The sequence below is a fragment of the Capnocytophaga endodontalis genome, from assembly GCF_002209445.1.
Lineage (GTDB): Bacteria > Bacteroidota > Bacteroidia > Flavobacteriales > Flavobacteriaceae > Capnocytophaga > Capnocytophaga periodontitidis.
Window position 1 is genome coordinate 1,710,172 of sequence record NZ_CP022022.1, and the last position, 57,671, is coordinate 1,767,842.

Sequence of the window (57,671 nt, forward strand, 5' to 3'; positions counted from 1 at the left end):
ACACTAAGCAACCTTTTGCTAAAGTGTATAAAGATTCTGAACGCGACTATTGGATGATAGCCCGTGAAGCTAAAGAATATGGTATGATCGACGAAGTATTAGAAAGAAAATAATGGCTAAAAAACAAGTAGAATATTGTTCGTTCTGCGGTCGTGCAGAATCTGAAACCGAAATGCTCATTCGCGGTATGGCTGGTAATATATGTAATTATTGCGTTGAACAAGCCAATATCATTATTGAAGAAGCATTTGGTAGTAAAGCTCAAAAAGGTAAGCCTGTAGTATCAGGTGATATGACCCTCAAAACACCTCAAGAAATCAAACAATTCCTCGACCAATATGTGATAGGTCAGGATTTTACTAAAAAAATCCTCTCTGTGGCGGTCTATAATCACTACAAACGCCTACAACAACCCGATGCAGACGATGAGGTCGAAATCCAAAAAAGCAACGTCATTATGGTTGGCGAAACAGGTACGGGTAAAACCTTGGTGGCCCGTACTATTGCCAAAATGCTCAACGTGCCCATTGCTATTGTTGATGCTACAGTACTTACTGAAGCAGGATATGTGGGCGAAGATGTCGAAAGTATCCTATCTCGCCTCTTACAAGCTGCCGATTACGATGTAGAGAAAGCCGAACGTGGTATCGTTTTCATAGATGAAATTGATAAAATTGCCCGCAAGAGCGATAATCCTTCTATCACTCGTGATGTATCGGGTGAAGGGGTGCAACAAGCATTGCTCAAACTCTTGGAAGGATCAGTGGTGAACGTGCCGCCTAAAGGCGGGCGCAAGCATCCCGACCAAAAATATATTGAGGTAAATACCGAACATATTTTGTTTATTGCTGGAGGTGCTTTTGATGGCATCGAACGCGTTATTTCTAAACGTCTCAATATGCAAACAGTAGGTTACAACTCGTCCAAAAATACACAAGTCGATAGGAAAAATTTGGTACAGTATATCATCCCCAAAGACTTAAAAGATTTTGGTTTAATCCCCGAAATTATAGGTCGTTTACCTGTGCTAACCTATATGAATCCATTGGATAAGCACGCTTTACGTATGATTCTCACCGAACCTAAGAACGCCATTATCAAGCAGTATAAAAAGCTCTTTGAAATGGATGGTATTAAATTTGATATAACTGAGGAAGCTCTCAATTTTATCGTCGAAAAAGCCTTAGAGTACAAACTCGGTGCACGTGGCTTACGTTCACTATGCGAGAATATTCTCACCGACGCAATGTTCGAACTCCCTAATTCAGGAGTTAAAGAATTGATAGTTACTGAAGAATATGCCGAAGAAAAACTCAATAAATCAACTTTGCAAATTGCTTCCTAACTCTTAACTCTTACCTAAATAACAATGGAAAAAACACAAATCATCCGCAATAGCCTACTAAAATCCGTTTCCTACGAAACCTATCGTAATCTAATAGATAAGTACGAAGCCGAAGGTAAATCAAGTGGGGAAGAACAGACCGAAGAGCGTGTGTACTACACAGCTCTTAACCAAAAACGCTACAAACGTTTGGATAAAACTATAGAGATACCCGAAGAAAAAGCACAATTCTTTATAAATTATCCTAAAAGTATTTGTTTGTTAGTGATTACTGAAAGTTGGTGTGCCGATGCAGCTCAAATTGTACCTGTGGTACATAAAATAGCTGAACTCAACCCTAAAATTACTATGAAACTCGTTTTTAGAGATGAAAATGAAGCTTTGATGAACCTTTTTCTTACCAATGGCGGTAAAGCAATTCCTATAGTAGTGTTTTTAGACTTAGAGGATAAGGTACTAGCACATTGGGGATCTCGCCCATCAGTCGCTACCAAAATGGTAGAAGAGGAAAAAGCTAAAAATGGCAAACTCTCTCCTGAGTTCAAAGAAAACCTACAAAGATGGTATAACCAAGATAAAGGTGCTACCATTGTAGATGATTTCAAAAAGATTTTAGAAACTATATAATAATAATTTTAATATGAAAAAACTTACGTTTGTTGCAATAGCAGCTTTTGCTTTCTTTTCAGCTACTGCCCAAGAAGAAACTTCTATGCGTACTACTACACGTACTACTACTCAAGTAGCTCCTGTAGAAGCAGTACAAGAAGAAAAAATCCCCACTACTCTGTCTGAACAATTTCAGTATATGGTAGATAGATCAAACTCTTATGAGAGATTCAAACTGATTGACAAAACTAAATTAGCTACCTTTCAACGCAGTATGAACGATAGTATCAACAGTGTGAAGTCTCGACTTGAAGCTGAAAAACAAACCGTAAAAACACACGAAAATACTATCAAAACCCTTAACGATAATATCACAGAGCTACAAACAGCACTTGATGAAACTAAAAACCAAAAAGATAGTATGAACTTCTTCGGAGCTTTGCTTTCTAAAGGGCTCTACAATACTATTATGTGGGGAATTGTGGTTGTTTTGACAGTATTGCTTGTTTTCTATATCTATAGATATGCTAACGGAAATGTAGTTACTAAAAAATCCATCAGTGACTTAGCCGAATTGCAAGAAGAGTACGAAAACTATCGCAAAGCAGCTATAGAACGCGAGCAAAAAGTGCGTCGCCAGTTGCAGGACGAAATAAATAAACACCGTTAAACCAATGCGTATTGATATTATATCGGTAGTCCCTGAACTGATGGAGAGCCCCTTTGCCTACTCCATTATGAAACGTGCTATTGATAAACAATTAGTGGAAGTGCATTTCCACAATCTACACGACTATGCTAATAATGCTTACCGTCAAGTAGATGATTATCAGTTTGGTGGAGGAGCAGGAATGGTGTTGATGATAGAACCTATCGATAAGTGTATTTCAGCCTTAAAAGCCGAAAGAGATTATGACGAGGTGATATTCCTCACCCCCGATGGCAAAACACTCCAACAAAAGATGGCTAATCAGCTCTCGTTAGCTGAAAATATTATAATCTTATGTGGGCACTTTAAAGGGGTAGACCAGCGTGTGCGCGACCATTTTATCACTAAAGAAATCTCCATAGGAGACTATGTGCTTTCAGGGGGAGAATTAGGGGCTGCTGTACTCTGCGATGCAATTATTCGTCTCATACCTGGTGTTCTCTCCGACGAAACTTCAGCTCTTACCGATTCGTTTCAGGACAATTTGTTGGCACCCCCTGTCTATACGCGTCCTGCAAACTATAAAGGTTGGGAAGTACCCGAAATCCTTACTAGCGGTAATACACCTAAAATAGAACAATGGCGGGAAGATATGGCTTATAAACACACTAAAGCCAAACGCCCTGATCTGTTAGAATAACAAAAGAATAACTTTAAAATAATCCTTATGAATAGAAACTTAGCTTACACTTATGGAGCTTCAGATGTATCTCTTTTAGGAGAAACAATCGACCAGAACCTCCGTCGAACAGTAGGAAAATTTCCTCACAAAGAGGCGCTTATCTCTGTACATCAAAACTATAGAGTTACTTACACCGAGTTTTATGAGCAAGTAACAGCAGTAGCCAAAGGGCTCATCGCTTTAGGCGTAAAACAAGGTGATAGAGTAGGTATTTGGTCTCCTAACTGCTATGAGTGGACACTCTTGCAGTATGCTACTGCCAAAATAGGCATGATAATGGTGAATATCAATCCTGCTTACCGTACCAGTGAACTGATTTATGTGATTAATCAATCCGGAATATCATTTATTTTTGCAGCTCCTGAATTTAAGAGTAGCAATTATAAAAAAATGATTGACGATGCTCGTGAATTTACTGAAACCCTTAGAAAAGAAGTCTATTGGGGAGATAGTTGGCAACGCTTCTTAGAGAATGGTAAAAAAGTTACAGACGAGAAATTACTTTCTTTTGAAGAAAAAGTACAGTTCGACGATCCCGTAAATATACAATATACTTCAGGTACTACGGGCAACCCTAAAGGTGTTACACTTTCCCATCACAACATCCTCAATAATGCCTATTTTATAGGCATCCGTATGAATTATACCGAGAAGGATAGGGTGTGTATTCCAGTGCCTTTTTACCATTGTTTTGGGATGGTTATCGGGAATCTTGCTTGTACAGTTCACGGAGCTACAATGGTAATTCCTAATGATAGTTTCGATGCTACCAAAACTCTCGAAGCGATAGAAAAAGAAAAGTGTACATCGCTCTATGGAGTGCCAACAATGTTCATTTCTGAACTTTATATATTAGACAAACATCCTTACGATTTGTCAAGTTTGCGTACAGGTGTAATGGCAGGAGCTTTGTGTCCTCCCGAGATTATGAAACGCGTGAAAGAGCAAATGAATATGCACGAAATCACGATATGCTATGGTATGACCGAAACCTCTCCTGTATCTACACAAACTAAAATAGGAGCGCCTTTCGAGAAACAAATTCACTCAGTGGGTACTATCCACGACCATTTGGAAATTAAGATTATCAACCCCGAAACTAAAGCTATTGTAAAACGAGGAGAAAATGGTGAACTCTGTACGCGTGGCTATTCGGTGATGTTGAAGTACTGGAATAGTCCGCAGGCTACACAACAGGTAATAGACGAACAACGCTGGATGCACTCTGGCGATTTGGCGATGATGGATGAAGATGGTTATATCCACATTTCAGGTCGTATCAAAGATTTGATCATTCGCGGTGGTGAGAACATTTCTCCTAAAGAAATAGAAGACTTCCTCTATACGTATGTAGGCGTAATGGACGCTCAAGTGATTGGGGTACCAAGCAAGAAATACGGTGAAGAGGTAATGGCTTGGATCAAGCCTAAAGAAGGAGTTACCCTCACCGAACAAGAACTTCACGATTTTTGTAAGGGTCGTATTGCCCACTATAAAGTGCCTCGTTATTGGAAATTTGTAGACGAATTTCCAATGACTATCTCGGGTAAAATACGCAAGGTGGAAATGCGTGAAATATCTGCAAGAGAACTTGGTTTAGACACCGAAGAAGAATTATAGATAAAAAGGATCAATAGTTTTTGTAACTAAACTATTTGCTATCAAGAGTTGGTTTTCTGGTAAAGCCAACTCTTTATTTTTGGTAATCAAATCATCAGTTTGAGCTATGAGAGCATAGAGATAATCGGTGATAGAATACACCCAGCAGCTGATTGGTATTTTGGCAATAGCGCGCAATTGGCGGAGAAATGCAATCATTTCAAAACTATTCGCAGGACTATCTACTAAAATGCGCAGTTTGTCGTTAAAAGGTAATTCTCTGATAAAATCTTGTTGAGTACTATTTTCTAAAAGAAGGGAAGCAGGAATATAAATGTATGTCTCTTCACGAGTAAGTACTTGAGGTAGTTCCTCTAAAGTACTAACTACCATTAGTTCATCGGTGATAATGCGCAAAGGGGGTACTTCTTTTAAATACCCCATTACGTGAAATCCGCGTTCATAAGGTGGTACGCCAGCTATGGCATTATGCGTTTCTGTCATAGTCTTCTTGTTTTAAGCGTTTTTCAAAAGGTTCCCACAAGCGTTTGAGCTCTAATACTTCAGATGATTTTTTTTTGCTAAAAGGATAGAAATCCCAATCTTTACGGCTGTATAAATCTATGGGAGGTAAGGACGTGCACTGTTCATTAAAAAGAGCCTGCTCTCGTTGTGATTTCTGTTTTATGTCCTTTATCAAGCTAAAGTTTTTTGTGATAGCAGAAAGTCCCCCTTTTTTTGTAATCTGCTCTAACATTACAAGGGCTTTTTTGTACATTTCATAACTGATACTTTCTATAGCATACATTCCATTAAGCAGAGTAGCGTTGCGTGTAGCTGTGATGTTCTGAATGGTTACTACATTCGCTTTTTCAGTGTTTAGGTTGTTATTTTTAAAGAAAAGAGGATTTTTAGGCAGTAGATAATCAGTACCTCCTAACACGGCAGCTTCATAAGCTAATTGTACATAGTTTTCATTGTACGATGATTTCAGTAGCGATAAACCTCTACTTGATACTTCAGCGATGAGGCAAAGGGGTGGGGTAGGGGCTTGCTCACTTAGTAACCGACGAAAAGCGCGCAATTTAGCTATTTCTAATAAAAAAGTGCCTCCCACTGCTACTTTTACATTGAGTACATCAGCAGTGTGAGGATTTTCTTTGATTTGGGCTACCCCAAAGGCAATTTGTTGCACCATTGAGGCACCTGCTTTTTGGTAAATTGTAGTATCAATAGCAAATGAGTTAGTAAATAAATACTGCAAGTTTGCAGGTAGCCATTCTTCTACATCTTTTTGAGTAAGTTTAGGATGTATATCCAACAAAAAGAAAGATACCGATTGGTCTTGCCAAAAAGCGATACGCTTGAGTGTTGCTTCTTTATCAGATATGAAAAGAGGGACAGCTACTTGCGTTTTAGTGTTGATAGCATAAGGACTTTTTACATTTTCAGCGGTGTAAAAAGGTAAAATAGGAATATCTTCTGCTGAAGTGAATATAAGTGACTCATAGTCTCTTCCCTCCAGCAGATATTGCAATTGTTGTTTCCATTGTTTTGCAACGATATCCATTTTTATTTACCTATTACTTGTTACTTGTTACCTGTTACTTGATTATCATCCTTTTGCTTTTTCGTTAGGGCGCAATACCATACGATAAGATTGATCTTTACTGATGTAATAACCTATCCAGTTGTACAAAGCTCTCATTTTGTTGCGGAAGTTTACCAGCGACATTATGTGTATAAATGCCCAAATAGCCCACGCTACGAAGCCTTTGAGGAAAATGTGTTTAGGCAAATCGGCGACGGCTTGGTTGCGACCAATGATTGCCATTGAACCTTTATCTACATAACTGAAAGGGGTAGGATTTATAAAATCTTTATTGAAGTTCTTTCCTAAGTTGTTTGCTTGTTGTATGGCTACTTGCGCAAGCTGAGGGTGACCTTCAGGGAAGTTCGGGTCGGCAGTCATAATGCTTGAGTCGCCTACTGCATAGATGTTATCAAAGCCCTCCATTTTGTTATAAGCATCAGTTTTCATACGTCGCCCACGACCCAAGTGTTGCTTGTCGTCAATACCTTTGAAACTTTTAGCAGAAATACCAGCTGCCCATATTAGGTTACGAGCATCAAGCACTGTACCGTCCGAAAGGTGTACTTCGTCATTTACAAAATCGGTTACGAGTACTCCTAATTTGAGTTTTACACCTTTTTTAAGCAAGATTTTTTCGGTATACGCTTGGGCTTTTTTACTCATAGGAGCAAGTACGGTGTTTTGTCCGTCAATGAGATAAATATCACCTAAATCGTCATAAGTAAGCTCAGGGTAATCCTTGCGCATAATGTTCTGTTTCATTTCAGCAAAGATACCTGATAGCTCTACCCCAGTAGGACCTGCTCCTGCAATGGCAAAAGAGAGTAACTTACGGCGCAATTCTTTGTCCTCAGTACGGGTAGCGCGCTCCAAACGGGTGTATACTAAGTTGCGAAGCATAAGGGCATCACCTACCGTTTTCATAGGCATAGCTTTTTCTTCTACATTTTTATTGCCAAAGAAGTTTGATTCTGCTCCTGTAGCCATTACCAATATGTCGTACTGCAATTCGCCATTGCTCAAAATAATTTTGTTTTCTGAAGGAACAACTTCTTGTAAGGTAGCCATCCTAAAACGTGCATTTTTATACTTTCTGAATAGGCGACGGAAAGGGTAGGAGATAGATGACGGCTCCATAAATCCTGCTGCCAATTGGTATAATAAGGGTGGAAAGAAATTGTAGTTATTCATATCCACCAAGGTAATTTTATATTTCCCAGAGCGGTTTAGTTCTTTTACTAACTCTAAGCCAGCAAAACCACCGCCTACAATTACAATATGTTTTTTGTTTTCCATAATGATTATTGTTAATTAGCCAATTTGTTGATTCGATAATGACTAATTATTGTTTTTATTATCTTTATTATTAAATTATAAACTATTTTTCATTTTCGTTGTTTTCCTCATCTTCTTCTTTTGGAAAAATCTCAATCTTAGGCTCTTTGATAGTTTCTTTGTTGGACAAGCTGCGTTCTAACGACAAAAGCAAACTTGGTAAGAGCAATAAGTTGGTCATCATTGCGAAGAGCAAAGTAGCTGATATAAGTCCGCCGAGTGCTTTGGTACCTCCAAAACTTGAGAGTAAGAATACCGAGAAACCACAGAGCAGTACAATAGAGGTATAGAACATACTTACTCCTGTTTCGCGCAAAGCAGCATATACTGATTTGCTAATCTTCCAATTGCGCGCTACCAATTCCAACCGGTATTTAGCCAAGAAGTGAATGGTATCGTCTACCGAAATACCAAAGGCAATACTGAACACAAGGATAGTAGAAGGCTTGAGTGGAATGCCAAAATAGCCCATCAACCCTGCAGTGATAAGAAGAGGTAAGAGGTTAGGGATAAGTGAGATAACTATCATTTTGAACGAGCGGAACATATATGCCATAATGAGAGCGATGAGCAAAATGGCTAAAGCTAACGACCAAATAAGGTTGGTAGCTAAATAGTTTGTTCCTTTGGTAAATAAATAGGCTTTTCCTGTTATTTTTACATCAAAACGATCGCTAGGGAAGAGCTTTTGGGCTTTGGTGTAGATGTTTTCCTCTATTTGTTGCATCTTTTCCGTACCAATATCCTTCATAAAGGTAGTGATACGAGCTGTTTGCCCTAAAGAATCTACATAAGCAGAAAGCATATTGGCATTGCCTTTAGAGTTCTTTACATACGAAAGAATGAAATTTTGCTCTTGAGCAGTAGGTAAACTATAATATTTAGGGTTGCCGTTGTAATAGGCTTGTTTGGCGTATTTTACTAAGTTTACTAATGAAAGAGGTTTTGAAATTTCAGGGATTTCCTCAATATGAGTGCAAAGTTCATCAATGCGTTTGAGGTTAGCTAATTTAGTAACGCCATTTTTTTGTTTAGTATTAATGGTGATTTCCAAAGGCATAATCCCTCCATAATTTTTCTCAAAGAAGCCAATATCATCAAAGAAAGCAGCTGATTTAGGCATGTCTTCAATGAGACTCCCTGAAATTTTAATTTTGTAAATGCCTATGATACTCAAAATGAGCAATGCAATAGCTGTTGTAAATACCGCAATGCGATGGTGTTTAACTGTATTTTCAATGAATTTGATGAGTCCGCCAATCCAGTTGCGGTGCAAATGCCTAAGGTGTTTTTCCTTAGGAATACTCATATAACTATAAATAATGGGGATAACCAATAGAGAGATGAAGAAAATAGACACTACATTGATAGAAGCAATCACCCCAAACTGTTTGAGCAAGGTACTTTCAGTAAAAATGAAGGTAGCAAAACCGATAGCCGTGGTAAGATTGGTGAGCAGGGTTACATTGCCCACATTGCGGATAACTCTAATAAGCGACTTGGCTTGGTTGCCGTGTTTACTAATTTCTTGCTGATATTTATTAATGAGAAACACACAGTTAGGGATACCAATTACAATCACTAACGGTGGAATCAATCCTGTGAGAATAGTAATTTCGTAACCGAAAAGTCCCAAAAATCCAAATACCCACATTACCGCAATGGATACAACACCCATAGAGATGAACATTGCTCTGAACGAACGGAAGAAGAAAAAGAAAATGGCTGAGGTAGAAAGTAAGGCAGCCAAGATAAATAGCCCTATCTCATCCATTATATTTTGAGCACTAAGGGTACGAATATAAGGCATACCCGAAGTGTGCACTTTGAGTCCAGTTTGCTGTTCAAATTTTTCTACAATGGGAATGAAATCGTTGAGGATGAAATCCTTGCGAGCTTGTGTATTGACAATCTTCTTGTTCATATACACGGCTGTTTGCAAGGTGTTATTTTTCTTGTTGTAGATGAGACCTTCGTAGAAAGGCAATTTTTCGGAGAGTATTTGTTGGAGACTATCAGCTTGCGCTTGAGTTTTTACTTCCCCTTCAATGAATTTATGAGTAACAAAGCGCTGCTGAGCAGTGTCCTTTACCAAGATAGGGAGGTTATTAATAGAGATAACTGCGTCTATTTGTTTAAATTGCTTCAGTTCGTTACTAAGGGCAATCCATTTGTTGAGCACCTCGGGCGTATAGATTTTTTCATCGTCTAACGCCATTAATATCAAGTTACCTTCTTCACCAAACTTATTGAGGAAGTGTTTGTACTCCATATTCACGGGGTGATCATCAGGGAGCATATTCGCTTCAGTGAAGGTAAAGCGAACGTTTTTCCACTGAGAAACTAACCCCCCAGTGATAGCAATTATGAGTAGTAGAAAAGCAATTCGGTTGCGCAATATTAAGCCAGCTATGGTACTCCAAAAACTGGCTTTTATCCATTTAAACATTTGGGTCTCTTCTTTAAATTAGCGCGCAAAAATAAGAATAATTTGCCAATTAGCAAATTTAAGTTATACCTTTCTATCCATTAGCTTTAGGGCAAATTCTTTTAGATAATGGCGTTTTTCATCGCTGATGGTGAGCTCGGTGAGTGCACTAAGGGCTCTACGGGTAGTGTGCTCTATTTCTTGACGTACAGCTGTAGTTGCTCCAGTGGCTTCGAATAATGCTTTTACTGAGTTGATTTTCTGCTGACTATCTTCAGCAGTAGCGTAGTGTTGTAACAGTGTTTTTCGCTGTTGTTCATCGGCTAATTTTAAGGCAGTTAGATAAAGAATTGTCTTTTTATTTTCGATGATATCACCACCTATACGTTTGCCAAAAGATTCATCGCCAAAAGCGTCTAAATAATCATCTTGCAGTTGGAAAGCTAAACCTAATTCTTCACCAAAAATGTAGATTGGCATTTGGTTTTCAGGAGAAGCATTAGCTATGATAACCCCCATTTGTAAAGCAGCCCCTATGAGTACAGCTGTTTTGTAGCGTATCATCTGTAAATAATCGGGGATACTTACTTCGGTTTGAGTTTCAAAATCCATATCCCATTGTTGTCCTTCACATACTTGTAAAGCAGTACGTGAAAGTATTTTAGTAAGAAGAGAAAAAACCTCAGTAGGATAGTCGTCTAATAATTGATAGGCTTTAACCAGCATTGCATCGCCAGAGAGGATAGCAATATTGGTGTTCCATTTTTTGTGAACAGTAGTCTCTCCACGTCGTAAAGAAGCCTTGTCCATAATATCATCGTGAACGAGGGAAAAATTATGAAACATTTCTATAGCCATGGCCGCATTAAGAGCTTTGTGGTAATCGGCATCAAAAAGATCGGTTGCTATGAGAGTGAGGATAGGGCGCAATCGTTTGCCTCCCAATTGCAAAATGTAACGCATAGGTTCATACAAATTGCGGGGTTCTTTTACAAAAAGTTTAGAGTTGAGATGGTCTAAGAAGGCTTCTCTGTATTGTTCTACTGTTTTCATAGGGTAGATTTTTTTAGTTGTTGGATTACCGTTCTCACCGATACAAAACCTATCTTTTCTTCAGGGATTTCTTGTAGTTTGAACCATTCTAAGGCTTTGATTTCGTCGGGAGCAACTATGTGTACTTGTTCTTCAACTAATTTGCACTCGAAGAAAATATCCATAGTGCGGTAAGGTACGTTTTTGTACAGATAGTTGTTAGGAAAGGTAGTGATAAATCGCAATTGTTCAGGCTTTATAATCATTCCCATTTCCTCTTTTACTTCACGGCAAGCAGCTTCTTGAGCAGTTTCCTCGGGGTCGATAAATCCTCCTGGGAGGTCTAGTTTGCCTTTATCGGGATCCATATTGCGCACTGTAAAGAGTATTTTATCTTGGTGACGAAACACTACAGCTACAGCAGCAGCAATATTATGAAAATAGGTAAAACCACAATCGTGGCAGAGAAAGCGTACGTTGTTAGGGAACTCTATATGAGTAGAAGTACAATTAGGACAATGTTTAAAAATACTTTCCATAAAAAATAGTAATGTATAAAATTAGGCGACAAATATAGTGAAAAAAGTATTATACTCAGTATAAAAATTCTTTTTTAGTTGAATTAATATGAAAGAGACTGTCTAAAAAAGTTAAAACTAAACTTTTTAGACAGCCTCTTTTTGTAAGAAAATCTATTTACTAAATATTATTTCTTTTTAGCAGCTTTTTCAGCTTTAGCAGCGTCTTGAGCAGCTTTCATTGCGGCACGAGATACTCTTATCTGACAAACTACAGTGTTATCTGGGTGCATAATTTTGTAGTTTTCTTGAGCCAATTTAGTAACATATAATTTGTTACCCATTTCCAAACCTGAAATGTTTACAGGAACGAAATCAGGCAAGTTATCAGGAAGAGCTTTTACTTTGAGTTTGCGGTTAACAATACGCAAAGTACCACCAGCCATAATACCAGGAGAAGTTCCTTCGATTTGGATAGGCACTTCAATAGTGATTTCTTTGTTCTTGTTTAACTGATAGAAATCGATGTGGATGATTTTATCAGTTACAGGGTCAAACTGAATGTCTTGCAGAATGGCATCGTAAGTTTTACCATTTAATTCAATCGCAGCGGTGTATACATTAGGAGTGTACACGATGTTTTTGAATGCTAATTCAGGTGCTGAAAAATGCAGAACATTGTCTCCTCCGTATAGTACGCAAGGAACCTGTCCAGCATTACGTAAGGCTTTGCTAGCTGCTTTGCCCACGCTTTCTCTTTGAGATCCTTTGATTGTAATTGATTTCATTTATTTATATATAGTTATTAAGTTACTTATTTTTAGTTAATCCCTAATTTTTACATTATAAATTTAGAACTGATAGGTTCATTGTGGTGTACTTTGTGCATTACGTCGGCGAATAGTTCAGCACAACTCAATACTTTTATTTTGCTTGAAGGTTGTTTTAGAGGTATTGAATCAGTTACGATTAATTCTTCTAAAGCTGAATTTTCTATACGTTCGTGAGCATTGCCACTGAGGATAGGGTGAGTAGCAACAGCTCTTACACTTATAGCACCTCTATCTTTCATTAGTTGGGCAGCTTTTACTAAGGTGCCAGCAGTATCAACCATATCATCGACTAATACTACATTTTTACCTTCTACATCCCCAATAAGTTCCATTGTTTCAATCACATTGGCTTGTTTGCGCTGTTTGTAGCAAATTACTACATCACATTTTAAAAACTTAGAATACGCATAGGCTCTTTTAGAACCACCCATATCAGGTGAAGCGATACACAAGTTATTTAAATTCAAACTTTGCAAATAAGGCAAAAAAATACTTGAAGCAAAAAGGTGATCTACGGGGCGTTCAAAGAAACCTTGAATTTGGTCGGCGTGCAAGTCCATTGTCATAATACGAGTAGCACCTGCCGCTTGTAAAAGGTTAGCAACCAATTTTGCTCCAATGGGCACTCTAGGTTTATCTTTTCTATCTTGGCGAGCCCAACCGAAGTAAGGCATTACCGCAGTGATATGGCGTGCTGAAGCGCGTTTGGCAGCGTCTATCATTAGTAAAAGCTCCATTAAATTATCCGAATTAGGAAAAGTAGAGCATATTAAGAAAACGCGTGCTCCTCTAATTGATTCCTCAAAAGAGGGCTGAAACTCGCCATCACTATAATAAGATAGTTTAACTTCACCGAGCTGAGTGCCGTATTTTTCTGCAATTTTCTCAGCGAGTTCTATGCTTTTAGAACAAGCGAAGATTTTTGAATTAGGGATGGTTTCACTAAACATTTTTATCAGTAAGCATTAAGGTATAAAAACTTCTAATTTTTCAGGGCGCAAAATTACAAATATTAATGATAATAGCAACTATAACCCTAAAAAATATTCTGTTTATTATTTTTTTCTTGGCTACGGCGTTTTTTCTCAGCTTTTAAAAGAGAAAGCTCGCGTCCTGTTTGTCCAGCTACTGAGGTGTTTTCTTCAGCACGGCGTATTAAGTAAGGCATTACTTCGCGTACGGGGCCAAAAGGCAAATATTTAGCGATATTATAGCCTTCTTTAGAAGCATTGAAACTGATATGGTCACTCATTCCGTATAGTTGAGCTATCCACACGCGTTTGTCGTTAGGTTGTAGTCCTTTTTCTTTCATTAAGTCCATTATCAAAGCTGCACTCTCTTCGTTGTGAGTACCTGCAAAGAGTGCAATTCGGTCGATATGTTCAATAATATATCGTACAACAGCATTGTAATTATCATCAGTAGCTTGCTTGTTAGGGCAGATAGGGGTAGGGTATCCTTGTTCGGCAGCGCGTTCATTTTCTTTTTCCATATAGGCGCCTCGTACGATTTTTACACCTATATAAAATCCTTTGTTTACGGCGCGTTCATAGAGTCCTTTTAGATAAGGTAAACGATCGTGACGATACATTTGCAAGGTGTTGTACACAATAGCTTCTTCTTTGTTGTACTTTTCCATCATTTCTTCTACGAGGTCATCGGCAGCGGTTTGCATCCAGCTTTCTTCAGCATCTACTAAGATAGGAATTTTGTAGTTATAAGCACGTTTACAAGCAGCATCAAAACGCGCTTTGATGCGTTCCCATTCATTTGTTTCCGCATCGGTAAGAGCTTTTTTCTCAGTAATTTTTTGGAAGATAGCAAAACGGCCAAAACCTGTAGGTTTAAACACTACAATAGGAATGCCTTCATCGCGGTGGAGGTTGCCAAAATCAATGGTTTCCATCGTCTTTTCAAAAGTAGCTTCGATAGAAGTTTCTTCATCTTTTCCTTCTACTGAGTAATCAAGTACAGAGCCAACACCTTTTTGGTGCATTTTTTTGATTACAGGTAGACAGTCTTGTTCGGAGATGCCACCACAGAATTGTTTGAAAACTGTGCGCTTGATAAGACCTTCTATAGGCAAACGCAGTTTTAAAGAGAAGTTGGTGAGGGCGGTGCCTAAACGAGTAAGAGTGTTACTACCTATGAGTTTAAAGAGGCGGTAAGCCCAATTGAGTTCAGATTGGCTTTTAAGAGCAAAAGCCGTTTGAGTGTCGGAGAAACGTGTACTCATAACAATTTTACAATTAACGGTTGATGAGGCAAAAGTAATATTTTTATTTTGATTGTGCAAATTTTAATTTCGTTTTTTGATAAAAAAGAAAAATAGAGAAGATTTTAGACTTGTTTTTAGAAAGAGTGATTTATCAAAGTTTAGTGCTTTAATAAATTTATTACATTGATAATCAGTTGTTTTTGTGTTTGATGCTAAAAAGGAAGATCTATCTAAATTTTAGAAAGCTTTTTGTTCTTTTATTCGGGATATTTGCTGGTATCTTGATAGATATTAAAAATATCTTTAATAATTTCCTTTCTATCTTATCTACTACATAGGTCACAATATAAGGGTATCTCTTCATAGTTTAGGTACTACTTTATTTTATAAGGTAATTCCATATTCAGAAGCTACTTCATTAATCATTATATCAAAATTTTCTCATTCCTCGAAAGGAGTGTTATGAGCCTCTATTTTATTAAGAAAATCTACTAATCTTAGTGTCATTTCAATAGGCTGAGGTATGTCCTCTTCTTGAATGATAGAGACATTTAAAGATCTTATAAAATCTTTTATTGAATTTAATTTATCTACATCAGAGGTAGCAAAGGTTACAGCTGTTTCCATAGTCAAAATATTTTTAAAGGTTACATAAAAGCAAAAAAAAATCACTACTTATAAGTAGTGATTAAAGGTTGTACTCGGAGCGGGACTGTAAACTATTGTTTCTCTTAAAAATGCATCTCTCTTAAAATCAAATATAATCATTTATAAATCAATTTTTTACATTGAAAATTGGAGCTCTCTGAAAGTCTAATGAGAGGGTATAAGATGGTATATAATATAAAAAATGTTGGGAAAATGTTGGGAAAGAATATTTTTTATTTATACTTTTGCAGTGTTGTTTTAAAAATACGATTATGCCAACAGTTACATTCTTAATAAAAGGTGATAGCAATCCTACTTCTATTTATGTACGTTTGAGTACAGGAAGAGGAAAAGACTTTGTGAAAAAAACGGGATTAAACATTAATCCTAATCAATGGAGTAGTAAAAAGAAAGAACCTAAACAAACGACTCCTGACAACAAAAACCTCAGCGTTCAATTAAACAAATTAAGAGTGTTTATTGAGAACAGCCTAAACTCTGTAGATGAAAAAGGAGAGGTTATTAATTCTGATTGGTTACAGACAAAAATAGATTTGCATTTTAAACGAATAACAGATACAGAAACAAGGCAAAGTGATTTAATACAAGACCTGATTGATTATATCATAGAAAGTGCTCCTGCAAGAAGAAATGGAAAGGGAAAATTAGGACTTTCTGTTAGTCGAGTGAAAGCATATCATACTTTGAAAAATATTTTTAAAGCCTATGAGAAGAAGAGGCGAAAATACTATAAAGCAAAAGATATAGACACCTCCTTTGAGAAAGATTTTCTGAGTTGGTTAATGAAAGAAAAAGGGTATAAAGATAGTTATGCTCTTAAAATTATAGATAATCTCAAGGCAGTATGCAACGAGGCACAAACATTAGGCATAGAAACTCATCCTCAGTTGGCAAAGATAGCTAAAGGAACACCTGATAAGGAAACGCCTGTATATCTTAATCTTCTTGATTTGCAAAAAATTCGTACTTGTGAGATAGAGAATAAGAGTTTGGATAACGCTCGTAAATGGCTGCTCTTAGGATGTTTAACAGGACAAAGAGGAGGAGACTTGTTAAATATTACAGAGAGAAATTTCATAAAGCATATTGACACAAGAGAGTATATACAAATAGAACAACAAAAAACAGGTAAAAAAGTACATATACCTATTGTAGGGGCATTGGAAGAAATAAATGAAATAAGAGCTAATGGACTACCTTATAAAATATCTGTACAGAAGTTAGACAAATACATAAAAGAGGTTTGTAAATTAGCAGGAATTACAGAGCCAATTGAACATTCAAAAGTTTGTATGATAGATGATAAAGGTAATATTATAGAACCTAATAATAAAGGAGAGTATCCTTGTAAAGGTGTAAAACGTACAGTCAAAGGGGTGTTTGAAAAATGGCAATTAGTGGGCACTCATACGTGTAGACGGTCATTTGCTACAAATTTGTATGGCAAATTAGAAACCGTCTTCATTATGAAAATGACAGGACATACAAAAGAAAGTACACTTCTTGCTTACATAGGTAAAACAGAGATGGATTATCTAACACAAACAGCGAATAAATTACAGGAGTTGGAACAAGTGAATAAACCTATGCTTGTAAACTATTGAAAAAAATAACATTTAAATAGAATTTGACTTATGGAAGAAAATAAAGCTATGGAAATTTATGATGTTTGTGATTATATTGTAAAAAGAACTTTAGGAGAATCAGATATGCTGAAGATACTAAATGAATTTACTAATGGAGATAAATCTTCTTCTCTGTTAGATAAAATTTCTAATGATATTGGGACATATATCAATTATCATAGAGAAATTATTACAGAGAAAGAATTAGAAGACCTAATCAGAGGAAAAGGAACTAATAATTTACCTGATGAATATAGTAAATACTTTTATTCTAAAGGAAAAGAAAGAAATATCTTTAGCCTAATGGAATTACCTTATCCTTTTGAATTATATAAATTAATAGTTTTCCAAAGAATAGTAAATAAGCAGAAAAATTCTTCTGAGAACATAATATCTCAAAATATTTTAAAATGGAAAGGTAATGATTTGCAACTAACAGAATTGATAGAAGGTCTTATAGAAGTAGGAGTGTTACCGCCAAGTTTATCCAAAAAAGAAATCTATGAAAGGTTTAAAGTATTTTTTGATACAGACATAGACTATACAGAAAGGAAAAAAACTATTAGAAAGCGTACAAATAATCTTACGCCTTTTATTGATGAGCTACAAGATTCTGTAGAGAATTGGATAAAAAATAAGGACGAATAGTCTTAAAAATAGTTAATTTTTATACCCCCTTACTACCCACGAGGCAGTGAGGGGGTATTCTTTTTATCTTCCTTTGCACCATAAAATTTTAAAAGATATTTTATGAACACAATTCAGATTACAGAACTTACAACTAATGAACTAAAAAGTTTATTAAAAGAAAGTGTAAAGCAAGAGTTTAATCAGTTAAAAGAGGAAATTCTATGTAAAACCCCAACTCAGTACCTTACACGAAAACAGGTAGCAAAAATGTTAGATATTAATCTAACAACTCTCAACAATTGGACAAATAGAGGAGTACTAACTTCCTATGGTATTCAAGGGCGAGTGTATTACAAGCGAGATGAAGTAGAGAGAGCTTTTATCGAACTTAAACAAAAATAGTCCTATATAATAAGTCTAACTTTTATACAATATTTGTTATGTTAGGTTTTACTATAGATACTATTGGGATTTTTGCTAATGCTGAATTTATAGCTAACTTTAATTCCCAAAACTTAGGGTTTACTATTATAAGAAATGGTAAGTTTAAGTTTTGGGAAGAAGGTTACTATAAGAACTTTCGTATAAAATATCATAGGGATTATGGTATGTATCTCTCAGGAAGTATCTCCAATTACTATAAGGGGTATATTTCTATACTTCAGTATGATGATTTGTATAAAGCTATTGAAAAGTTAGGTAATTCATTAGCTATCAATCTTCATTCAGCAAGGTTATATAGAGTAGACTTAGCTTTGAATATAGAAACTAACAATCCTGTAAGTCAATATAGTAATACTCTTTTTACAGATTTACCTCATTTTAAAAGATTTGAGCAAGATGATGGTGTACGTTTTGAAACTAAGAATAAAGTTATCGCCATCTATAATAAAACTAAAGAAATTAAAGAGAAAAGAAGTATTATAATTAGTCAGGAAATATTGAGGATAGAGCTTAGAGTTCTAAAGAATATTTCTAATGTGTTCAAAATAGAAGAAATGAAAGTAGAGCATTTGTATCAACCTTCAGTATATTTGCTTTTAGTAGATACATTTTTCAAGTATTATCGAAAAATCAAAAAGCAACATATTATTTCGGCTGAGGTAAATGCTAAATATATAACACCAACAGTATTCAAAACTCTTCTAATGAATAAAGGCATAGAACTTCATTTTCAGACAGAAGAAGAGGCTTATACAAAAATTGAGGAATGGAGCAGAGAAGGAAAATTTAAGAATCCTATGGATAAAAGCAGGTGCAAGAAAATCATTACAGGTGCTTTTAGAAATCCTAAAAATACTGAAATTCATCCTTTAGCAAAAGAGATTAATAACAAGGTTGAAAGTAATTGCAAGCATACTATAGAAGAACTGAGAAAGAAGGAGGTTAAGAATGAATAAGTCAAGTAAACATATTGTAAATCAAAGAATTAAGGAAGTTGTTAATATGTTGATTTTAGGGTATAATAGAGATTTGATACTTCAAAATACTTCAAATGTTTGGAAAGTATCAGATAGACAAATAGATACCTACATCAGCAAAGCAAGAACTCTCATAGAGCAATCAGTAAAGAAGCAAGTAGCTTATGATTATGCTAAAGCAGTTAGAAGATATGAAGAGCTATACAGATTGAGCATAGAGAAGAAGGACTATAAAACCGCCTTGTCAGTAAATAAAGAATTAACTACCCTACAAGGGCTATTTAAAATAGAAGTAGAACATTCAGGTAATATAGAGTTCATCTGTAATATACCTGATTAAAAGTAATCGTTATGAGAATAGACTTTTCACTTTATTATCAGCCTAAGCCTAAGCAAGTAATAGCTCATAAATGCAGAGCTAAGTATATGCTCTTTGGTGGGGCTTTAGGTGGAGGGAAAAGCTATTTTCTTTGTGCAGAGGCTATCAAAAATGCAATGAAATTCAAAGGTAACCGATTAGTACTTGTGAGAAAGGAACTCTCTGTTCTCCGTAGGACTACATTGGTTACCTTCTTTTCTATCTGCCCAAAGGAAATTATTAAGAGCTTTAATCAAACGAGCTTAGAAGTAACCTTCATCAATGATTCAAAGTTGCTGTTTCTTGATGCCAATATAGCCAAAGACCCAATGCTTCAAAAAATAAAAGGTTTAGAGATAGGTTGGTTTGGGATTGATGAAGCTAATGAAGTATCCGTTGAGGTGTATAATATGCTCAAAACTCGTTTGCGTTGGATGCTGCCCAACAAGCAGACACCTCGCTATGAAGGGCGATTGACCAGCAATCCTGAACCTTGTTGGCTTATTCCTACTTTCATTCAGTCTACCAATCCTGATGAGGTATATATCCAAAGTTTAACTACAGATAACTATGATGAAAACAGTGAGTATGTTATCACTCTAAAGGAAGCCTTTAAAGATAATCCTAAGTTTTTGAGGAAGTATCTTTATGCTGATTGGAGTGCTTTAGATATGATTAATCAGCTTATTTCAAGTGAAGTAATCATAAGTAGTGCTGAACGAATAGAAAATAGTTTAGAAGTTACTTCTATGGGGATTGATGTGGCAAGGTATGGAGATGATAAAACCGTCTTCACAATTCTTAAAAACGGTAATATTGAGCTAATAGAGAGCTATGAACAGACTTCTATAACAGAGATAGTAACACGAACCATACAGCTTATTCACGACTACAATATAGACCCTAATTATGTAGGAATAGATAGCGTGGGAGTGGGTGCTGGTGTAGTTGATAATTTAAAGTCAGCAGGCTATGATGTGATTGAATTACAGGGTGGTTCAAAGCCAGAAGAAAGCCAATATGAAGAAGCCTTTTTACCTTTTAATTTGCGCTCACAAATGTACTATGAATTACGAAGAGATATGATGAACGGACAAATAGGTAACCTCACTGATGAAACTCTAAAGTTAGAATTGCAGTCTATTCAGTATGAAATCTATTCAGATAAGAAAGTGAAGGTTATTAGCAAAGAAGCTATTAAAAAGCTTTTAGGCAGAAGCCCTGACTATGCAGATAGTTTAGTATATGCAAATTGGGTAAAGACTTATAGAGGAGGAATTAAATGGTATATGGCTATTAGTGGGGGTCTTTAGTTTTCTTTATTTATTAGATGAGCGAACCTTCAGCGAAGGATAAGCGAAGGATAAAAAAATTATAACTATTAAAAATTTTGTAATATCACAAAATAATACTACTTTTGTCCCATCATTTTAAAAGAAAAGTATATAGAACAGAAAAATTATTTTTTAACATAAAAACATATTAGCGTTTAGCTTTTATTTTGTGCTTCTTAAAATCGCCAATTTTATAGTACCCTACAAAATAATAAGTAGAAACGCTCACGCTTCGGCGTGGGCTGTACTTATTAGGGTACGGGTGTTTGGCGATACCTGAGAACAAATAAGATTAAGTTATACAGTCCCACGCTTTTTTATTTTATATTACTAACCGCTTTTAGGGGCTGAAAAGCATTAGAAAAATTGTTTTTTAGCTTATGAAAACATTTAAGTATGTTTTAGGAGTATTAATTTTACTCTGTAGTTTTGCAGCTTTTGCAGAAGGTTCAGTTGGAGCTGGTTTAAGCTCAATTATTCTTGGTTTGGTTATTTTGCCTCCTATTTCCGACAAACTGAAAGAAAAATTCAGCTTTTGGCAAAAGAAACCTGTTAGGTACGTTTCATACGTAGCCTTATTAGCTATCATAGGTGCTACTGCACCTGATATGGATAATATAGGTAGTGGTTCATCTTCAGAATCAGATATTTCTAAAATACCTTATGAGAAATATCTATCACAATCAGAAAAAGATATTTCAGCTCTTTCTGATGTTACTAAGAAAAATAGAGATACCACTATTACTAATCTGAAAAAGAACAGTATATATAAAGAATTAGTAGATAAGAAAACTGTTTCTAAAGATTATTTATTAGTCTTGCACGCAGTATCTCAATTACTTTCAAATCAGTATAATGAGGGAAAATCATCCAATCTTAGTATGGATATAGATGATAAAATGCAAGCTATTCCCGATAGTAGAGACTTTGTATTGAATGTATTCGTATTAGAAGGAGAAGGAGGTTTAACAAGAGAATTGGTTGAGGTTATGGATAGATACCAAAAGCAATATGGTTACTATGGTGAAGGAGGAATTGTAGCCGATAAAAATGGTGTTACTGATAAAAAAATAGCCCCTTACGACTTGACACCAATATTTGTAATGTTAGACCCTAACACTGAAAATAAGAAACTGTTAGATGCTATTTATGAAGCAAGACAAAAGGGTATCTCAAGCTGGAATATTCCTGAAAATCAATATTCTTATTTACTAAGAAAAGATAGATACAATAGCTATCTAAAAGAGAAATATCCTGATAGTCCTTACTATATTGATATAGATATAGAAACTACTCCACAAGAAATTTGTGGTGAGTATGAGGACAATGAGGTGTCTGCTGACAATAAATACAAAGGAAAGAAAGTAGCTATTACAGGAACTATTGAACGAATCATAAAAAGCGGTTTTTCAGATGACCCTATTATTGTTTTTAAAGGGACTTTCATTAAAGATGTGAGATTCTATTTCTCAAAAGATAGTAATAATGAAATTTCAAACCTTTCAAAAGGAGATAAAATCACTATTGTAGGAACTTGTAAAGGGATGACATTAGGAGATGTTATACTTCATAAATGCAAGATTTTAGAGTAGTCAATAAATACCTAAACAAAAGGCAAGCTGAAAGGCTTGCTTTTTTGTTGGATAATAACTACTTTTGTCGAAAATTTTTGCAAATGAAATGATAGCAAGTATTTATATAAAAGAACATAGTTATTTAACAGGTAAACCTTTAACCCTAAATTTTGGAGGAGAATATTTGTATTCATTTAAAGAAATAGGTGAAAGTTTAATTATTTCTCGTGAGAAAAACAAGAAATATATACCAAACTTCTTCAACATTTCAGAAAGTGATTCTAAAATAGAACTTCTAAGTGCTATTGTTGGAAAAAATGGAGTTGGAAAGTCTTCTATTTTAGATATAATCAGAAGTATTTTTTCTAATCATAATGGTTTTCCTTACAGCGAAGCTGTCGTTTTAGTAGAAATTGAAGGAAAAACAAAAGTACTATATTCTACTCCATTATTTAAATATTTTTATACTAAAGAATCTGCAGAAGAAATAGAAAAAGTAAATGAAAGAGAGTCTTATCAGTCTATTTATTATTCTCCTCATTTTGACTTAAAATACAACTCAAGCTTTGATAAATTAGATAAATATGATATTTCTTTGGATGAATATATAAAAGAAGATTTAGATAAAATTGATAGAAAAGGAACTAATGGGCAGGGGTGGAAGTATAAGTTACACCAAGAGTTGAAATTCAAAAATACTCTTAGAATAATTGAATTTATGAGCTCTATGTCTTTTAAAAAAATTTTAGAGCATTTTAAACTATCAGAATATAATAAAGTAGATTTAATATTTAGAGACCTTTCTTTAGATGATGAATTTTGGAATACACCATCACAATTTAGAGGTATTATAACTCAAATTAAAGAAAAATTAGAAGAAGAGGGAAGAGATTGGTATAAAATACGGATTTTTGATAAGAATAATAATGTAACAAATCAAGATGAGGTTAATAAATATCTTTTAAAAAATTTTATCATACGGTCTATATTATCAGTAATATGTAGAATGTTAGAAGAAGATGCCGGAAATTTTTATTTAGAGGAAGGAGAAGTTGAAAAAGAAGAGTTATTTACTAATAAAAAACTTAACGCAGAACATTTATTCTTACTCTTCCTTGAAAATTCTTATGTTAATAGAGGTAGAAAAAATAAGATTTTTGACGAAAAATTATATTATCGACTATTCAATGAAATAGATAAAGTTTTATTGCCAATTTCAAATCCAAGAGATATTACTAACCAAACACTCCACACTAAACTTAATGATATAAAACCAATTATTAATTTACATAGAGAGTGTGTTAGGAATTTAGTTGCTTATTTTAAAGAAAATGAAGATAAGAATTTAAATTTATATGAATTTATAAATATTAATGTTTATAGAAATATGAGCTCTGGTGAGTTTGCTATTCTTAATTTCTTTTCAAAACTATATTTTTTTCTTAAGACCAAACCAATTACATTATTTAATAAAAAGACCTTTATTCTTTTATTAGATGAAGCAGATTTAGGCTTGCATCCTATGTGGAAGAAAAGGTTTATTAATACCATACTGAAGTCTATTCCTTATTTTTTTGAAGAACTAAACTCCAAACCTAATTTACAAATTATCTTAACAACTCACGACCCCTTAACCTTGTCTGATATTCCAAAGCATAATGTAATATTCTTAGAGAAAGTAGAAGATGTAAAATGTAAAATTTCATTAGAGGTTCAAAAAACATTTGGAGCTAACATAACAGACTTATTAGCTGATTCATTTTTCATAAAAGATGGACTAATAGGTAATTTTGCTAAAAGCAAAATAGACGAAGTAATAAATTGGATTAATAAGAATAAGAATAAAACCAAAATAAGTAAGAAAAAATTAACTCATTACAAAAAGGTCATTGAGTTGATAGATGAAAGAATAATTAAGTTAAAACTCTCAGAGATGATAACCGAGTTACTACCTGATAATACTTTTTATAATGAAATGATAGACAAAGAAATAGAAAAATTACAGAATCAAAAAAAATAACAATGATACTAATAGACATTACTAAGGCTAATATAATAGAAGCAAGGGAACATCATATAAAATGTCTTACTCCTAAAATTTCAAAATCTGTTTCTGATTCAAATAATTCAGGGATAAAATCCTTTTTAACAGAAGATAAAATAAAGTGTATTTTAGGAGGCTTGCCTGAAGAACTACTTCAACTAAACCAATTATTTTTTCAAAATGTTATTGAAAACTTTAAAATAGAAGATTGGGAAGCTTATAATCGTATTACTAAGACCAGAGGCTTCTCTCAGGAAGAGAATCGTTTGAAAAATATATTTGATAATGTATACAATGAGATAGAAAAGATATTTAGCTATAAGAAATTTACTACAAAGAAGAAAAAAGAGTATGATGCCTATGATTTAGCAAAGAACTTAGATATTCCTACTTGTCCCTATTGTAATCGGACTTATACAAAAACTGTTATAACTAAAAATCGAGAAAAAATAATTCGCCCTGAATTTGACCATTGGTTTCCCAAAAATCAATATTCTTTATTAGCATTGTCTTTTTACAATTTAATTCCAAGTTGTCATATATGTAATAGTAATGTAAAAGGGAAAACTGAACTTAAGTTAGATTCTCACTTTCATCCTTATAATTCAGTAAGTAACTTAAAAGCTACATTCAGCTATAATTATAAAAGTTATGATGATTACAAAATTAAAATTAATACAGAAGATAATTTTTCCCGTGATTCAGTAAAAGTATTTCAATTGGAAAATATCTATAAAGCTCACGAAGATGAAGTGAAAGATTTAATACAAATACGTCAAGCGTATTCTGATAAATATATTGAGATTCTCAATAATTCTTTAAAGGGGGTAAACCTCAGCAAAGAGGAAGTTTACCGCTTGGCTTTTGGAGTTCATTATGAAGAAGATAAATTTGATAGACGACCTCTTAGCAAATTGAAAAAAGATATATTAACAGAGTTAGGAATTATTTAAATAGAATGAGTTTTAAATTATTAGCTATCCGCCCTCTTAAAGGGTGTAGTGCAAGATTCTTAAAGAACTTAGAAGAAGATAGAATATACAAATTTTATAATGATTACTCTTTCTTTGAGGACGAAGATAGAAAGGTTACAGAAATTAAATGTGAAGATTCAGTCCCTGAGAATCTATACGAAAAATCAGGGTTAGACATACAGATTTCCGCATTAGTAGGAAAGAATGGGAGTGGTAAGAGTAGTTTGTTAGAACTCTTATATGCATCCTGCTATGTAATTGCTTTAGATAAAGAAATCTTAGATGGTAAAGCTATAGATGTAGAAGGATTGAAAGTAGCAATCTTTTATAGTATTGGTAACAATTATTTTGAGATTGAAATAATTAACTCTGAAATAAAGTGTTATAACATTAATAGTAAGACTAAAACAAAGAAGCAAAAAGACAAAACATTAAAAGATTTTTTCTTCTATACTATAGCTGTTAATTATTCTTTATATGGACTTAATGAGAAGGTTTTAGGTAATTGGATTTCTGCTCTATTCCATAAAAATGATGGTTATCAAACTCCTTTAGTTATCAATCCTTATAGAAGAGAAGGTAATATAGATGTAAATTCAGAATTACACCTTGCTCAAACAAGATTAATAACCAATATTCTATTAACTAATAATAAAGAAGTTCTCAGCGGTAAAGAAATTGATTCAGTTTATTTTGAATTAGATACTAATAAGAATAAACCAGAAGAACAGAATATATCAATAAAGGGTAATTTTACTACTTTTAATCAGATATACAAAGCTTTTTATGGTAGTAACTACAACTTAAAAGAAATTGAGGTAAAGAAAATTCCTCATTTTAAAGAGTTGATGAATTATCTGCTATGTAAAGTAAAAAAGATTTCAGAAGTCTATAAAGAATATAAGGGTATAGCTCCTTTTCTTGAAAAAGAAGTCTCTCCAACATTCTTAGAAAAACTTGAAGGAGATAAAAGTCATATTACTTTAAAATTAAGACAAGTACTTAATATCATACGCTTTAATCTATTAAGAGAGGATAATGACTCTAAATGGGAGAAAAAAAAGGATGGAGTATTACACTTTAAACTCAAAATAAATGACCTTATAAAAAGGATTAAAGAAATTGATGTGTCTAATCTTAAAAAAGATGAGTTAATTCCTATTGGTTGCTATCGTTTTATTATTAATGTAAAGAATGATACAAATAACAATGATTCAGTATCAAATATAAATGTACTGAGTTCAGGAGAACAACATTTAGTACATACAATGCAGTCTGTATTGTATCATATACTCAATGTCAATTCAGTACATAGCTCAAAAGAACAAAAAAATAAATATGAGTACATCAATATTATTTTTGATGAAATAGAACTCTATTTTCACCCTGAATACCAAAGAAGATTTGTATTTGAACTTTTGGAACGTCTTGATAGTTTGAAAAAAGGCACTCATATACCTAAAATAAAAGGAATTAATATCTTATTCTGTACGCATTCTCCCTTTATATTGTCAGATATACCAAAACAAAATGTTCTATTTTTAGGTGATAAAAAGGACTTTAAAACTTTTGGAGCTAATATAACTACTCTATTATCTAATTCTTTCTTTATGGAAAATCTTATAGGAGAGTTTGCAAAGAACAAGATTAATGAGGTGATTAGATGGATAACTCAAGATAAGGAAGATATTTTAAAAACTATAAGATTAATAGATGAGCCTATATTAAGGAATAAATTAGTAGAAATGTACTATGAAAAATATCCTGATAAGGAGAGAGAAAAAAGTGAAGAAAAAATAAAGGCTCTTGCTGAGCAATTAGGTATAGAAATAGAAATTAAATAAAATAAGTAGTCATTATATGGAATCTATGTATAAAGAAAGTCTATTTCAGGCTATAAGTAAAGGAGAAGTGGTTCTTTGGGCAGGAGCTGGCTTGTCTTTGTATGCTGGTTTGCCATCAGGAGTACAGCTTAGGGAGATTCTATACGAAGGTCTAACTCCTTTAGAAAAAGAAGAAGTTGGAAAAGAATCAGAACTATCTCATTTGGCAGATGAAATTTGTGTGCTTAAAGGAAATAGAAATTATATTATTCAAACCTTAAAAGATACTTTCAGAAGAGATTTTTTATCAACAGAAACGCATAAGGTTATTTCTCAAATACCTCATTTCAGAAATATAATAACAACTAATTATGATAGTCTATTTGAAAGTGTATATGGTAGCGGTAAACTAAATATAATTTTCTCTGATGACCATACTCCGTATATAGATGATAAAAAAGTGAATCTCTTTAAAATACACGGAGATTTATCAGCTCCTAATTCCATAATTATAACAGAGTCAGATTATAATAATTTTTTTAGCAAAGATACAGAACAAAATACAATTTGGAGTATTATCAAAGGAATAATTGCTACTAAGAGCATTCTATTCATTGGATATAGTTTAGAGGATACCAATGTTGAGGTCGTTTTCAATAAAATAAGAGACAAAATAGGAGAAAATGGTAAAGAATGTTATTTTGTAGCTCCGAATATATCTACTACTAAATCAAAAAAATTAATTAGAGCAAAGATACATCCTATTTCTCTTACAGGAGAAAAACTCTTTGAAGAGCTGATAGAATATCTAACAAAAAATATCACAAACGACTTTAAGAATAAATATATATCATCTGATATTTATTCTGAGTTTATAGGTAATTTTGGATTGAAATCTGAAATAGAATTAGATTCTTCAATAGGGAAAAACATTGTAAAAAATCTTACAGGGATAGAAGGTAAAGACACAAAAATAGAGATGTCGTTTTCTGTGAGTGATTCTTTTGAAGGAATCAATAAATTAAAAGGATTAATAAGTACTGGAAGTGCCTCTGAAGGAGTAGTTAAAGACGTAAAGATAGCAACAAATGTTATTAATACCCTTGAAAAAAACAATATATTAGAAAATTCAATAAGCGGAGAAGACATTTCTGAGGGAATTACTATTGATAAAAAGTTTTTAGGTGATGATTTTTCTCTTAATATAAACGGTATCAATTTTATGGATATCAATAGTATTAAAAATCTAACACTTATCCTATTACCATCTTTTGATGAACAAGTAGATATTATTTTTGAAAATAAAAAGGAATTTAATGATGTAAGGATAAAAGTTGTCTTTTTGAATTTAATTGAAAGAAGAGTAAAGGTAATTGTTCAACTTTATGATAATCAAATAGAAATAGAAACCTGTATATCAACAGAAGAAGCTACAAGAGCAATTCTTTACTATAGAGAATCAAAACAAATTAATAATATTTCTAAACAAATTTCTTTCTTTGAACTGATTGAATATTTCTCAGAAGGACAGTCGTTTTCTGTTTATATAAGAGAACATAAAATTTTTGACTCTAAAAAATCTATTGGAGGAAATTTAAAAGAAGGATTTAAATCTCTCTATGAAATGAATCACTTTTATTTCAATTATTTTAAAAAACTAAAGGAAATTGAAAGATTGGGAAATCTTCGTTTCTCTAATATTAATATTAATGATGTTACTTCTAACAATTTTAATCTTTTAGAGAAAATAATTGCAAAATTTAATAGCCCTATAGAGGAAAAAAATCCTAAAATCCCTCTAAAACCAGAATGTTTTGACTATACAGAATATAAAGATAATTTTGCATTGCGTTTCACTGAAAACTTAGATGATATAGTTATTCATAATCAAACTTTTAAGATGGGAGAAGTAAGAATGCAAATATCAGATGCTTTTATTTCAAATTATGAAGAAATAATAAATGATAGAACAATATCTCCTATTGTTGAAAGTCGCTCTAAAAGAGCTATAATAACATTTAATAATTAAACACAAAGATATGAAAACAGCATATATAAAAGAAACAGGAGAATATATATCAGTTCAACAATATAAAGATGAATTACATCGTTTTAAAATATATTGTCCTGAGTGTTGTGAAGCTCCTGTTCACATTGTAAGACAACAAAAGAAAACTTTTTTTAGGGTGAATAATAAAGAATACCATTCAGAAGGTTGTTCTTTCTATGAAGAATTTATGCCTAATCAAGAGGTAGTAAAGCTTATAAAGAGTGAAAAAGAAGTAGATAAAGAACGTTTAAAGTTCTTAATAGAGATGAATTTGAGAAATGCTTTAAACTTGCTTCATAGACAAAATTCTGAATCTCTAAAAAGTAAACAAGAAATAAATAATAACCCTAAAAAGTCTATAAATAATAAAAATAAAACTCAAGAAGTAAATACAATAAAAAGAGTTCATATATCTAACTTGTTAAAAAACAAGCTCGAATATCAAGGAGACTATATTGTTATCTATGGTAAAGCTAAAATTGAAGAAACAGAAGTAAAAGAGAGAGAGAACAAAGAAACGGGAGAGAAGTTTAAGACAAAATCTCTCATTTTTAGAGAAAATGGTAAATATAGGTTTAAAATTGATTTAGCAGGAGATAAACAAACAAAGGAAAAATTCGATTTTGGAGAAGATACTTATTGCTTTGCTATTTTTGGACTTTTAGAAAGTAATAACAATTTTCTAATATTGAAAATTAAAAGTCTCAGCCATTTTGAATATTTTAAGGATTAATTCTATCTCTATTCTAATAAAAGAAGGCTACCTAAACAAAATTTAGATAGCCTTTCATATTTTTTATTCAGGGTATTTACTAACATCTTGGTATGTGTTAAACACCCCTTTAATGATAATTTCTCTTTCTATCTCGTCTACTACATAAAACACAATGTAAGGGTATTTCCTCATTGAAACACCTCTTAAATCACCTTTATATCTTCGCTGAAAAGGGAAAGTTTTTATAAAATCCAAGATTCTTACAAACTCATTGATAAAGTTCTCAGCTATTCTATCATTAGCAACTTCTTGGTAATAGTTGATTGCACTCTCAAGCTCAAACTCAGCTCGTGGTGTATTACTAATTCTGTAAAGTAAGTCCATATTTAGATGCAAGTCTATTAACCATTACATACGAATCCTCACATTGGTCAAATGGAGTGTTATCTGCTTCCAACTCTTCTAAGTATTTCATTAATCTTGGCGTCATTTCAATAGGCTGAGGTATGTCCTCTTCTTGAATGATAGAGACATTTAAAGACCTTATAAAATCTTTTATCGAATTTAATTTTCCTACATCAGAGGTAGCAAATGTTACAGCTGTTTCCATAGTCAAATATTTTTAAGGGTTACATAAAAGCAAAAAAATCACTACTTGAAAAAGTAATGATTTTTTAATTTTCTCACTTTATTTCTTGAAGAGAAACATCCCTCAAGAAATGTACTTTTTTCAAATTGTTGGGAAAATGTTGGGAAAAATCACACTTTCTAAAACCTAACCAATTAAATACTAAGCACTTAAAAAGCAAACTTGTACTCGGAGCGGGACTTGAACCCGCACAGGCATTACTGCCCACTGGATTTTAAGTCCAGCGTGTCTACCGATTCCACCATCCGAGCCTTTATGATAGACATAAAAAAAGAGCGAAAAACGGGGTTCGAACCCGCGACCTCAACCTTGGCAAGGTTGCGCTCTACCAACTGAGCTATTTTCGCATATAAATTGTTTCAATAAACTTGCATCTGAAGAGTTATTTTGTTTCTCATTTGCGGTGCAAAGGTACGACAAATATTCATTCCTGCAAATTTTTGAGCAACTTTTTTTTAACTTTTTTACATATTTTTTATAACCTACATTCTTTCAGGTACTTGTATTCCTAACATTTTAAAAGATTCTGCGATGATTTCACCTATTTTTTTGCTCAGAGCTACTCTAAAATGGCGTTTGTTAGTGTCTTCTTCACCTAAAATGGAAACGTTTTGGTAGAATGAATTGAAGTCTTTTACCAAATCGTATACGTAATTAGCGACCACAGCAGGGCTATAATTATCAGCAGCATCTTGCACAATAGAAGGGAAAAGGGTGATGCTTTTCAGTAAGTTTTTTTCTTTTTCTTGTAGAGTATCAGGTTGTATAACAGTTACTTCTTTGCTATTGTTCGTTTCAGCATATTTACGCAAAATAGATTGGATACGAGCGTATGTGTATTGGATAAATGGTCCTGTATTTCCTTGAAAATCGATAGATTCTTTAGGATCAAATAAAATACGTTTTTTAGGATCTACCTTTAATATATAGTATTTTAGGGCTCCTAAGCCAATAGTGTGATACAAAGCTTCTTTTTGTGCTTGGGTATAGCCATCGAGTTTGCCGAGTTCCTGTGAAATTACTTTAGCAGTCTGTTCCATTTCAGCGATTAAGTCATCGGCATCTACAACGGTTCCTTCACGGCTTTTCATCTTTCCACTAGGCAAATCTACCATACCATAGCTGAGGTGGTACAAGTGTGAAGCCCAATCGTAACCTAATTTTTTCAAAATAAGAAAAAGTACTTTGAAGTGGTAGTCTTGTTCGTTACCCACAGTATAAACCATTCCTTTCACATCGGGATAGTCCTTCACACGTTGAATGGCAGTACCCATATCTTGGGTTATATATACTGAAGTACCATCGGCGCGGAGTACCAACTTCTCATCTAAACCATCGGCGGTGAGATCGCACCAAACAGAGCCATCTTCTTTTTTGAAGAATACCCCTTTTTGTAGACCTTGTTCTACGATGTCTTTTCCTAATAAATAGGTATTGCTTTCGTAGTAGTACGAGTCGAAATCTACTCCTAAATTCTTATAAGTAACAGCAAATCCATCGTATACCCATCCGTTCATTTGTTTCCAAAGTTTCATTACTTCAGGGGCTCCTGCTTCCCATTGGCGAAGCATCTCTTGAGCTGCTACAAATATAGGTGCTTGTTTTTCAGCTTCTTCTTTGGATTTTCCTTGAGCTATTAGTTCTTGTATTTCTTCTTTATACGCTTTATCAAATGCTACATAGTAGTTTCCTACCAGTTTATCTCCTTTTAACCCTGTGTTTTCAGGAGTTTCTCCATTGCCAAAACGTTGCCAAGCTACCATAGATTTGCAAATGTGTATTCCTCTATCGTTGATGATTTGGGTTTTATACACTTTATGTCCGGCAGCTTTTAAGATTTCGGCTACTGAATAACCTAAAAGGTTGTTGCGAATATGTCCTAAGTGCAAAGGTTTATTAGTGTTAGGAGATGAGTATTCTACTAAAATAGCCTCTTTACTATTAGGTGTTGCTAATCCAAACAGAGGATTGTCTTTTATTTCTGTTAAAAAGTTGAGGTAATAAGTATCAGCGATAACAAGGTTTAGAAAGCCTTTAATCACATTGAAATCAGTTACTAAGTTGCCTACTTTTTCTTTGAGGTAAGTTCCTATTTGTTCGCCTATCTGCACAGGATTGCCTTTGATGTGGCGTAAAAGCGAGAAGACCACGAGGGTCACATCACCTACAAACTCTTTTTTAGTTTGCTGCAATTCTACATTTTCTAAACTTACGTTGTACAGTTCTTGTACGGCTTGTAGTATATGTTGTTTTAGGATGTCGTTTAAATTTTGCATATATTAATTATCAATCTCAAGGGGTGTTAATTTTTGTAGCGTATTCTGAAATAACTCGTTTGTCAAAATAAGGTTCTTCATCAATATGTAATAATACAGGCAAGTTAGTATGGTGTAAAATCACTTCTTCAGTAGATGGGGTAGGGGAGCCACTAAATACTATACTATGAATGTTTAACCCTCTGTTTTTTAGTGTTTCGTAAGTGAGTAACGTATGGTTGATACTACCCAAATAATGACGAGAAACTAAAATGACTTTATCCGTAGGATGAATTAGGTCAAGCATCATATCTTTTTCATTGAGAGGAACATACAATCCGCCTGCTGCTTCTATAACAAGTGTATTATTAGTTTCAGGGCGTACAATTTTAGAAAGCTCAATTCGCACACCGTCTAATTGAGCTGAAAGATGTGGACTTGCAGGAGTGTGTAATCCATAGCTATTAGGGTGAAATACAGTGTGTGTATTGCTGATAAGTCGTTTTACTTTGTCGGTGTCTGAGTTTTCTAAATCGCCTGATTGTATAGGTTTCCAATAATCAGCTTGAAAAGCCTCTGTAAGAATTGCTGAAACGATGGTTTTGCCAACTTCGGTGGAAATGCCCACCACAAAATAAGTGTCTTTCATTTTGAATGGTTTGTTTTGAGAGTGCAAAAGTACAAAGTAATTGGCAAATGAGCAAAAAATAGCGATTAGTTTTTAGTTTTTAAAATCCAAAAATTTTCTTAAAAATATTTGCACAATTATTAGAAACTTTCTACTTTTGTGGCTTGAAAATAACCATTGATTGAGTTTTTTATAACTCATCATTTTTAAATAATAGATTATATGAAAGTTACAGTAGTAGGCGCAGGTGCCGTAGGAGCAAGTTGCGCAGAGTACATTGCTATTAAAGACTTCGCGTCTGAAGTAGTATTAATTGACATCAAAGAAGGTTTTGCGGAAGGTAAAGCTATGGATTTGATGCAAACCGCTTCCCTCAATGGGTTTGATACTCGTATTACAGGGGTAACCAATGATTATTCAAAAACTGCAGGCAGTGATGTAGCTGTGATTACCTCTGGTATTCCTCGTAAACCAGGTATGACTCGTGAAGAGCTTATTGGTACCAATGCAAACATTGTGAAATCAGTTGTTGAACAATTGGTGAAATATTCACCTAATGTGATTGTAATTGTAGTGAGCAACCCTATGGACACTATGGCTTATTTGGTACACAAAGCTACTAAATTACCTAAAAACCACATCATCGGTATGGGTGGAGCACTTGATAGCGCACGCTTTAAATACCGCTTGGCAGAAGCGCTTAACAGTCCGATTTCAGATGTAGATGGTATGGTAATTGCTGCTCACAGTGATAGTGGTATGTTACCTCTTACACGTTTGGCAAGCTATCGTGGTGTACCAGTAACTGAGTTTTTGAGTGCTGACCGTCTTAACCAAGTAGCCGAAGATACTAAAGTAGGTGGTGCTACCCTTACTAAACTTTTAGGAACTTCAGCTTGGTATGCTCCAGGAGCTGCTGTATCAGCTTTAGTACAGGCAATCGCTTGCGACCAAAAGAAACTTTTCCCTTGCTCAGTGTTACTCGAAGGTGAATACGGACAAAAAGATGTGTGCGTAGGGGTTCCTGTAATTATCGGTAGAGATGGAGTTGAAAAAATTGTAGAGGTAAAACTCAATGATGCTGAAAAAGCTAAATTTGCAGAAAGTACTGAAGCTGTACGTGAAGTAAATAAAGCTTTAGCAAGTGTGTTATAGTCTGCCTTAAGACTTTAAAATTAGAATAAAAGCGACTTTTCCGAAAAAAGTCGCTTTTATTTTATTTGGTGTTCCCGTTCACCGAAGGGGGTAATTCGTAAAGATACTTATAACTATTAAAAATTCTTTTATTTATGAAATATATTCTTGCATTTTTTGTCACTTTTATTGCTACGGCACAACAAACTGATTTTGTGCTCCTCAAAAGTCTTTCTTCCGATTTTGTATTTGATATGAAATATGCAACTCCTGATAACTTCCTTAAACAAGCTGTTTATGAGTGTGGAGAATGCTATCTGCGCAAAAGAACAGCGGAAGCCTTGGTAAAAGCTAATGAGGAGTTTAAAACTTTGGGATATCGCATTAAACTATTTGATTGCTATAGACCTCTTGAAGTACAAAAAAAGATGTGGGAAATACTTCCAGGTACTCATTATGTAGCCAATCCTGCCAAAGGTTCTAAACACAATCGTGGAGCAGCAGTCGATCTCACTTTAGTAGATAAGGATGGTAAAGAATTGGATATGGGCACTCCTTTTGATTTTTTTGGTGAGAAAGCCCATCATACTTGTACCACTCTTTCTAAAAAAGTACTTAAAAATCGCAAGTTGCTGAAAGATATACTCAATAAATACAACTTCAAATCTATTTATTCGGAATGGTGGCATTACGAATACCGCCCTGAAATGCAATCCAAAGTAGAAAACTTTCAATGGCAATGTGAATAATTACGAATAATGGTAGTTATTTGAGATTGTTAGGAAGTTCTAAAATTTGTATGCTTTTAACTCTGATTGCGTTGTTAACTAAAGCACGAGTATATTCAGGATAAGGTTCTCCCGCTGCAGGGGCTCCCATTTTACATTCACCGTCAGAGCCACCTCCTCCGTTAATCCACAAATAAGCATCGGCGTGTGCCCCAGTGGTTTTGGTAGTGCTACGCGGACCTAAAGCTGCATTGAAGTTGTTGCAAGAGTTATAAGGAGCATTAGCATTTTGGTGTTTAGGACGATTTATACCACTGCGCCCTGTGTCAATAACATAATGTGTATTTTTGAAACCTTTAGTAGCTAAATAAGCTACAAACTTCTCAGCTCCAGCTTGTTCTTCAGCAGTACCTCCCACTCCCGAAACATTCAGTGCAAAACCACGCATATATTTTAAGCCTCCATCTATAATAGCATTGGCAACAGTTTCAGGATGTTGGGTAACCAAAACAGAATTCCCAGCATGAATATAACTCATTACTTTAGGGTTGTTCTTATTTAGTTTTTCAGCGACGTAACTAAGCAGTTCAGCACGCTCATTGTATTTAGCTGAGCCTCTTGGGTGACCGCAGTAGTTAATGGCATCAGGCTCAATAATAACCACCGCACGGCGTTGTCCAATAATGGCACTTACGCGGTCTATCCACTCTTTGTAAGAAGCAGCATTAGGGTGCCCTCCTTTTGAAAACGACCCACAATCGCGATTGGGAATACCGTAAAGCACCACAATAGGCGTTTTGCGGGCACGTTCAGCTCCTTCAACGAAGTTTTTAAGCCAACGGTCATTTTTCTCTTTACCACCACTACCAGGACTAACACCGCCGTCATACCAACCTCCGCAGGGCGTACCATACACTTGGTAATACAGCTTTTTCAGTTCTATATTAGGCTCCTTTTTCACTGCATTTAAGCGAGAAGGTTCCAAATAGAAATCCCAATCATAAGGTATTTGTGTAGTAGAAGTCTGTGTAGAGGGGGTGTTGTCTTCCCCTGATTTTTCACAAGCGATTGTTAGTAATAACAAAGTCACTAAGGATACTAATTTATTCATAATTTTCTTTTTAAATGTTTTAAGGCTACAAAGGTAGTGCTTTATTTTTGATTTTGCAAATTTACTAATCTGTAAATTTGTTATTTTCAAATAAATACTATACCTTTGCCAAAGTTTTTCACTTTTTATCTAATGAAAAAAACATATATTACTTTTTTAGCGTTTTTATGCTGTTTTGTTTTAGACAATAATAGGTTACAAGCACAAGAGTTAATGCCTATTCTCAGTCAGGCTCGTCTGCACAAAGATAACTCTAAAGCAGGCTTTGATGGACCTTATATTTTTTATACTGATAAAGGGATTGTTGTAAAACAAGTTGGTGAAAAAAAAGGTGTAGCATTACCGTCTATTCAAACATTTACTAAGGATATCAAAGGTAAAAAATTCACAGCACAACTCAGTGATAAAGAATCTTTTAGTTTTAGAATTAAAAAAGAATTAAAGAATGAAACAGCAGTGTATAATATGCCTGAAAAACTCATTGCTATTTCGGACATCGAAGGTGAATTTGAGGCTTTTAAGCAGTTTTTGATAGCTAATGGGGTGATGAATGCTAAATACCAATGGAAATATGGTAAGGGGCATTTAGTGACGGTAGGTGATTTTTTTGATCGCGGACTTTGGGTTACACAAACACTTTGGCTTATCTATCATTTAGAACAACAAGCTGAAAAAGCAGGGGGTAAAGTACATTTTATACTTGGCAACCACGACTTGATGAATATGAATAACGACTTCCGCTATGTGCGCAAAAAATACTTCCAGAATGCTTCTTTATTACAAGATGAATATTTACATTTCTACAAACCTAATACAGAATTAGGACGCTGGTTGGCTACCAAAAATATCGTTGAAAAAATAGGTGATTATGTGTTTGTACACGCTGGTATCTCTATAGAAATTTCCAATTTAGGACTCACTGTACAAGAACTAAATGATAAAGCCCGTGACTACTATTTTGATAATCTAAAAGCACGAAAATGTAAAGATAGCTTGTATAGTATTCTCTATCAGTTTGGTATAAGTCCTACGTGGTACAGAGGTTGGGGCAAACAAACTATTGATACAACCGAGTCCAAAACTATTTTAGAACGTTGGCAAGTAGGTAAGTTTGTTATAGGGCATACTCTTCACAGTGAGGTAACCTACCTGATGAACAAACGTGTTATCGATCTTGATGTAGCACACGCTAAAGGGGTAATACAAGGATTGTTGATAGAGAATGGCAACGAATATAAAGTAAATAGCAAGGGAGAAAAGTCAGTTATTATTGAGAATGCTGAAATACCTGAAGATGATGATTAACAACTAAACATTAATAACTAATGAAAGGAATTATATTAGCAGGAGGTTCAGGTACACGCCTTTACCCTATTACAAAAGGAGTTTCTAAACAATTACTCCCTATTTATGATAAACCAATGATTTACTACCCACTATCGGTGTTGATGCTCTCAGGCATCCGTGAGATATTGGTAATTTCTACCCCTCAAGATTTACCAGGTTTTGAGCGCCTGTTAGGTGATGGCTCTGATTTTGGCATTTGCCTTAGTTATGCCGAACAACCCAGTCCCGATGGCTTAGCTCAAGCGTTTATCATAGGAGAAGAGTTTATAGGAGATGATGATGTGTGTTTGGTATTAGGCGACAATATTTTCTACGGACAGAGTTTTTCAAAAATGCTTTTTCAAGCAGTAGAAAATGTAACGAAAGAACGTAAAGCTACTGTTTTTGGTTATTACGTAAAAGACCCTGAACGCTATGGAGTAGCCGAGTTTGACAATGCAGGTAATGTACTTAGCATTGAGGAAAAACCAGCACAACCCAAATCTAACTATGCAGTAGTGGGGCTTTATTTCTATCCTAATAAGGTGGTGAAAGTAGCTAAAAGTATCAAACCTTCAGCACGAGGTGAATTAGAGATTACTACTGTGAATCAAGTGTTCCTAAATGACGGTGAACTAAAAGTACAACTTTTAGGACGTGGTTTTGCGTGGCTTGATACGGGTACTCACGATTCACTTAGCGAAGCATCTAACTTTGTGGAGACTTTAGAAAAACGCCAAGGACTCAAAATTTCTTGTTTGGAAGAAATAGCCTATCGCAAGGGGTGGATTACCGCCGAAAAACTGCAAGAACTCGCCAAGCCAATGCTCAAAAACCAATATGGGCAATACCTTTTGCAGTTAACAATGAACAATTGATAATTAACAAAATGAAACCTTTTGTAACACTTATCTTAACCCTCATTACTACTTTCTTTTTGCAGGCGAGTGATAGTTATAACTGGCATACTACGCAGGAGTATCAAGTGAAGAATGAGAAGGGGAGGTTGTTTTTAGTGAAAATAGCAAGAGATCCTAATGGTATTAGTATTGCTGAATATAAAAAAGTGTTATTGCCTAATAGCATTGGAAAAAATGCTTATTTTGTATCAGTAACTGAAGGTAGAGATACCAATCATTTGCTTATTGCTGATGATACTTGGTATTACTTTGTGAACAGTCATATTTTTTATAATAGTAGGGAAAAAATCACCCCTGAAAAAGTTTTTACAGTAGCAAGTGTTACTAAGTTTTTGGGTAGCCAGAATTTTCTTATCGATGGAGTTTGGTACAGAGTCAGTTATAACCCTTATGATAGGGAGCAACCTATCAAAAAAGAACTTATCAATAGTCCCATTGAGCAACTTTCCTCTCCGCAAAAAGAAAAATCAAGCCTATTACAAAAAGATTGGTACTATGATGGAAAAGACTATTATAAGGAAGATGAGTTTTATAGTAATAAATGGCATCGTCTCAAGAACAAAAACTATATAACATTGATAACTCATAAAAAATACACTAATAAAGGTAGAGAGTCTTATCAACATCAATTACAGCCCTTTGTTCTGGTGGATGATGAAATACGATATTATGAAATAGATAATAGGCGAAATGTGTTCAAAGCGAGACTTGTAAGACGTGTACCCCTTACTTCTGAAATAAAAGATTTGCAATTGTGTTTTGCCTCAAAGGATAAATTGCTGATAGAAGATAAAATTATAGAAAATATTTGCGATTTCGATACTATGACCTTTGTGGGCTCTGTAGTAGATGTTATAAATCCCAGTGGCGATTGGGCAGAGGTAGAATACAACTACTATTTTAAAGATAAAAACGGGGTTTATCTCTATCACACCAATGAAAAGACAATGAAAAAACTTTCATACGATTCTCAAACTTTTGATGAAACTAAAATGATTGAGTTTTATACAAATGCTGGTGCGAGTTTGTAGCTCGTAACCTTCTAACCTCTAATAAAAATGGCAAAATTAAAAACAGCATATTTCTGTCAAAATTGCGGTGCGCAATATAGCAAATGGCAAGGACAGTGTTACACTTGCAAGCAGTGGAATACCATTGTGGAAGAAGTCGTACAGAAAGATACGGCTCCTGCTTGGCAAGAAAAAGAATCATCTATCAAAAATAAGGCACCTAAGTACATCCCTATTTCCCAAATCGACACCCAGCAAGAGCCACGCCTCAATAGCAACAATCACGAGCTGAACAACGTGCTAGGGGGGGGCATAGTGCCAGGGTCGGTAACGCTTTTAGGAGGGGAACCAGGGATAGGCAAGAGTACACTATTATTGCAAATAGCTCTTAACTTGCCCTATCGTACGCTCTACGTATCGGGAGAGGAAAGTGAAAAACAGATAAAAATGCGTGCCGACCGTATTCCACATAAGCTCAATAATTGCTTTATTCTCACTGAAACTAAGACACAAAATATTTTCCAACAGATAAAAGAACTCTTGCCCGAAATCGTGATTATCGACTCTATCCAAACCCTTCAATCCGATTATATAGAGGCATCGGCAGGGAGTATTTCTCAAATTAGAGAATGTACTTCCGAACTGATTAAGTTTGCTAAAACTACTCATACTCCTGTAATACTCATTGGGCATATTACTAAAGACGGACAAATAGCAGGTCCTAAAATATTAGAGCATATGGTGGATACCGTTCTGCAGTTTGAAGGCGATCGCAATCACGTGTACCGTATCTTGCGTTCACTGAAAAACCGCTTTGGCTCTACTTCCGAATTGGGTATTTATGAAATGCTTAGCAACGGATTGCGCGAGGTGAACAACCCTTCGGAGATTCTCATTTCCAAAACCGATGAGACCATTAGCGGTACTTCTATAGCTGCCACCTTAGAAGGTATGCGTCCGCTGATGATTGAAATACAAGCCCTCGTGAGTACAGCGGTATATGGTACACCACAACGCAGTACTACTGGATTCAATGCCAAACGCCTCAATATGCTTTTGGCAGTGCTTGAGAAACGCGCAGGATTCCGCCTTGGAGCCAAAGACGTGTTCCTAAATATCACGGGGGGGATTACTATCGACGACCCTGCAACCGATTTAGGGGTGGCAATGGCTATCTTATCGTCCAACGAAGATATAGCCATTGAGAAGGATGTGTGTTTTGCTGGTGAAGTGGGGTTAGGCGGTGAGATACGTCCTGTACAACGTGTAGAACAACGCATTACTGAAGCTGAAAAATTAGGATTTAATACGATTTTTGTTTCTAAATACAATAAAATAGCTCTCAAAAATACGAAGATAAAAGTTATAACGGTCGCTAAAATAGAAGATGCGATACAAGAATTATTTGGATAAGAAGAACGCCTTATGTTGAGAAAACTCTTTAAAGATACCATTATTTACGGCATTGCTACTGTACTCCCTCGTGTGCTAACCCTATTACTCACAAGGCTGTACGTGAATAAACTCGATACTGCCGATTTTGGTATCTATTCAGGGTTGTTTGTCTACCTTATCTTGGGGAATGTACTGCTGTCTTATGGTATGGAAACAGCTTTCTTCCGCTTTATGAATAAAGGCGAACAGAAGAAAAAGGTGCAATCTACCGCACTTACTTCTCTTACCGTTAGCTCTTTGTTTTTCCTGCTGATAGCCTACTTATTGCGACACTTTATTGCCTCTTGGCTGAACTACGATGTGCAATATATTGTCTTTGCCATTTATATATTGGTACTCGATGCCTTAGTGGTCATTCCTTTTGCGTGGCTTAGGAATAAAGGTAAAGCCAAACTCTATGCAATGGTAAAAATAGGGAATACAGCCTTAAATTTAGCGCTTAATATCTACTATCTAAATTATTTGTCTGCTGAAAATCTCGCAACAAATGGAGGTGTATACTACATTTTTTTAGCGAATGTGATTGCTAGTTTAGCGACATTTATTGTGCTGCTACCTATCTACCTCAAAATACGTTTCAAATTCTACTATCCTCTTTGGAAAGAGATGATGATCTACGCTTTCCCCGTACTTTTGGCAGGCATCGCTTTTGCTGTGAACGAAGGTTTTGACCGTGTGTTTTTGCGTATGCTCCTCCCTGCTGATACAGCCGATGAAACGATAGGTATCTACTCAGCTTGCTACAAAATGGGGGTGTTTATGAACCTCTTTGTCACTGCCTATAAACTTGGTATAGAACCTTTCTTTTTCAGTAGTTCCCAAGATGAGAATGCACCTAAAACTTATGCACGTATCACCGAATACTTCATTGTGTGCGGAGGCTTTATTTTGCTCTTTATTACCGTATTTACCGATGTTTTTAAACTTATTTTGATACCTAATAAAGCCTACTGGGATGCGCTCTGGATTGTGCCTATTATCTTGTTAGCTAACCTTTGTTTGGGTATTTACCACAGTCTTTCGGTATGGTACAAAGTAACCGACCGCACGAGCTTTGGAGCGATTGTATCCTTGATAGGAATGGCTATTACAGTAGTGTTCAACTTTGCCCTTATTCCTTGGCTTAGCTATAAAGGAGCCGCTTTGGCTACCCTTATTACCTATGCAGCAATGATGAGTATTTCGTATTACTACGGACAAAAATACTACCCGATACCCTACAAAAAAAGGAAGATAAAAATCTTCCTTGGTATGAGTGTACTCTTCTCTTTTATAAATTTCTATGCCTTAGGCAATAGCATTTATATAGGTATTTTGTTTCTGCTTATCTATGGCTATTTAGCGAGCTTTGCAATCAAGCTAAAAGCGTTGCGGTCAAAAGCGTAGCGCGATAGGCAGTTAAAGTTGGTCAAACAGCAACATCATTTCCTCTTCTTTTTGTCGCATTAGCGCACTGTCTTTGGGGGTTTTATCTTTATACCCACAGAGGTGCAACAACCCGTGTGCCAATACTCGCAACAGTTCTCTTTGGAAAGGCACTTTAAAGATTTCGGCGTTTTCTTTTACGCGTTCTACCGAAATATAAATATCCGAATGGAGTACTTTTCCCTCAGTATAATCAAAGGTGATGATATCGGTGAGGGTGTCGTGTTGCAAGTACTCTACATTTATTTTGTGCAAATACTCATCATCACAAAAAATATAGTTGATATTGCCCGCCTCTTTATCTTCGGATTTAGCAACACTTTTCACCCAGCGTTTTACCGAATTCTTATTATAAGGGAAGATAAAAGGAGTTTCGTTAAAAAAAGAAGTCATAATCTAACTATTTTTTTCTTTAGGCTTATAGGTGCTGATACCTAATAGCGCATAAATAGGAGAAAAATTGATGAGAATGGTTACCAATAGCAAAATAGAAACGCCTGATAACACCGATGCAATAGTTATAGAAAACTCGTTGAAATACCCCAAAATTGCCGTAATCACGATAATAAGCAAGCGGATATTCTTGTCTAAAGTGCTTATATTTCTTTTCATATCACTTTTGTTTAAATTTTGAGGACAAAGGTACAAATAATTTGTAAATTAGCAAATTTGGTAATGAGTAAATTCGCTCATTTGAATTTAAAAAACTACCCTCGCTCTCCCTCTCGAAAGGAAAGGGGCAATTCACAAAAGTGACTTTTTTAATGAGAAAACATCTAATATTTTCTACTATTCTAGAGTTTATTTAAAAATATAAGCCTACTACTATTTTAAAAGCGAATGCCGTTGTATTTAATTATGTAATACAGAGTCTAAATTTTTCTGTCGATTACGTAATTTACCATTAAGGTAAGAGCTTCTTTATAAGGGGAAGCAGGGAAATCGTTGAGAATATTGAGAGCTTTTTGTTGAAACTCTTTCATTTTGGCAGTAGCATATTCTAATCCGTTGTGAGTTTTCACAAAGGCAATCACTTCTTTTACACGCTTTTTATCTTTGTTGTATTTCTTTACCGAATTGATGAGCCATTGCTTTTCTTTTTCTGTACAAGTATTGAGTACATAAATAAGAGGGAGGGTCATTTTTTGCTCTTTGATGTCTATACCAGTAGGTTTTCCGATTGCATCTTCGGTATAATCGAAGAGGTCATCTTTTATTTGAAAAGCCATTCCTATATATTCACCAAAGAGACGCATTTTTTCTATGAGTTCAGGCTGTTCAGGCTGTACTGAGCAAGCTCCCATTGCACAACAAGCCGCAATGAGGGTCGCTGTTTTTTGGCGGATAATTTCGTAGTAAACATCCTCTACGATGTCTAACCGACGTGCTTTTTCTATTTGTAAAAGCTCACCTTCACTCATTTCGCGCACAGCAACTGAGATAATGCGCAATAGGTCGAAATCACCATTGTCTATAGAGAGGAGCAAGCCTTTAGACAGCAGATAATCACCTACTAATACGGCTATTTTGTTTTTCCAAAGTGCATTGATAGAAAAGAAACCACGGCGTTTGTTACTATCGTCTACCACATCGTCGTGCACCAAAGTAGCAGTGTGAATGAGTTCTATAACTGAAGCACCCCTATAGGTACGTTCACTTACTTTACTATCATCAGAAAGCATTTTGGCTACTAAGAAAACAAACATAGGTCGCATTTGCTTGCCTTTGCGATTTACTATATAATAGGTGATGCGATTTAGCAAGGCTACTTTAGACGACATTGAATTGCGGAACTTCTGTTCAAAAAGTTCCATTTCTTCGCGTATAGGTTCTTTTATTTGAGCAGTTATTTTCATTTTGTTTTATATAAATAAGGCTTCCTTTTGCAAAAGGAAGCCTTTTAAAACTCTATTCTGTTGGAGAAGTATTTTCAGTTTTTAAAGGAGTTTCCTCTTCATTACTATTGTGAGGGTCTTTAAACTTGCGTTTTCCAAAAATATTCTCAAGGTCATCTCGGAAGATAACTTCACGATCTAATAGCAAGTTAGCCAAAGTGGTGAGTTTATCTTTATTCTCGGTAAGGATATCAATAGCACGTTGGTATTGCTCTTCTATAATTTTAGAAATTTCTTCATCGATGAGGTGAGCTGTTTTCTCACTATACGGTTTGGTAAAACTATAATCGGACTGGGCAGAATCGTAGTAGGTAAGATTACCGATTTTCTCGTTGAGCCCATAAATAGTTACCATTGCGCGGGCTTGTTTGGTTACTTTTTCGAGGTCACTGAGAGCACCTGTAGATATTTTATTGAATACTACTTTTTCTGCAGCTCTACCGCCAAGGGCAGCACACATCTCATCAAGTATTTGTTCGGTGCGTACAATTTGTCGCTCTTCCGGTAGATACCAAGCTGCACCGAGTGACTGTCCGCGAGGCACAATAGTTACTTTTACCAATGGAGCAGCGTGTTCTAACAACCAGCTTACGGTAGCGTGACCTGCTTCGTGGAAAGCAATAGCCTCACGTTCTTCAGGGGTAAGGATTTTAGTTTTCTTTTCCAAACCACCTACAATTCTATCTACTGCATCAAGGAACTCTTGTTTGCTCACAGCTGTTTTACCTTTACGCGCTGCAATAAGGGCTGCTTCGTTACAAACGTTGGCAATATCAGCACCTGAGAAACCAGGAGTTTGTTTTGCTAAGAAATCAATATCTAAGGTCTCAGCTGTTTTTATAGGGCGCAAATGTACTTGGAAAATCTGTTTGCGTTCGTTCAAGTTTGGAAGTTCCACATAAATTTGGCGGTCGAAACGCCCAGCACGCATTAGGGCTTTATCCAAAATATCGGCGCGGTTTGTAGCGGCAAGCACAATTACATTGGTGTGAGAGCCAAAGCCATCCATTTCAGTAAGCAATTGGTTGAGAGTATTTTCACGCTCATCGTTAGCACCAGTCATTGCATTTTTACCACGAGCACGACCTATAGCATCAATCTCGTCGATAAAGATAATAGATGGAGATTTTTCTTTAGCTTGCTTGAAGAGATCGCGCACACGAGAAGCTCCCACCCCTACGAACATCTCTACAAAATCAGAACCAGACAGAGAGAAGAAAGGTACTTGAGCCTCACCTGCTACTGCTTTGGCAAGGAGTGTTTTACCTGTACCTGGAGGACCTACAAGCAGAGCTCCGCGAGGTATTTTACCTCCTAATGAGGTATATTTATCGGGGTTTTTGAGGAAGTCTACAATCTCTTGCACCTCTTCTTTAGCACCTTCTAAGCCAGCTACATCTTGGAAAGTTACGCGGGTTTCTTTCTTTTCGTCAAACACCCGCGCTTTAGACTTGCCTATACTGAAAATACCACCAGGTCCACCAGCACCTGCCATACGACGCATTACAAATATCCACAAACCAATAATAACGACGAAAGGCAAGAGAGTGAACAGCAAATCGCCGATTACATTTTGTTGGGTTTTGTTTTCACGAGTGGTACTGAGATTGTTATCTTTAACAATTTGGTCGAAGCGATTTTCGAAATTGCTCAAGTCGCCTAATTCAAAGCGATATTGAGGTACTTCGCCCGCATTAGCTCCCTGCATAAGAGAATTGCCTGTAGGTTTCACCTCTTTGTGTTCTTCTTTTTTAAGGGCATCCTCGGTGAGGTATACATTAGCCTCTTTGCGGTTTAAGATGATGATTTTAGCTACATCGCCATTGCTGAGGTATTCCTCAAATTTAGATTGAGGAATTTCTTTAGGTTGAGACCAAAAGCTCGCTCCTGAATAATAATTGAAGCCTATGAGAATGAGCAGTAATACGCCGTATAGCCAGTAGGCTGAAAAGCGATTTCCGTTACTTTTGTTATCCGACATATATTTAATAGTTAGTTTCTAAATTGATAAATTTGGCATCACCCCAAAGACCTTCGAGGTCGTAATGCTCACGTATTTTTGTTTGGAAGATATGAACGACTACATCCACATAATCGATGAGAATCCATTCGGCGTTGGCTTCGCCTTCAACGTGCCAAGGGTGTTGATGTCCATCGGCTTGGCTGACAATTTTTTGGATAGCTCCTGAAATAGCCGATACTTGGGTGTTAGAAGAACCATTACACAAGATAAAATAATCGCATACAGTATTTTCAACCTCGCGTAAATCCATAATGGTGATATCAGTGCCTTTTACTTTTTCTATACCAGCAATAATATTGCTAATAAGCTGGTTTGATGATATTTCTTTATTCAATGTTTTTATTGTTTTTACAGTTTAAATTTACAAGTGCTTCTTGAAAGCGCGCAAAGATAATACTTTCCTTTCACAAAAGCAAAAGATTTTAATAGATAGGAAGTAAAAGATAGGAGATAAGAAGTGAAAAAAGCTGTTTAGTGTTGTACTAAACAGCTGATTTTGTGATTTTTGATTTTTATATTTCTTTATTAAGAAGCTTTGAAACTTTTGAAGAGAGCTTCCATTTTTTCTTTTTCTTCTTCGGCTAAAGCGGCATCAACCAAAATGCGTCCGCTATGTTCATCAGTGATAATTTTTTTACGAGAAGCGATTTCCACTTGCACTTGTGGAGGAATAGTGAAAAAAGATCCTCCAGAAGCACCACGCTGGATAGGCACCACAGCCAATTTATTCATTACACTACTGCGGATGCGTTGGTAGGCTTTTAGCAAACGTTCCTCTATTTTAGCAGCATATTCTTCAGCTTTTTCTTTAAGGAAGGCTTCTTCTTTTTCAGTTTCGGCTAATACCGAGTTGAGTTCTGCTTTTTTGTGTTTGAGGTGGGCATCGCGTTGGGCTTTGCGTTCGTCTACTTGTTTGATAGCCTCTTTCTTTTGGTCAACTTGAGCTTTACCTTCTTTGATGCGTTTTTCAGCCAACTGTACTTCCAATTCTTGGAATTCAATTTCTTTAGACAAAGAAGTGTACTCGCGGTTGTTGCGGACATTTTTTTGCTGGGTAGTGTACTTTTTGATGAGGGCTTTAGCCTCTTCAATTGTTGCTTTTTTCTCAGCGATACCCGCTTGTAAAGCATCTAATTCTTCTTTGAATTTAGCGTGACGTTTTTTGAGTCCTTCTACCTCATCTTCAAGGTCAGATACCTCTAAAGGTAGTTCGCCACGAGTGTATTGCAACTCGTCAATTTTTGAGTCAATTAGCTGTAAATCGTACAGAGCTCTTAGTTTTTCTTCTACAGTAATATCCACTTTTTGTGCCATATTTACGAATAATATTTGATAGGATTGGTATCCACATTTGATATTGAGAGGGCAAAGGTAGGAAAAATTTTTGAAAGATAGTCAAATAAAAGTGATTTTATGTATTGTTCACTTTCAAAATGACCTATATCGGCAAGGAGAATTTGTCCTTCAGCCTTGAAAAATTCGTGGTATTTGAGGTCGGCTGTTATATAAACATCAGCTTTTGCATGTTTGGCATTTTCTATAGCAAAAGCGCCACTTCCACCTAAAACTGCTACTTTTTTCACATCTTTACCAAGCAATGCCGAGTGACGCACTACACTCACTTGCATACGTTCTTTGAGGTAAGCTAAAAAATCTTTTTCGGGCATAGCTTTATTAAGTTCACCTATCATTCCCATCCCGATATGTTGGTGTTCATTTTCGAGTGTATATACCTCAAAAGCTACTTCTTCATAAGGGTGATTTTGACGAAGAGCCTGCAATATTTGTCGTTGTAAGTGTTTAGGGAAAATCACTCCTATTTGGGTTTCATCTTCAGTATGGAACACATTAGGTTCGCCAATGGTAGGGTGAGATTCCTCATTTCCTTTATAAGTGCCTTTACCTTCAAGATTAAAACTACACTCAGCATAGTTGCCTATATTGCCTGCACCAGCTGCAAAAAGAGCCTTGCGAAGGTTTTCGACATCGGATTTTGGTACATAGGTGATGAGTTTTTGAATGATATGAGGTTGAGGAATGAGAATACGTCTGTTTTGTAATTCTAAACGATTGCAGATAGATGCATTTACTCCTAAGAACTGATTATCGAGAGCCGTGTGCATACTATAGATCTCAATTTGATGCTGAATGGCTTTCATCACCACACGTTCTACATAGTTTTTTCCTGTGAGAGATTTGAGTCCGCTAAAGATAATAGGGTGAAAACTCACAATAAGGTTGCATTTTTTTTCAATAGCCTCATCTACAACCGCTTCGAGAGTATCTAAGGTAATGAGTACCCCTTTTACTTCAGCATTGGCATCACCTACTAATAAACCAACATTGTCAAACCCTTCAGCATATTGCAGAGGGGCGAGTTTTTCTAATTCTTGAATAATGTCTGTTATTTTCATTGCATTCCTAAATGTTTACGCACTTCTTTTACAGTGCTTTCAGTGAATAATGCTTCTAAGTTTTTCCATACACTATGGTAGCCATAAGGACCATTAAGCATTTCTTTTTTAGCTTGTTCTATCGTCCAATTGTGATAAATAATACGATACATTGCTACCATTATACCTGTACGATCGGCACCGTGATAACAGTGAATTAGTACGGCTCCTTGTTTTTGGTGTTCGCGTATAATTTTCAGTGTCTGTGCTATTTCAGGGGCTTTGATACGCCAAGTGAGCAAAGGGTGATTGATAAGCTTGATATTATCGGAAGCGTTGAAAATCTTCTTATCGCCTGAACGGGTGAAATAGCGTAGATTTACAATTGATTTGATGGGAATATTCTTAATAATAGCCTTATCCTCAGCTACTAATTGTTCGCTTCTGTAGAGCAAACTATCCACTTTGTACAAATTAGCATCGGCGTGAATGAGTGTTGCCTTATGCTGTGACCACAGAGGTAGCAAAGCGAATAAAATAAAGTAAATTAGAAGTGTTTTTTTCATAAGGTATCTTTTATTTCTTCATATCGTGTAAGGACATCATTCACATTGCGAATTGATTGTTTTGTCCAATGAATAAGCGTATTAAGTCGTTCTTCATCGCTGAGTTGCCAAGCTATCTCGCTGCGACGGAGTTTATCAGTGAGTTGTTGTAATACAATAGCCACTGCTACCGAGATGTTTAAACTTTCGGTAAAGCCTACCATTGGTATTTTTAAGAAAGTATTGGCTTGTGAAAGTACTTGTGCTGAAAGTCCTTCTTTTTCAGTGCCAAAGAAAAAAGCACTTTTTTTAGTGATATCAAAATCATTGAGAAAATAGGCGTTTTTATGCGGAGTGGTGGCAACAATTTGGTAACCTTGTGCACGAAGCGTATCAATGCAACTTTGAGTGTCGTTATAACGAAATACATCTACCCATTTCTGAGCTCCCATTGCTATTTTGGCATCAAGGCGTTTGCCGAAGCACCCTTCAATGCTATGCGCTTGTTGCACGCCAAATACTTCGCAGGTACGCACAACGGCACTAGTGTTGTGCATTTGGAATACATCTTCCATCGCTACCGTAAAGTGATTGGTACGTTGTGCTATAATCTCTAAAAAACGCTCTTTGCGCTCTTCGGTAATAAATCGTTCTAAGTAAGAAAGTAGTTTTTTGTTCATAATATTTTCTCAAAAGCTTTACGGGCACTTCCCCTGAAAGAGACTTCGCCACAATATTGATAACCTAATTTTTCAAAGAGGTGCAACATAGGGGTATTGTCAAAATTGGTATCAGCGCGCAGAGAGTGAATGCCATTATCGCAAGTGAATTGTTCTATTTGTTGCAATAGTATTTTTGCTAAGCCTCTCCCTAAATGATTAGGTGCAATTGCTACCCTATGAAAGACTACAAAATCGCCAGAGGTGAGCCATTTGCCTTTGATACGAGCATATTCGGGTTCATCATTGATAAGCAAGGTACAATAACCTACTATTTCGTCGTCTTCTACAAGTACATAGCCATAGCCTTTGGCAATATCATTCGCTATTACTTGTTCATTAGGATAACCATCTTGCCACTGATTGCTACCTTCGGTTTTGCGACGCTGGATAGCAGCGGATAAGATTGTCCAAATGACAGAAGCATCGGCTGGGGTTGCTACTTTGAGTTGTATTTTTTGAGTCATGTTCAATTAGGTAATCAGGTGACAAAAGACAGGTAACAGAGGGCAAAAATAGAAAAAACTTTGCTCATTGACAAATTTTCGCTAACTTGCCCCGCTTTTAAGTTTTTTATGTTATGAATACAACCCCAAATGCGATTGAGGTACGACACCTCAGCAAACAATATAAAGAAACTACAGTTCTTGCCTTGAATGATGTGTCATTTGAGGTGAGGAAAGGAGAAGTTTATGGTATTTTAGGACCTAATGGAGCAGGGAAAACGACCCTGATGTCAATACTTTTTGGAAGTATTAAGCCTACAATGGGGAGTTTTACTATTGCAGGGCTTACCTATAAAGATACTTTACTGAGATATAAAATAGGCATTGTACCACAAGAATACGCTTTGTATCCCACACTTACCGCGAGAGAAAATTTACATTACTTTGGGAGCCTATATGGACTCAAAGGGAAGGAGCTAAAAGCAAAAACAGATGAAGCTCTTGAGCGTGTTGCTTTATCAACTGTAGCTGATAAGAAAATTGCTCATTTTTCAGGAGGAATGAAACGCCGTATCAACTTAGTAGCGGGGATATTACATACACCCGAAGTGCTCTTTTTGGACGAACCTACTGTAGGGGTAGATGTACAATCTAAAAATATAATCATTGATTATTTAAAAGAGTTGAACGTAAGAGGAATGTCGATATTGTATACTTCACACCATTTGCAGGAGGCGCAGGATTTTTGCGACCGCATAGGGATATTGAGTGAGGGGCAATTGATAAAAGAAGATACTCCTAAAAATCTTATTAAAGAGGTACAAGCTTTCAATTTAGAAGAAGTATTTATTCAGGTAACAAGTAAAGCCAGAGAGAGTTCATAGCTGGGTATGTGAATAAAAAGTAACAAAGAGCCTGTCCGAAAAGTTTTAACAGGCTGATTATCAGCAATGAATAAAAAAGAGGCTATCTGGCAAAAGATAGCCTCTTATTATTTGGTGTTTTACCACAAAAGTTGTATCTTTGTGGTTCCTAAAAAAAAACACAATGGCAAAAGTATCATTTAAATCTGAACCTCACAAATTTTTAACACTTTTCCCCGAGAATATTTTTGATAAGTTAGATAGTAACCACCCTGCTAAATTAGTAGAAATGGTTGTTAATCAGTTAGATATAACTGATGTTATTCAAAAATATAAGGGTGGAGGCTGTTCTGCATACCACCCTCGTACAATGATAAAAATAATCTTCTATAGCTATCTTTCTAACATTTATTCTTGCCGCAAAATGGCTATTGCTGTCAAAGAAAATCTCCCCCTTATGTATCTTGCAGGAGGTACAACTCCTGATTTTAGAACAATCAATGACTTTAGAGGTAAAATTTTGAAAGATTCTTTGCAAAAACTTTTTGCTGAAATAGTAAAACTCTTAGTAAAAGAGGGTTATCTAAGCCTTGATGTACAGTATATTGACGGTACAAAAATAGAATCAGTTGCTAACAAATATACTTTTGTGTGGAGAGGTTCTGTAGAGAAGTACAAGAAGAAGTTAGAGGCTAAAATAAATAAAGTGCTCTCTGATATAGAAGATAGCATACAATCAGATAACCAAGAGATTACTAAGCAAGAACTTCCTAAAGAAATCAATACCAAAGAGCTTAAAGAGAAATTAGCTGAGATTAATAAAAGGCTAAAAGAACCTACTAAAAAACAAGCTAAGGAGTTAGAAAAACTTCAAAATGAGCATCTTCCAAAGTTAGAAAAATATGAAGAAAGTCTAAAAATAATGGGAGATAGAAATTCTTATAGCAAAACAGATACAGATGCTACTTTTATGCGAATGAAAGATGACCATATGAAAAACGGTCAGCTCAAACCAGCTTATAATGCTCAAATATCCACTGAAAATCAGTTTATTACTCACGTTAGTATACACCAAACACCAGGTGATACCAATACTTTAGAGAGCCATTTAGATGGTTTTGAAAAGAGCTATCAGAAACAAAGCAAAGAGGTATGTGCCGATGCAGGTTATGGTAGTGAAGAGAACTACGAAATGCTGAAAAAGAAAGAAATAGAGGCTTATGTGAAGTACAATTATTTTCATAAAGAGCAGAAGAAAAAACAAAAAGAAGATCCTTTTTCGGTTCAGAATATGTACTATAATCTAAAAGAGGATTATTATGTATGCCCAATGGGACAGAAATTGAGCAATGTAGGGAAAGGAAAACGGACTTCAAGTAATGGATATGAATCAAAAGTTACTTATTATCAAGCACAAAGGTGTGAGGGGTGTCCACTAAGAGGCTTATGTCATAAGGCAAAAGGCAACCGAAGGATAGAGGTCAATTATAGATTAAATCACTTAAAAACAGAAGCAAGAACCTTATTAATGAGTGAAAAAGGGCGGTATCATCGCAGTAAGCGACCGATAGAAGTAGAAGCAGTATTTGGTCAACTAAAAAGTAATAATAAGTTCAATCGGTTTACACATAGAGGCAAAGAAAAGGTGAAAATGGAGTTTTTACTAATGGCAGTTGGGCATAATTTTAGAAAATTAGTGTCCAATAAGGCAACTACTACCAAAAAAGAAGCAAAAAGCAATGAAAATGTGGTAGAAACACCTCAAAATGCTACGTTTTCATTTTTTTACCTTGTCCAATCTGCTTAGGAACTCTAAAAACAATCTTTTTTAGCCAACCATAGAGTAATCCTCAAAAAAAAAGGGGCTGTCCTTAAAAGTTTAAACTAAACTTTTTGGACAGCCTCTTTATTTTTAATTTTATTTGATAATATCTTTGTAATCTGCATTTAGTGCTTTATAACTGTCTGCTTTTTGAGAGGGTACATAAATATTACGTAAGTGTGTTTGAATAAATGCCTTTTTGTTTATATTAAAAGCAGTAGGGTTATGTGTAATTAGAGTGTGCAAATTCTTACATTGCATAAAGGCTTGATCTTCTATTTTGTTTACTTTTTCAGGGAGTATAATAGTTGTAAGTTTATAACAACCTATAAAAGCCCTTTTACCAATAGTAGTAACATTTGAAGGAATGTCTATATTTTGCAGATGATTACAATTAGCAAAAGTTTGTTCTTTTATTTCTGTAATCTGTGTAGTTTTATTTTCATCTGCTTCTACAGTTGTTAATCTAAAACATCCATTGAAAGCCTTAGCACCTATACTTTTCACTTTATTTCCAATGACAAAAGTTCTTAATTCGTATGACACTTGCTCTCCATTAAAAGCTAATTCAGCTATAAATTCTACGTCTTTTAGTTTAGGGTCGGCGTTCATATCGATAAAACGGGTGTTAGGGTTTTTCCATTTCAGAAGTGTTTTGCCGTCAGAACTAAGCTCATAATCGGTAGTGATTATTTGTTGTGCAGAGAGAGATATACCAGTAGAAGGCCAGCCAGTATTGGTTTTAGGTCCGTAGAATATTTTGTCGTCAGTATCAATATAGTAATCGCCTTCTACACCTTGTGTATTAGGTTTTCCTTGACCTGCGTATATTTTAGATCCGTCTTTACCAGGGAGTCCTCTTTCGCCTTGAGCTTTGATGTTGGTATTTATATTACCGATATACCAATAACCATCTTTGATATTGGGTTTAGGAGCATCGGCTCCATTTTGACCGTCATTACCTTTTTCTCCTTTTTCACCTTTGGCTTTAGTGTTTGATTTTATGCCATTTATTACCCAATAACCATCGTTATCAATTGTAATAGTAGGGGTGGTTCCATTTTGACCTTTTTCTCCTTTTTCACCTTTGGCTTTGGTATTGGTTTTTACGCCATTGATTACCCAATAGCCGTCGTTGTCGATAAAAATAGAGGGTGTAGTACCGTTTTGACCGTCCTCCCCTTTTTCCCCTTTTTCACCTTTGGCTTTGATGTCAGTTTTTACGCCATTGATTACCCAGTAGCCGTTGTTGTCGATAGAAATAGTAGGTGTAATGCCGTTTTGTCCATTGGTGCCATTTTGACCGTCAGCCCCTTTTTCTCCTTTAGCTTTTACATTAGTTTTTTGTCCGTTAACAATCCAATAGCCGTCCTCAGAGATAGTAGGGGTAACGCCATTTTGACCGTCAGCACCGTTATTTCCTTGTGCTTTTACAGTAGTTTTAGTATTGCCTATATACCAATAGCCATCATCTCCGATGTGAGGTATAGGAGCATCTTGACCGTTTTGCCCATCAGTACCGTTTTGTCCTTGTAGTCCTCTAAGGTTTACAGGGTTTCCCCAACCTTCGGCAGTTTTAGGCCCATATAGGTTTACAGAGGTAAGATCTATATAATAATCGCCTACGTTACCTATAGTAGCGGTAGGGGCTGTAGATCCCGAGAGAATAGTATTAGTACGCTCGCGCTCTACAATGCGTTCTTCTACGGTTTTAGTACATTGCACAGATACAAGACTAAGACCTACAAACATTGCTAAAAAAACAATCTTTTTCATAAAATGCTAAATTACTAATAAATGTTAAAATATAAATTAAAGGTTATTATCAAAAAATGTGCCAGAGTGTTTCTTTTTATTTGCCGTTTCTATACTCTCGTGGGCTTACTCCCATAGCTTGCTTAAAAGCAGTACTAAAATATTTAGATGAGTTGAAGCCTATGTCGGTAGCGATATCGTTGATAGGAAGGTTGGTAGTTTTGAGGAGTTGACAAGCTACTTCTATACGGTACTTATTTAGGTACTCGGCAATACCTAAACCTGTGATTTGCTTCATCTTATTGTATAAACTAGCACGACTCATCGCCATTGCTTCAGCTATATTATTAGCATCAAGGTCAATTTCGTTGTAGCGTTTTTTGATGAGCTGGTTGAGTTTCATCATAAATTGTTCGTCAGCATTACTAATGGTAGTGAGGGCAGGCGAGGGGAGAAGTACTTCTTTTTCGTATCGTTGCTTGATGAGCTCTTTCTGTTTGAGCAAATTACCTATCACTGATAGCAATAAGTCAATGTCAAAAGGCTTAGAAAGATAAGCATCAGCACCTAATTTATAACCTATTTTCTGACTCTCACCATCACTCTTAGCGGTGAGCAATATTATTGGTATATGACTGATGTTGAGCTGTTCTTTTACTTCTTTACACAACTGATATCCATTCATTATAGGCATCATCACATCGCTTACGATAAGGTCGGGTTGGTGAGTTTTTAAAAGCAATAGAGCTTCTTCTCCATTCACCGCTTTAAGTACATTCTTAAACAACGGACGTACTTCACTATAAAGATAGTTGAGGAAATCGGTGTTGTCATCTACTAAAAGTATACTGTATTGACTCGTATCACTCACAGCAGTTTTTTCGGGTACTTGGATATCTGTTTCTTCGTTGTCGAATTTCTCTAATACATTACTATTATTGTAAGGCAATTCCACATAAAAAATAGTTTGAGCTCCTTCGTCATAAGCTCCTATTTTGCCATCGTGTTTTTCTACTAATTCTTTGCAATAAGCAAGACCTATACCACTGCCACCTTGCTGGTGTTTTCCTTGCTGAAATCGACTAAAGAGTTTGTTGGGGTCTATGTTTTGAAGTCCGATACCTGTATTTTCTACTTGAAAACGTACTATTTCGGAAGTATGAGTACTGCGTAGTCTTATAGTGGCTCCTTCATTGCTAAATTTTACGGCATTCATAAGTAAATTAGAGAGCACTACGCGTATTTTAGCTGTGTCAATAGCTATAGGCGGTAAGTTTTTGTCTAATTGTAGGTCTAATTGTATATGTTTGCTTTCAAATTCTTGTTCAAAATCCTTACTACAATCAGTGATAAGATGATTGAGGTCTGTATAGGTTTTAGAAAGTGTATTTTCTAATGAGGTAGAGCGATTGTAGTCTAATATCCAATTGATGATGTTTTTCATTGTATTGGCTTGTCTAAAAGCTCCTTCTAATTGTGTTTTTTGGGCAGGAGGAAAAGTGGAGGTATTGCTATCACTCAACAGTCGTTTCAAGGGAGCATAGATAAGTGTCAGAGGCGTGCGTAGTTCGTGGCTTACATTCGTGAGAAACTGAATCTTATCTTCGTTCAGTTCTTGCTGATGAAGAGCAATTTGCCATTTCAGTTGTTGCTTTTTGCGGCGCAGATAGCCCCATATTACTCCTGCTGTGATAGCTAACAGCAACAAACCCACACTTACAAAAAACCAAGTCCGCTGATACCATACAGGTAATACTTCAAAAGAAAGCAAAGGTGTATCGGGAGTCCACGATCCATTTTGAGTCATACAAGCTACTGCAACTTGGTATTTGCCTACTGATAGAAGAGAGATATCAAGGCGATTGTCGTAAGTTTCAATCACAGAAGTCTGTTCTTTATTCTTAATTTTGAAACGGAAAAGCAAACGGCGGAACATATCCTTTTCATTAAGTCCTACATTTATTTTCAATGAGTTAAAATAAGGAGGTATTTCTTTAGGAAAATTGTGAGCGCTGTATATTTTGCCATTTAGTTCAATGTTTTGTAAGAAGAGTAAGGGAGAAGTATTCTCACTTGAGCGTATCGCTTTATTGATTTTTGCTAATCCTCCCACTCCTGCCATATAGATGTAAGGAGAAGCTTTAGTCTGTACATAACCTGTAAGCACATCGTTAGGTAGAAAACCATCATTATCATCCCATATCATTATTTTTTTGTCGGGGATGTGGTAAGAAAAGAGTACATTGCTAGCGTTTATCCATAGCCGTTGTGCATCATCTAATTGCATATAACTGATTTGCCTAAAAAGGTTCTCGGTAGCTACATTCTCAAGTTTTTTATTGGATAAGGAATAACTAAAAAGCCCCTTATCTGTTGCGATCCAAAAGCTGTTATGAGTGTGATCATAACACACAGCACTGATGTTACACTCATTCTCTAAACTAAGAAAG

General features: G+C 35.4%; 54 protein-coding genes and 2 tRNA genes (2 of these 56 only partly in view). 27 read left to right on the forward strand and 29 right to left on the reverse strand.

Translation table 11 applies throughout. The features are described from left to right. The 6 genes in view from clpP to CBG49_RS07630 are tightly spaced (at most 27 nt apart) and all read left to right on the forward strand, a layout consistent with a single transcriptional unit that may run on beyond the window. Positions 1-113 carry the final stretch of an ATP-dependent Clp endopeptidase proteolytic subunit ClpP gene (gene clpP, locus CBG49_RS07605; RefSeq protein ID WP_009414179.1) on the forward strand. 547 nt of this gene lie to the left of the window's left edge, so only the last 113 of its 660 coding nucleotides appear in the window; its start codon lies off the left edge, out of view; it ends in the stop codon at positions 111-113. After that, the gene (gene clpX, locus CBG49_RS07610) at positions 113-1,345 is read left to right on the forward strand and encodes an ATP-dependent Clp protease ATP-binding subunit ClpX (RefSeq protein ID WP_088594026.1); all 1,233 of its coding nucleotides are present in this window, start codon (positions 113-115) and stop codon (positions 1,343-1,345) included. The genes clpP and clpX overlap by 1 nt, the downstream gene beginning before the upstream one ends. Before the next feature lie 24 nt (positions 1,346-1,369). Then, positions 1,370-1,972 carry a thioredoxin family protein gene (locus CBG49_RS07615; protein WP_009414181.1) on the forward strand — a complete coding sequence of 201 codons (603 nt, stop codon included), beginning with the start codon at positions 1,370-1,372 and terminating at the stop codon, positions 1,970-1,972. Between the two features lie 13 nt (positions 1,973-1,985). Continuing rightward, positions 1,986-2,624 (forward strand): hypothetical protein, encoded by a 639-nt coding sequence (locus CBG49_RS07620; protein ID WP_009414182.1) that lies wholly within the window; start codon positions 1,986-1,988, stop codon positions 2,622-2,624. Between the two features lie 4 nt (positions 2,625-2,628). Beyond that, positions 2,629-3,303: a tRNA (guanosine(37)-N1)-methyltransferase TrmD gene (gene trmD, locus CBG49_RS07625; RefSeq protein ID WP_088594027.1), complete on the forward strand. Its 675-nt coding sequence runs from the start codon at positions 2,629-2,631 to the stop codon at positions 3,301-3,303. Positions 3,304-3,330: 27 nt separating this feature from the next. Next, entirely contained in the window at positions 3,331-4,965 is a 1,635-nt protein-coding gene (locus CBG49_RS07630) for an AMP-binding protein (protein WP_088594028.1), read from the forward strand. Here CBG49_RS07630 and CBG49_RS07635 read toward each other — a convergent pair. From CBG49_RS07635 to CBG49_RS07680, 10 genes are all read right to left on the reverse strand, one after another. Then, positions 4,960-5,448, reverse strand: a complete 489-nt coding sequence (locus CBG49_RS07635) for a hypothetical protein (RefSeq protein ID WP_088594029.1) — start codon at positions 5,446-5,448, stop codon at positions 4,960-4,962. The genes CBG49_RS07630 and CBG49_RS07635 overlap by 6 nt on opposite strands. Then, complete coding sequence (locus CBG49_RS07640) at positions 5,432-6,514, reverse strand: methylmalonyl-CoA mutase family protein (RefSeq protein ID WP_088594030.1); 1,083 nt, start codon at positions 6,512-6,514, stop codon at positions 5,432-5,434. Before CBG49_RS07640 ends, CBG49_RS07635 begins: the two co-directional genes overlap by 17 nt. Before the next feature lie 45 nt (positions 6,515-6,559). Next, the gene (locus CBG49_RS07645; RefSeq protein WP_088594031.1) at positions 6,560-7,834 is read right to left on the reverse strand and encodes an NAD(P)/FAD-dependent oxidoreductase; all 1,275 of its coding nucleotides are present in this window, start codon (positions 7,832-7,834) and stop codon (positions 6,560-6,562) included. A gap of 82 nt (positions 7,835-7,916) precedes the next feature. Then, a complete protein-coding gene (locus CBG49_RS07650; RefSeq protein ID WP_088594032.1) occupies positions 7,917-10,322 on the reverse strand; it encodes an efflux RND transporter permease subunit in 2,406 nt (801 codons plus the stop codon). Positions 10,323-10,385: 63 nt separating this feature from the next. Next, the gene (locus CBG49_RS07655; RefSeq protein ID WP_088594033.1) at positions 10,386-11,354 is read right to left on the reverse strand and encodes a polyprenyl synthetase family protein; all 969 of its coding nucleotides are present in this window, start codon (positions 11,352-11,354) and stop codon (positions 10,386-10,388) included. Beyond that, positions 11,351-11,872, reverse strand: coding sequence for an NUDIX hydrolase (locus tag CBG49_RS07660; RefSeq protein ID WP_088594034.1), 522 nt, complete (start codon positions 11,870-11,872; stop codon positions 11,351-11,353). Before CBG49_RS07660 ends, CBG49_RS07655 begins: the two co-directional genes overlap by 4 nt. Before the next feature lie 167 nt (positions 11,873-12,039). Beyond that, entirely contained in the window at positions 12,040-12,639 is a 600-nt protein-coding gene (locus CBG49_RS07665) for a 50S ribosomal protein L25/general stress protein Ctc (protein ID WP_002678801.1), read from the reverse strand. Positions 12,640-12,689: 50 nt separating this feature from the next. Then, positions 12,690-13,634, reverse strand: a complete 945-nt coding sequence (locus CBG49_RS07670; protein WP_088594035.1) for a ribose-phosphate pyrophosphokinase — start codon at positions 13,632-13,634, stop codon at positions 12,690-12,692. An 86-nt stretch (positions 13,635-13,720) separates the two neighbouring features. Further along, positions 13,721-14,920, reverse strand: coding sequence for a proline dehydrogenase family protein (locus CBG49_RS07675; RefSeq protein WP_088594036.1), 1,200 nt, complete (start codon positions 14,918-14,920; stop codon positions 13,721-13,723). 423 nt (positions 14,921-15,343) lie between these two features. Continuing rightward, on the reverse strand, positions 15,344-15,529 hold the full coding sequence (locus CBG49_RS07680; RefSeq protein WP_088594037.1) for a hypothetical protein: 186 nt from the start codon (positions 15,527-15,529) through the stop codon (positions 15,344-15,346). 293 nt (positions 15,530-15,822) lie between these two features. On the opposite strand from CBG49_RS07680, the gene CBG49_RS07685 reads away from it, so the two are divergent. The 12 genes from CBG49_RS07685 to CBG49_RS07740 all read left to right on the forward strand — a co-directional run bounded on the left by CBG49_RS07685 (position 15,823) and on the right by CBG49_RS07740 (position 30,137). Continuing rightward, complete coding sequence (locus CBG49_RS07685) at positions 15,823-17,175, forward strand: tyrosine-type recombinase/integrase (protein WP_088594038.1); 1,353 nt, start codon at positions 15,823-15,825, stop codon at positions 17,173-17,175. 30 nt (positions 17,176-17,205) lie between these two features. Further along, positions 17,206-17,844: an RteC domain-containing protein gene (locus CBG49_RS07690; protein ID WP_088594039.1), complete on the forward strand. Its 639-nt coding sequence runs from the start codon at positions 17,206-17,208 to the stop codon at positions 17,842-17,844. 102 nt (positions 17,845-17,946) lie between these two features. Next, complete coding sequence (locus tag CBG49_RS07695; RefSeq protein ID WP_088594040.1) at positions 17,947-18,228, forward strand: helix-turn-helix domain-containing protein; 282 nt, start codon at positions 17,947-17,949, stop codon at positions 18,226-18,228. A 38-nt stretch (positions 18,229-18,266) separates the two neighbouring features. Next, positions 18,267-19,226, forward strand: coding sequence for a hypothetical protein (locus CBG49_RS07700; protein WP_088594041.1), 960 nt, complete (start codon positions 18,267-18,269; stop codon positions 19,224-19,226). A 46-nt stretch (positions 19,227-19,272) separates the two neighbouring features. Next, entirely contained in the window at positions 19,273-19,587 is a 315-nt protein-coding gene (locus tag CBG49_RS07705) for a hypothetical protein (RefSeq protein ID WP_009418136.1), read from the forward strand. Positions 19,588-19,598: 11 nt separating this feature from the next. Further along, a complete protein-coding gene (locus CBG49_RS07710) occupies positions 19,599-20,918 on the forward strand; it encodes a phage terminase large subunit (RefSeq protein ID WP_088594042.1) in 1,320 nt (439 codons plus the stop codon). A gap of 506 nt (positions 20,919-21,424) precedes the next feature. After that, positions 21,425-22,531: an OB-fold protein gene (locus CBG49_RS15795; protein ID WP_157668380.1), complete on the forward strand. Its 1,107-nt coding sequence runs from the start codon at positions 21,425-21,427 to the stop codon at positions 22,529-22,531. Positions 22,532-22,619: 88 nt separating this feature from the next. Beyond that, positions 22,620-24,533, forward strand: coding sequence for an AAA family ATPase (locus tag CBG49_RS07720; protein WP_088594043.1), 1,914 nt, complete (start codon positions 22,620-22,622; stop codon positions 24,531-24,533). 2 nt (positions 24,534-24,535) lie between these two features. Then, positions 24,536-25,510, forward strand: a complete 975-nt coding sequence (locus CBG49_RS07725; protein WP_088594044.1) for a hypothetical protein — start codon at positions 24,536-24,538, stop codon at positions 25,508-25,510. A 5-nt stretch (positions 25,511-25,515) separates the two neighbouring features. Beyond that, positions 25,516-27,375 (forward strand): AAA family ATPase, encoded by a 1,860-nt coding sequence (locus CBG49_RS07730; RefSeq protein WP_088594045.1) that lies wholly within the window; start codon positions 25,516-25,518, stop codon positions 27,373-27,375. Positions 27,376-27,391: 16 nt separating this feature from the next. Continuing rightward, entirely contained in the window at positions 27,392-29,383 is a 1,992-nt protein-coding gene (locus CBG49_RS07735; protein ID WP_088594046.1) for an SIR2 family NAD-dependent protein deacylase, read from the forward strand. A gap of 10 nt (positions 29,384-29,393) precedes the next feature. Further along, entirely contained in the window at positions 29,394-30,137 is a 744-nt protein-coding gene (locus CBG49_RS07740) for a hypothetical protein (protein ID WP_088594047.1), read from the forward strand. A 63-nt stretch (positions 30,138-30,200) separates the two neighbouring features. Here CBG49_RS07740 and CBG49_RS07745 read toward each other — a convergent pair whose 3' ends face one another. The 6 genes from CBG49_RS07745 to bioD form a co-directional block, all read right to left on the reverse strand. Continuing rightward, positions 30,201-30,503 carry a type II toxin-antitoxin system RelE/ParE family toxin gene (locus CBG49_RS07745; protein ID WP_088594048.1) on the reverse strand — a complete coding sequence of 101 codons (303 nt, stop codon included), beginning with the start codon at positions 30,501-30,503 and terminating at the stop codon, positions 30,201-30,203. After that, entirely contained in the window at positions 30,481-30,729 is a 249-nt protein-coding gene (locus CBG49_RS07750; protein ID WP_088594049.1) for a hypothetical protein, read from the reverse strand. The genes CBG49_RS07745 and CBG49_RS07750 overlap by 23 nt, the downstream gene beginning before the upstream one ends. A 204-nt stretch (positions 30,730-30,933) precedes the next feature. Then, positions 30,934-31,019: transfer RNA gene (locus CBG49_RS07755), tRNA-Leu, on the reverse strand. Between the two features lie 23 nt (positions 31,020-31,042). Then, positions 31,043-31,115, reverse strand: a tRNA-Gly gene (locus CBG49_RS07760). Positions 31,116-31,250: 135 nt separating this feature from the next. Further along, positions 31,251-33,044, reverse strand: a complete 1,794-nt coding sequence (gene argS, locus CBG49_RS07765; RefSeq protein ID WP_088594050.1) for an arginine--tRNA ligase — start codon at positions 33,042-33,044, stop codon at positions 31,251-31,253. Between the two features lie 16 nt (positions 33,045-33,060). Next, positions 33,061-33,672, reverse strand: coding sequence for a dethiobiotin synthase (bioD, locus tag CBG49_RS07770; protein ID WP_088594051.1), 612 nt, complete (start codon positions 33,670-33,672; stop codon positions 33,061-33,063). A 201-nt stretch (positions 33,673-33,873) separates the two neighbouring features. Between bioD and CBG49_RS07775 the strand changes: the two genes are divergently transcribed. Further along, complete coding sequence (locus CBG49_RS07775) at positions 33,874-34,806, forward strand: malate dehydrogenase (RefSeq protein ID WP_002678807.1); 933 nt, start codon at positions 33,874-33,876, stop codon at positions 34,804-34,806. A 134-nt stretch (positions 34,807-34,940) separates the two neighbouring features. Further along, positions 34,941-35,534, forward strand: a complete 594-nt coding sequence (locus CBG49_RS07780; RefSeq protein ID WP_088594052.1) for a M15 family metallopeptidase — start codon at positions 34,941-34,943, stop codon at positions 35,532-35,534. A 16-nt stretch (positions 35,535-35,550) separates the two neighbouring features. Here CBG49_RS07780 and CBG49_RS07785 read toward each other — a convergent pair whose 3' ends face one another. After that, positions 35,551-36,624: a glycoside hydrolase family 6 protein gene (locus tag CBG49_RS07785; RefSeq protein ID WP_088594053.1), complete on the reverse strand. Its 1,074-nt coding sequence runs from the start codon at positions 36,622-36,624 to the stop codon at positions 35,551-35,553. A 132-nt stretch (positions 36,625-36,756) separates the two neighbouring features. On the opposite strand from CBG49_RS07785, the gene CBG49_RS07790 reads away from it, so the two are divergent. From CBG49_RS07790 to CBG49_RS07810, 5 genes are read left to right on the forward strand one after another with little or no spacing between them, the layout of a single operon-like run. Beyond that, positions 36,757-37,929 carry a metallophosphoesterase gene (locus CBG49_RS07790; protein ID WP_088594054.1) on the forward strand — a complete coding sequence of 391 codons (1,173 nt, stop codon included), beginning with the start codon at positions 36,757-36,759 and terminating at the stop codon, positions 37,927-37,929. A gap of 20 nt (positions 37,930-37,949) precedes the next feature. Beyond that, positions 37,950-38,828 carry a glucose-1-phosphate thymidylyltransferase RfbA gene (gene rfbA / locus CBG49_RS07795; protein ID WP_088594055.1) on the forward strand — a complete coding sequence of 293 codons (879 nt, stop codon included), beginning with the start codon at positions 37,950-37,952 and terminating at the stop codon, positions 38,826-38,828. An 11-nt stretch (positions 38,829-38,839) separates the two neighbouring features. Next, positions 38,840-39,901 carry a hypothetical protein gene (locus CBG49_RS07800; protein ID WP_088594056.1) on the forward strand — a complete coding sequence of 354 codons (1,062 nt, stop codon included), beginning with the start codon at positions 38,840-38,842 and terminating at the stop codon, positions 39,899-39,901. Positions 39,902-39,928: 27 nt separating this feature from the next. Continuing rightward, positions 39,929-41,293, forward strand: a complete 1,365-nt coding sequence (radA, locus tag CBG49_RS07805; protein WP_088594057.1) for a DNA repair protein RadA — start codon at positions 39,929-39,931, stop codon at positions 41,291-41,293. Between the two features lie 12 nt (positions 41,294-41,305). Then, positions 41,306-42,721 carry an oligosaccharide flippase family protein gene (locus tag CBG49_RS07810; RefSeq protein WP_088594058.1) on the forward strand — a complete coding sequence of 472 codons (1,416 nt, stop codon included), beginning with the start codon at positions 41,306-41,308 and terminating at the stop codon, positions 42,719-42,721. Between the two features lie 12 nt (positions 42,722-42,733). On the opposite strand, the gene ybeY is transcribed toward CBG49_RS07810, so the two are convergent. From ybeY to CBG49_RS07860, 10 genes are all read right to left on the reverse strand, one after another. After that, complete coding sequence (ybeY, locus tag CBG49_RS07815; RefSeq protein WP_088594059.1) at positions 42,734-43,153, reverse strand: rRNA maturation RNase YbeY; 420 nt, start codon at positions 43,151-43,153, stop codon at positions 42,734-42,736. A 3-nt stretch (positions 43,154-43,156) separates the two neighbouring features. Then, the gene (locus CBG49_RS07820) at positions 43,157-43,372 is read right to left on the reverse strand and encodes a YgaP family membrane protein (protein WP_002678703.1); all 216 of its coding nucleotides are present in this window, start codon (positions 43,370-43,372) and stop codon (positions 43,157-43,159) included. A 260-nt stretch (positions 43,373-43,632) separates the two neighbouring features. Continuing rightward, complete coding sequence (locus tag CBG49_RS07825) at positions 43,633-44,616, reverse strand: polyprenyl synthetase family protein (protein WP_088594060.1); 984 nt, start codon at positions 44,614-44,616, stop codon at positions 43,633-43,635. 52 nt (positions 44,617-44,668) lie between these two features. Then, positions 44,669-46,636 (reverse strand): ATP-dependent zinc metalloprotease FtsH, encoded by a 1,968-nt coding sequence (ftsH, locus tag CBG49_RS07830; protein ID WP_009414205.1) that lies wholly within the window; start codon positions 46,634-46,636, stop codon positions 44,669-44,671. Between the two features lie 4 nt (positions 46,637-46,640). Next, a complete protein-coding gene (rsfS, locus tag CBG49_RS07835) occupies positions 46,641-47,012 on the reverse strand; it encodes a ribosome silencing factor (RefSeq protein WP_088594061.1) in 372 nt (123 codons plus the stop codon). A gap of 191 nt (positions 47,013-47,203) precedes the next feature. Further along, positions 47,204-47,992, reverse strand: coding sequence for a zinc ribbon domain-containing protein (locus CBG49_RS07840; protein ID WP_009414207.1), 789 nt, complete (start codon positions 47,990-47,992; stop codon positions 47,204-47,206). Positions 47,993-47,994: 2 nt separating this feature from the next. After that, positions 47,995-49,092 (reverse strand): Nif3-like dinuclear metal center hexameric protein, encoded by a 1,098-nt coding sequence (locus CBG49_RS07845; protein ID WP_088594062.1) that lies wholly within the window; start codon positions 49,090-49,092, stop codon positions 47,995-47,997. Then, the gene (locus CBG49_RS07850; RefSeq protein ID WP_088594063.1) at positions 49,089-49,637 is read right to left on the reverse strand and encodes a tyrosine-protein phosphatase; all 549 of its coding nucleotides are present in this window, start codon (positions 49,635-49,637) and stop codon (positions 49,089-49,091) included. Before CBG49_RS07850 ends, CBG49_RS07845 begins: the two co-directional genes overlap by 4 nt. Beyond that, positions 49,634-50,296 (reverse strand): TrmH family RNA methyltransferase, encoded by a 663-nt coding sequence (locus CBG49_RS07855; RefSeq protein WP_088594064.1) that lies wholly within the window; start codon positions 50,294-50,296, stop codon positions 49,634-49,636. The genes CBG49_RS07850 and CBG49_RS07855 overlap by 4 nt, the downstream gene beginning before the upstream one ends. Then, on the reverse strand, positions 50,293-50,802 hold the full coding sequence (locus CBG49_RS07860) for a GNAT family N-acetyltransferase (protein ID WP_088594065.1): 510 nt from the start codon (positions 50,800-50,802) through the stop codon (positions 50,293-50,295). The genes CBG49_RS07855 and CBG49_RS07860 overlap by 4 nt, the downstream gene beginning before the upstream one ends. Before the next feature lie 113 nt (positions 50,803-50,915). On the opposite strand from CBG49_RS07860, the gene CBG49_RS07865 reads away from it, so the two are divergent. Together CBG49_RS07865 and CBG49_RS07870 are read left to right on the forward strand one after the other, a co-directional pair. Continuing rightward, positions 50,916-51,665, forward strand: coding sequence for an ABC transporter ATP-binding protein (locus CBG49_RS07865; RefSeq protein ID WP_088594066.1), 750 nt, complete (start codon positions 50,916-50,918; stop codon positions 51,663-51,665). A gap of 163 nt (positions 51,666-51,828) precedes the next feature. Beyond that, entirely contained in the window at positions 51,829-53,451 is a 1,623-nt protein-coding gene (locus tag CBG49_RS07870) for an IS1182 family transposase (RefSeq protein ID WP_227002855.1), read from the forward strand. A gap of 111 nt (positions 53,452-53,562) precedes the next feature. Here the strand turns inward: CBG49_RS07870 and CBG49_RS07875 are convergent, their stop codons facing one another. Further along, positions 53,563-55,242 carry a leucine-rich repeat protein gene (locus tag CBG49_RS07875; RefSeq protein WP_088594067.1) on the reverse strand — a complete coding sequence of 560 codons (1,680 nt, stop codon included), beginning with the start codon at positions 55,240-55,242 and terminating at the stop codon, positions 53,563-53,565. Positions 55,243-55,318: 76 nt separating this feature from the next. After that, positions 55,319-57,671: the 3' portion of a hybrid sensor histidine kinase/response regulator transcription factor gene (locus tag CBG49_RS07880; protein WP_088594068.1), read on the reverse strand. 1,529 nt of this gene lie beyond the right edge of the window; the window shows 2,353 of its 3,882 coding nt (coding positions 1,530-3,882); its start codon lies beyond the right edge, outside the window; the stop codon is at positions 55,319-55,321.

Bases quoted from the DNA above. Each gene is read 5' to 3' on its own strand.
- rfbA (WP_088594055.1), top strand. From the start codon at position 37,950: ATGAAAGGAATTATATTAGCAGGAGGTTCAGGTACACGCCTTTACCCT.
- CBG49_RS07635 (WP_088594029.1), bottom strand. From the start codon at position 5,448: ATGACAGAAACGCATAATGCCATAGCTGGCGTACCACCTTATGAACGC.
- CBG49_RS07780 (WP_088594052.1), top strand. From the start codon at position 34,941: ATGAAATATATTCTTGCATTTTTTGTCACTTTTATTGCTACGGCACAA.
- CBG49_RS07680 (WP_088594037.1), bottom strand. From the start codon at position 15,529: ATGGAAACAGCTGTAACCTTTGCTACCTCTGATGTAGATAAATTAAAT.
- CBG49_RS07790 (WP_088594054.1), top strand. From the start codon at position 36,757: ATGAAAAAAACATATATTACTTTTTTAGCGTTTTTATGCTGTTTTGTT.
- CBG49_RS07870 (WP_227002855.1), top strand. From the start codon at position 51,829: ATGGCAAAAGTATCATTTAAATCTGAACCTCACAAATTTTTAACACTT.
- CBG49_RS07860 (WP_088594065.1), bottom strand. From the start codon at position 50,802: ATGACTCAAAAAATACAACTCAAAGTAGCAACCCCAGCCGATGCTTCT.
- ybeY (WP_088594059.1), bottom strand. From the start codon at position 43,153: ATGACTTCTTTTTTTAACGAAACTCCTTTTATCTTCCCTTATAATAAG.
- trmD (WP_088594027.1), top strand. From the start codon at position 2,629: ATGCGTATTGATATTATATCGGTAGTCCCTGAACTGATGGAGAGCCCC.
- CBG49_RS07810 (WP_088594058.1), top strand. From the start codon at position 41,306: ATGTTGAGAAAACTCTTTAAAGATACCATTATTTACGGCATTGCTACT.
- CBG49_RS07845 (WP_088594062.1), bottom strand. From the start codon at position 49,092: ATGAAAATAACAGACATTATTCAAGAATTAGAAAAACTCGCCCCTCTG.
- CBG49_RS07800 (WP_088594056.1), top strand. From the start codon at position 38,840: ATGAAACCTTTTGTAACACTTATCTTAACCCTCATTACTACTTTCTTT.
- CBG49_RS07785 (WP_088594053.1), bottom strand. From the start codon at position 36,624: ATGAATAAATTAGTATCCTTAGTGACTTTGTTATTACTAACAATCGCT.
- CBG49_RS07645 (WP_088594031.1), bottom strand. From the start codon at position 7,834: ATGGAAAACAAAAAACATATTGTAATTGTAGGCGGTGGTTTTGCTGGC.
- CBG49_RS07640 (WP_088594030.1), bottom strand. From the start codon at position 6,514: ATGGATATCGTTGCAAAACAATGGAAACAACAATTGCAATATCTGCTG.
- CBG49_RS07660 (WP_088594034.1), bottom strand. From the start codon at position 11,872: ATGGAAAGTATTTTTAAACATTGTCCTAATTGTACTTCTACTCATATA.
- CBG49_RS07840 (WP_009414207.1), bottom strand. From the start codon at position 47,992: ATGGCACAAAAAGTGGATATTACTGTAGAAGAAAAACTAAGAGCTCTG.
- CBG49_RS07695 (WP_088594040.1), top strand. From the start codon at position 17,947: ATGAACACAATTCAGATTACAGAACTTACAACTAATGAACTAAAAAGT.
- CBG49_RS07740 (WP_088594047.1), top strand. From the start codon at position 29,394: ATGAAAACAGCATATATAAAAGAAACAGGAGAATATATATCAGTTCAA.
- radA (WP_088594057.1), top strand. From the start codon at position 39,929: ATGGCAAAATTAAAAACAGCATATTTCTGTCAAAATTGCGGTGCGCAA.
- CBG49_RS07665 (WP_002678801.1), bottom strand. From the start codon at position 12,639: ATGAAATCAATTACAATCAAAGGATCTCAAAGAGAAAGCGTGGGCAAA.
- CBG49_RS07710 (WP_088594042.1), top strand. From the start codon at position 19,599: ATGAGAATAGACTTTTCACTTTATTATCAGCCTAAGCCTAAGCAAGTA.
- CBG49_RS07745 (WP_088594048.1), bottom strand. From the start codon at position 30,503: ATGGACTTACTTTACAGAATTAGTAATACACCACGAGCTGAGTTTGAG.
- CBG49_RS07700 (WP_088594041.1), top strand. From the start codon at position 18,267: ATGTTAGGTTTTACTATAGATACTATTGGGATTTTTGCTAATGCTGAA.
- CBG49_RS07730 (WP_088594045.1), top strand. From the start codon at position 25,516: ATGAGTTTTAAATTATTAGCTATCCGCCCTCTTAAAGGGTGTAGTGCA.
- CBG49_RS07820 (WP_002678703.1), bottom strand. From the start codon at position 43,372: ATGAAAAGAAATATAAGCACTTTAGACAAGAATATCCGCTTGCTTATT.
- CBG49_RS07685 (WP_088594038.1), top strand. From the start codon at position 15,823: ATGCCAACAGTTACATTCTTAATAAAAGGTGATAGCAATCCTACTTCT.
- CBG49_RS07735 (WP_088594046.1), top strand. From the start codon at position 27,392: ATGGAATCTATGTATAAAGAAAGTCTATTTCAGGCTATAAGTAAAGGA.
- CBG49_RS07670 (WP_088594035.1), bottom strand. From the start codon at position 13,634: ATGTTTAGTGAAACCATCCCTAATTCAAAAATCTTCGCTTGTTCTAAA.
- CBG49_RS07675 (WP_088594036.1), bottom strand. From the start codon at position 14,920: ATGAGTACACGTTTCTCCGACACTCAAACGGCTTTTGCTCTTAAAAGC.
- CBG49_RS07875 (WP_088594067.1), bottom strand. From the start codon at position 55,242: ATGAAAAAGATTGTTTTTTTAGCAATGTTTGTAGGTCTTAGTCTTGTA.
- CBG49_RS07825 (WP_088594060.1), bottom strand. From the start codon at position 44,616: ATGAAAATAACTGCTCAAATAAAAGAACCTATACGCGAAGAAATGGAA.
- CBG49_RS07725 (WP_088594044.1), top strand. From the start codon at position 24,536: ATGATACTAATAGACATTACTAAGGCTAATATAATAGAAGCAAGGGAA.
- CBG49_RS07720 (WP_088594043.1), top strand. From the start codon at position 22,620: ATGATAGCAAGTATTTATATAAAAGAACATAGTTATTTAACAGGTAAA.
- CBG49_RS07750 (WP_088594049.1), bottom strand. From the start codon at position 30,729: ATGGAAACAGCTGTAACATTTGCTACCTCTGATGTAGGAAAATTAAAT.
- CBG49_RS07650 (WP_088594032.1), bottom strand. From the start codon at position 10,322: ATGTTTAAATGGATAAAAGCCAGTTTTTGGAGTACCATAGCTGGCTTA.
- CBG49_RS07850 (WP_088594063.1), bottom strand. From the start codon at position 49,637: ATGAAAAAAACACTTCTAATTTACTTTATTTTATTCGCTTTGCTACCT.
- CBG49_RS07615 (WP_009414181.1), top strand. From the start codon at position 1,370: ATGGAAAAAACACAAATCATCCGCAATAGCCTACTAAAATCCGTTTCC.
- CBG49_RS07690 (WP_088594039.1), top strand. From the start codon at position 17,206: ATGGAAGAAAATAAAGCTATGGAAATTTATGATGTTTGTGATTATATT.
- bioD (WP_088594051.1), bottom strand. From the start codon at position 33,672: ATGAAAGACACTTATTTTGTGGTGGGCATTTCCACCGAAGTTGGCAAA.
- CBG49_RS07855 (WP_088594064.1), bottom strand. From the start codon at position 50,296: ATGAACAAAAAACTACTTTCTTACTTAGAACGATTTATTACCGAAGAG.
- argS (WP_088594050.1), bottom strand. From the start codon at position 33,044: ATGCAAAATTTAAACGACATCCTAAAACAACATATACTACAAGCCGTA.
- CBG49_RS07655 (WP_088594033.1), bottom strand. From the start codon at position 11,354: ATGAAAACAGTAGAACAATACAGAGAAGCCTTCTTAGACCATCTCAAC.
- clpX (WP_088594026.1), top strand. From the start codon at position 113: ATGGCTAAAAAACAAGTAGAATATTGTTCGTTCTGCGGTCGTGCAGAA.
- CBG49_RS07865 (WP_088594066.1), top strand. From the start codon at position 50,916: ATGAATACAACCCCAAATGCGATTGAGGTACGACACCTCAGCAAACAA.
- CBG49_RS07620 (WP_009414182.1), top strand. From the start codon at position 1,986: ATGAAAAAACTTACGTTTGTTGCAATAGCAGCTTTTGCTTTCTTTTCA.
- CBG49_RS07630 (WP_088594028.1), top strand. From the start codon at position 3,331: ATGAATAGAAACTTAGCTTACACTTATGGAGCTTCAGATGTATCTCTT.
- CBG49_RS07775 (WP_002678807.1), top strand. From the start codon at position 33,874: ATGAAAGTTACAGTAGTAGGCGCAGGTGCCGTAGGAGCAAGTTGCGCA.
- CBG49_RS07705 (WP_009418136.1), top strand. From the start codon at position 19,273: ATGTTGATTTTAGGGTATAATAGAGATTTGATACTTCAAAATACTTCA.
- ftsH (WP_009414205.1), bottom strand. From the start codon at position 46,636: ATGTCGGATAACAAAAGTAACGGAAATCGCTTTTCAGCCTACTGGCTA.